The 56815-nt window shown below is 62.0% G+C and carries 53 protein-coding genes and 1 tRNA gene (1 of these 54 cut by a window edge); 35 read left to right on the top strand and 19 right to left on the bottom strand.

Features of this window, described 5'->3' with window-relative positions:
- From Q7T10_RS20340 to Q7T10_RS20320, 5 genes are all read left to right on the top strand, one after another.
- Nucleotides 1–435 carry the final stretch of a helix-turn-helix domain-containing protein gene (locus tag Q7T10_RS20340; RefSeq protein ID WP_304751658.1) on the top strand. Its footprint begins 717 nt before the window's first position, so only the last 435 of its 1152 coding nucleotides appear in the window; its start codon lies beyond the left edge, outside the window; the stop codon is at nt 433–435.
- Between the two features lie 23 nt (nt 436–458).
- The gene (gene modA / locus Q7T10_RS20335; protein ID WP_304751657.1) at nt 459–1220 is read left to right on the top strand and encodes a molybdate ABC transporter substrate-binding protein; all 762 of its coding nucleotides are present in this window, start codon (nt 459–461) and stop codon (nt 1218–1220) included.
- 12 nt (nt 1221–1232) lie between these two features.
- Nucleotides 1233–1919 carry a molybdate ABC transporter permease subunit gene (gene modB / locus Q7T10_RS20330; RefSeq protein WP_304751685.1) on the top strand — a complete coding sequence of 229 codons (687 nt, stop codon included), beginning with the start codon at nt 1233–1235 and terminating at the stop codon, nt 1917–1919.
- Nucleotides 1916–3019: a molybdenum ABC transporter ATP-binding protein gene (gene modC / locus Q7T10_RS20325; protein ID WP_304751655.1), complete on the top strand. Its 1104-nt coding sequence runs from the start codon at nt 1916–1918 to the stop codon at nt 3017–3019. The genes modB and modC overlap by 4 nt, the downstream gene beginning before the upstream one ends.
- Before the next feature lie 104 nt (nt 3020–3123).
- Nucleotides 3124–3870 (top strand): TerC family protein, encoded by a 747-nt coding sequence (locus tag Q7T10_RS20320; protein ID WP_304751654.1) that lies wholly within the window; start codon nt 3124–3126, stop codon nt 3868–3870.
- Between the two features lie 15 nt (nt 3871–3885).
- On the opposite strand, the gene Q7T10_RS20315 is transcribed toward Q7T10_RS20320, so the two are convergent.
- The 3 genes from Q7T10_RS20315 to Q7T10_RS20305 are packed head-to-tail and all read right to left on the bottom strand — an operon-like array spanning nt 3886 to nt 6241.
- Nucleotides 3886–4716 (bottom strand): substrate-binding domain-containing protein, encoded by an 831-nt coding sequence (locus tag Q7T10_RS20315; protein ID WP_304751653.1) that lies wholly within the window; start codon nt 4714–4716, stop codon nt 3886–3888.
- A complete protein-coding gene (locus Q7T10_RS20310) occupies nt 4713–5447 on the bottom strand; it encodes a phosphate ABC transporter ATP-binding protein (RefSeq protein WP_304751652.1) in 735 nt (244 codons plus the stop codon). The genes Q7T10_RS20315 and Q7T10_RS20310 overlap by 4 nt, the downstream gene beginning before the upstream one ends.
- Nucleotides 5444–6241, bottom strand: a complete 798-nt coding sequence (locus Q7T10_RS20305) for an ABC transporter permease (RefSeq protein WP_304751650.1) — start codon at nt 6239–6241, stop codon at nt 5444–5446. Before Q7T10_RS20305 ends, Q7T10_RS20310 begins: the two co-directional genes overlap by 4 nt.
- 50 nt (nt 6242–6291) lie before the next feature.
- Between Q7T10_RS20305 and Q7T10_RS20300 the strand changes: the two genes are divergently transcribed.
- Nucleotides 6292–7428, top strand: coding sequence for a substrate-binding domain-containing protein (locus Q7T10_RS20300; protein ID WP_304751649.1), 1137 nt, complete (start codon nt 6292–6294; stop codon nt 7426–7428).
- A gap of 40 nt (nt 7429–7468) precedes the next feature.
- Nucleotides 7469–7600, top strand: coding sequence for a hypothetical protein (locus Q7T10_RS20295; RefSeq protein ID WP_304751647.1), 132 nt, complete (start codon nt 7469–7471; stop codon nt 7598–7600).
- Nucleotides 7601–7744: 144 nt separating this feature from the next.
- Here Q7T10_RS20295 and Q7T10_RS20290 read toward each other — a convergent pair whose 3' ends face one another.
- Complete coding sequence (locus tag Q7T10_RS20290) at nt 7745–9067, bottom strand: chloride channel protein (RefSeq protein WP_304751645.1); 1323 nt, start codon at nt 9065–9067, stop codon at nt 7745–7747.
- 152 nt (nt 9068–9219) lie between these two features.
- Between Q7T10_RS20290 and Q7T10_RS20285 the strand changes: the two genes are divergently transcribed.
- Together Q7T10_RS20285 and Q7T10_RS20280 are read left to right on the top strand one after the other, a co-directional pair.
- A complete protein-coding gene (locus tag Q7T10_RS20285; protein WP_304751643.1) occupies nt 9220–9969 on the top strand; it encodes a 4-hydroxy-tetrahydrodipicolinate reductase in 750 nt (249 codons plus the stop codon).
- Between the two features lie 92 nt (nt 9970–10061).
- Nucleotides 10062–10532, top strand: a complete 471-nt coding sequence (locus tag Q7T10_RS20280; RefSeq protein ID WP_304751641.1) for a MarR family winged helix-turn-helix transcriptional regulator — start codon at nt 10062–10064, stop codon at nt 10530–10532.
- Nucleotides 10533–10594: 62 nt separating this feature from the next.
- On the opposite strand, the gene senA is transcribed toward Q7T10_RS20280, so the two are convergent.
- Nucleotides 10595–11851 carry a selenoneine synthase SenA gene (senA, locus tag Q7T10_RS20275; protein ID WP_304751640.1) on the bottom strand — a complete coding sequence of 419 codons (1257 nt, stop codon included), beginning with the start codon at nt 11849–11851 and terminating at the stop codon, nt 10595–10597.
- 218 nt (nt 11852–12069) lie between these two features.
- Here senA and Q7T10_RS20270 point away from each other — a divergent pair, with 218 nt between their 5' ends.
- Nucleotides 12070–12672: a TRAP transporter small permease subunit gene (locus Q7T10_RS20270; RefSeq protein WP_304751638.1), complete on the top strand. Its 603-nt coding sequence runs from the start codon at nt 12070–12072 to the stop codon at nt 12670–12672.
- Nucleotides 12673–14490: a TRAP transporter large permease subunit gene (locus Q7T10_RS20265; RefSeq protein ID WP_304751637.1), complete on the top strand. Its 1818-nt coding sequence runs from the start codon at nt 12673–12675 to the stop codon at nt 14488–14490. It abuts the gene before it with no gap.
- A gap of 175 nt (nt 14491–14665) precedes the next feature.
- Here the strand turns inward: Q7T10_RS20265 and Q7T10_RS20260 are convergent, their stop codons facing one another.
- From Q7T10_RS20260 to xseB, 4 genes are all read right to left on the bottom strand, one after another.
- A complete protein-coding gene (locus Q7T10_RS20260) occupies nt 14666–15748 on the bottom strand; it encodes a TRAP transporter substrate-binding protein (protein WP_304751635.1) in 1083 nt (360 codons plus the stop codon).
- Between the two features lie 211 nt (nt 15749–15959).
- Nucleotides 15960–17858, bottom strand: a complete 1899-nt coding sequence (gene dxs, locus Q7T10_RS20255) for a 1-deoxy-D-xylulose-5-phosphate synthase (protein WP_304751634.1) — start codon at nt 17856–17858, stop codon at nt 15960–15962.
- Between the two features lie 90 nt (nt 17859–17948).
- Nucleotides 17949–18917, bottom strand: coding sequence for a polyprenyl synthetase family protein (locus Q7T10_RS20250; protein WP_370653806.1), 969 nt, complete (start codon nt 18915–18917; stop codon nt 17949–17951).
- Nucleotides 18914–19150 carry an exodeoxyribonuclease VII small subunit gene (xseB, locus tag Q7T10_RS20245; protein ID WP_304751630.1) on the bottom strand — a complete coding sequence of 79 codons (237 nt, stop codon included), beginning with the start codon at nt 19148–19150 and terminating at the stop codon, nt 18914–18916. Before xseB ends, Q7T10_RS20250 begins: the two co-directional genes overlap by 4 nt.
- Before the next feature lie 289 nt (nt 19151–19439).
- Here xseB and Q7T10_RS20240 point away from each other — a divergent pair, with 289 nt between their 5' ends.
- Genes Q7T10_RS20240 through Q7T10_RS20230 form a run of 3 tightly spaced genes read left to right on the top strand, consistent with a single transcriptional unit; the run spans nt 19440 to nt 22381 of the window.
- Nucleotides 19440–20573, top strand: coding sequence for an aromatic ring-hydroxylating dioxygenase subunit alpha (locus Q7T10_RS20240; protein WP_304751683.1), 1134 nt, complete (start codon nt 19440–19442; stop codon nt 20571–20573).
- A 6-nt stretch (nt 20574–20579) separates the two neighbouring features.
- Complete coding sequence (locus Q7T10_RS20235; RefSeq protein WP_304751628.1) at nt 20580–21467, top strand: DMT family transporter; 888 nt, start codon at nt 20580–20582, stop codon at nt 21465–21467.
- Between the two features lie 44 nt (nt 21468–21511).
- Nucleotides 21512–22381, top strand: a complete 870-nt coding sequence (locus Q7T10_RS20230) for a sulfurtransferase (protein ID WP_304751627.1) — start codon at nt 21512–21514, stop codon at nt 22379–22381.
- 33 nt (nt 22382–22414) lie between these two features.
- Here the strand turns inward: Q7T10_RS20230 and Q7T10_RS20225 are convergent, their stop codons facing one another.
- Entirely contained in the window at nt 22415–23212 is a 798-nt protein-coding gene (locus Q7T10_RS20225; RefSeq protein WP_304751625.1) for a ZIP family metal transporter, read from the bottom strand.
- 226 nt (nt 23213–23438) lie between these two features.
- Here Q7T10_RS20225 and Q7T10_RS20220 point away from each other — a divergent pair, with 226 nt between their 5' ends.
- Nucleotides 23439–24629: a diguanylate cyclase gene (locus Q7T10_RS20220; RefSeq protein WP_304751623.1), complete on the top strand. Its 1191-nt coding sequence runs from the start codon at nt 23439–23441 to the stop codon at nt 24627–24629.
- Nucleotides 24630–24685: 56 nt separating this feature from the next.
- Here Q7T10_RS20220 and polA read toward each other — a convergent pair whose 3' ends face one another.
- Complete coding sequence (polA, locus tag Q7T10_RS20215; protein ID WP_304751621.1) at nt 24686–27535, bottom strand: DNA polymerase I; 2850 nt, start codon at nt 27533–27535, stop codon at nt 24686–24688.
- Between the two features lie 52 nt (nt 27536–27587).
- On the opposite strand from polA, the gene Q7T10_RS20210 reads away from it, so the two are divergent.
- The 6 genes from Q7T10_RS20210 to Q7T10_RS20185 all read left to right on the top strand — a co-directional run bounded on the left by Q7T10_RS20210 (nt 27588) and on the right by Q7T10_RS20185 (nt 33444).
- Nucleotides 27588–27896 (top strand): hypothetical protein, encoded by a 309-nt coding sequence (locus Q7T10_RS20210; protein ID WP_304751620.1) that lies wholly within the window; start codon nt 27588–27590, stop codon nt 27894–27896.
- A 3-nt stretch (nt 27897–27899) separates the two neighbouring features.
- Nucleotides 27900–28895, top strand: a complete 996-nt coding sequence (locus Q7T10_RS20205; RefSeq protein WP_304751618.1) for a homoserine kinase — start codon at nt 27900–27902, stop codon at nt 28893–28895.
- Nucleotides 28892–29671 (top strand): BPSS1780 family membrane protein, encoded by a 780-nt coding sequence (locus Q7T10_RS20200; RefSeq protein WP_304751616.1) that lies wholly within the window; start codon nt 28892–28894, stop codon nt 29669–29671. The genes Q7T10_RS20205 and Q7T10_RS20200 overlap by 4 nt, the downstream gene beginning before the upstream one ends.
- 119 nt (nt 29672–29790) lie before the next feature.
- Nucleotides 29791–30363, top strand: coding sequence for a hypothetical protein (locus Q7T10_RS20195; RefSeq protein ID WP_304751614.1), 573 nt, complete (start codon nt 29791–29793; stop codon nt 30361–30363).
- Between the two features lie 125 nt (nt 30364–30488).
- On the top strand, nt 30489–32018 hold the full coding sequence (locus tag Q7T10_RS20190; protein WP_304751612.1) for a methyl-accepting chemotaxis protein: 1530 nt from the start codon (nt 30489–30491) through the stop codon (nt 32016–32018).
- 196 nt (nt 32019–32214) lie between these two features.
- The gene (locus tag Q7T10_RS20185) at nt 32215–33444 is read left to right on the top strand and encodes a VCBS repeat-containing protein (protein WP_304751610.1); all 1230 of its coding nucleotides are present in this window, start codon (nt 32215–32217) and stop codon (nt 33442–33444) included.
- Nucleotides 33445–33476: 32 nt separating this feature from the next.
- On the opposite strand, the gene Q7T10_RS20180 is transcribed toward Q7T10_RS20185, so the two are convergent.
- The 4 genes from Q7T10_RS20180 to ppsA are packed head-to-tail and all read right to left on the bottom strand — an operon-like array spanning nt 33477 to nt 38731.
- Nucleotides 33477–33668, bottom strand: a complete 192-nt coding sequence (locus Q7T10_RS20180; protein WP_304751608.1) for a hypothetical protein — start codon at nt 33666–33668, stop codon at nt 33477–33479.
- Between the two features lie 20 nt (nt 33669–33688).
- Nucleotides 33689–35044, bottom strand: coding sequence for an FAD-binding protein (locus tag Q7T10_RS20175; protein ID WP_304751606.1), 1356 nt, complete (start codon nt 35042–35044; stop codon nt 33689–33691).
- Between the two features lie 3 nt (nt 35045–35047).
- Nucleotides 35048–36262: a cyclopropane-fatty-acyl-phospholipid synthase family protein gene (locus tag Q7T10_RS20170; protein WP_304751605.1), complete on the bottom strand. Its 1215-nt coding sequence runs from the start codon at nt 36260–36262 to the stop codon at nt 35048–35050.
- A gap of 18 nt (nt 36263–36280) precedes the next feature.
- Entirely contained in the window at nt 36281–38731 is a 2451-nt protein-coding gene (ppsA, locus tag Q7T10_RS20165; protein ID WP_304751603.1) for a phosphoenolpyruvate synthase, read from the bottom strand.
- A 309-nt stretch (nt 38732–39040) separates the two neighbouring features.
- Between ppsA and Q7T10_RS20160 the strand changes: the two genes are divergently transcribed.
- From Q7T10_RS20160 to Q7T10_RS20145, 4 genes are all read left to right on the top strand, one after another.
- Complete coding sequence (locus Q7T10_RS20160; RefSeq protein WP_304751601.1) at nt 39041–39340, top strand: c-type cytochrome; 300 nt, start codon at nt 39041–39043, stop codon at nt 39338–39340.
- 175 nt (nt 39341–39515) lie between these two features.
- The gene (locus tag Q7T10_RS20155) at nt 39516–40727 is read left to right on the top strand and encodes an FAD-dependent oxidoreductase (protein WP_304751599.1); all 1212 of its coding nucleotides are present in this window, start codon (nt 39516–39518) and stop codon (nt 40725–40727) included.
- Between the two features lie 193 nt (nt 40728–40920).
- Complete coding sequence (locus Q7T10_RS20150) at nt 40921–41679, top strand: fumarylacetoacetate hydrolase family protein (protein ID WP_304751598.1); 759 nt, start codon at nt 40921–40923, stop codon at nt 41677–41679.
- 69 nt (nt 41680–41748) lie between these two features.
- The gene (locus tag Q7T10_RS20145; RefSeq protein WP_304751596.1) at nt 41749–41994 is read left to right on the top strand and encodes a hypothetical protein; all 246 of its coding nucleotides are present in this window, start codon (nt 41749–41751) and stop codon (nt 41992–41994) included.
- 8 nt (nt 41995–42002) lie between these two features.
- Here the strand turns inward: Q7T10_RS20145 and Q7T10_RS20140 are convergent, their stop codons facing one another.
- Nucleotides 42003–42725: a tRNA-uridine aminocarboxypropyltransferase gene (locus tag Q7T10_RS20140; RefSeq protein WP_304751594.1), complete on the bottom strand. Its 723-nt coding sequence runs from the start codon at nt 42723–42725 to the stop codon at nt 42003–42005.
- Nucleotides 42726–42803: 78 nt separating this feature from the next.
- Entirely contained in the window at nt 42804–45215 is a 2412-nt protein-coding gene (locus Q7T10_RS20135) for a UvrD-helicase domain-containing protein (protein WP_304751592.1), read from the bottom strand.
- Between the two features lie 23 nt (nt 45216–45238).
- On the opposite strand from Q7T10_RS20135, the gene Q7T10_RS20130 reads away from it, so the two are divergent.
- Together Q7T10_RS20130 and Q7T10_RS20125 are read left to right on the top strand one after the other, a co-directional pair.
- Nucleotides 45239–45946 carry a hypothetical protein gene (locus tag Q7T10_RS20130; RefSeq protein WP_304751590.1) on the top strand — a complete coding sequence of 236 codons (708 nt, stop codon included), beginning with the start codon at nt 45239–45241 and terminating at the stop codon, nt 45944–45946.
- Between the two features lie 157 nt (nt 45947–46103).
- Nucleotides 46104–47081, top strand: a complete 978-nt coding sequence (locus Q7T10_RS20125; protein WP_304751588.1) for a GMP reductase — start codon at nt 46104–46106, stop codon at nt 47079–47081.
- A gap of 5 nt (nt 47082–47086) precedes the next feature.
- On the opposite strand, the gene Q7T10_RS20120 is transcribed toward Q7T10_RS20125, so the two are convergent.
- Nucleotides 47087–47950 carry an alpha/beta hydrolase gene (locus tag Q7T10_RS20120; protein ID WP_304751586.1) on the bottom strand — a complete coding sequence of 288 codons (864 nt, stop codon included), beginning with the start codon at nt 47948–47950 and terminating at the stop codon, nt 47087–47089.
- A 163-nt stretch (nt 47951–48113) separates the two neighbouring features.
- Here Q7T10_RS20120 and Q7T10_RS20115 point away from each other — a divergent pair, with 163 nt between their 5' ends.
- The 3 genes from Q7T10_RS20115 (at nt 48114) to Q7T10_RS20105 (ending at nt 50900) form a co-directional block, all read left to right on the top strand.
- Complete coding sequence (locus Q7T10_RS20115; protein WP_304751584.1) at nt 48114–48983, top strand: NAD(P)-dependent oxidoreductase; 870 nt, start codon at nt 48114–48116, stop codon at nt 48981–48983.
- 114 nt (nt 48984–49097) lie between these two features.
- Nucleotides 49098–49173, top strand: a tRNA-Lys gene (locus tag Q7T10_RS20110).
- Between the two features lie 557 nt (nt 49174–49730).
- Complete coding sequence (locus Q7T10_RS20105; protein ID WP_304751582.1) at nt 49731–50900, top strand: tyrosine-type recombinase/integrase; 1170 nt, start codon at nt 49731–49733, stop codon at nt 50898–50900.
- A gap of 161 nt (nt 50901–51061) precedes the next feature.
- Here the strand turns inward: Q7T10_RS20105 and Q7T10_RS20100 are convergent, their stop codons facing one another.
- Nucleotides 51062–51280, bottom strand: coding sequence for an AlpA family transcriptional regulator (locus tag Q7T10_RS20100; protein ID WP_304751580.1), 219 nt, complete (start codon nt 51278–51280; stop codon nt 51062–51064).
- A 455-nt stretch (nt 51281–51735) separates the two neighbouring features.
- Here Q7T10_RS20100 and Q7T10_RS20095 point away from each other — a divergent pair, with 455 nt between their 5' ends.
- From Q7T10_RS20095 to Q7T10_RS20075, 5 genes are read left to right on the top strand one after another with little or no spacing between them, the layout of a single operon-like run.
- A complete protein-coding gene (locus Q7T10_RS20095) occupies nt 51736–52104 on the top strand; it encodes a hypothetical protein (RefSeq protein ID WP_304751579.1) in 369 nt (122 codons plus the stop codon).
- Complete coding sequence (locus Q7T10_RS20090) at nt 52101–52430, top strand: hypothetical protein (protein ID WP_304751577.1); 330 nt, start codon at nt 52101–52103, stop codon at nt 52428–52430. Before Q7T10_RS20095 ends, Q7T10_RS20090 begins: the two co-directional genes overlap by 4 nt.
- Nucleotides 52431–52433: 3 nt before the next feature.
- A complete protein-coding gene (locus Q7T10_RS20085) occupies nt 52434–53702 on the top strand; it encodes a type IV secretion system DNA-binding domain-containing protein (RefSeq protein WP_304751575.1) in 1269 nt (422 codons plus the stop codon).
- Nucleotides 53696–56293, top strand: a complete 2598-nt coding sequence (gene mobF, locus Q7T10_RS20080; protein WP_304751573.1) for a MobF family relaxase — start codon at nt 53696–53698, stop codon at nt 56291–56293. The genes Q7T10_RS20085 and mobF overlap by 7 nt, the downstream gene beginning before the upstream one ends.
- A 13-nt stretch (nt 56294–56306) precedes the next feature.
- A complete protein-coding gene (locus tag Q7T10_RS20075) occupies nt 56307–56645 on the top strand; it encodes a hypothetical protein (RefSeq protein ID WP_304751571.1) in 339 nt (112 codons plus the stop codon).
- Nucleotides 56646–56815: the final 170 nt, after the last annotated feature.

Raw genomic sequence — 56815 nt, 5'->3', positions numbered from 1 at the left:
GCCGACGGCATTGTCTGTCTCGATGCAGACGGCTGGATCACAGGCGCCAACCAGATTGCGCGCCAGATGGTGCCCAACCTGGCCATGCCTGGCCGGCAAAAGGTACATGTGAGCGACGTGTTCGGGGTTCCGTATCAGATGTTGTTTGACGCCGTGCGCCGCCCGGACGCCACGCTTGAAATTCCGCTGTGGACCGGCCTTCGGCTGCAAGCCCTGCCCATCGAACGCTCACGCGAAGACATCCCCCTGCGCGCCGAACGTCGCTCACAGGCCAGCGACGGCTTGCCACTGAAGGACATTGAAACCGCCCTGATCCGCAAAGCCGTCGACCAGGCGCGTGGCAATGTGGCCCAGGCTGCCCGCGCATTGGGCATCAGCCGTGCCACCGTCTACCGCAAGCTGGGCAGCCACAACCACAGCGCATCGAAGGATTGAGGGGCCAACACGTGACCTGTTTAATGGGCCGACGCGTCCAGGCCTGCTTGATCCTCCTGGCACTGTGGAGCGCGGCGCAGCCTGCAGAAGCACAGTCTGTGGTGCGAGTGGCCGTGGCCGCCAACTTCGCCTCGCCCCTGAAGGCGCTGGCTACCGATTTTGAAAAAGACACGGGCCACAAGATGGTGCTGTCCGCCGGGGCCACGGGCAAGCTGTACGCCCAGATCAAAAGCGGTGCGCCGTTTGATGTGTTTCTGGCCGCCGACGACGAAACACCCGCCCGGCTGGAAAAGGAAGGCGACGCCGTGGCGGGCACGCGCTTCACCTACGCCACCGGCAAGCTGGTCCTGTGGTGTGCCCAGTCCGGCACCGTCGACGCCCAGGGCGAGGTGCTGAAAAGCGGAAACTTCAAACACCTGGCGCTGGCCGCGCCGAAGCTGGCACCCTATGGCGCAGCGGCCATTCAAGCCCTGACCCAACTCAGGCTCATGGATCGGCTGCAGGCGCGCCTGGTGCAAGGTGAAAGCATTGGCCAGACCTACAGTTTTGTCGCCAGCGGCAATGCCGAGCTGGGCTTTGTGGCCCTCTCTCAAGTTTATGAAAACGGCAGGATCACCAAAGGCTCGGGCTGGATCGTGCCCGCCCATCTGTACAGCCCACTGCGCCAGGACGCGGTAATGCTCGTGCGAGGCAACAGCAACCCCGCTGCCAGCGCCCTGCTGGCATTTTTGAAGACAGAGAAGACCAGGACAGTGATACGCTCCTTCGGCTATGAAACTGAATAAGTGCCTGCTGTAATGCCCGGGGTCTATTGGGACGCGATCGCGCTCACGCTCAAGCTCGCCGGCCTCACGACGCTGTTGTTGCTGCTGCTCGGCACGCCGCTGGCCTGGTGGCTGGCACGCACACGCTCCTGGCTCAAGGGCCCGGTGGGTGCGCTGGTGGCCTTGCCTATTGTTTTGCCGCCCACGGTGATCGGGTTCTACCTGCTGGTGGTCATGGGGCCGCAGGGGCCGGTGGGACAAATCACCCAATCCCTGGGGCTGGGCCTGTTGCCTTTCACGTTTGCCGGCCTGGTCGTGGGCTCGGTGTTTTATTCGCTGCCCTTTGTGGTGCAACCGCTGCAGAATGCCTTTGAAGCCATCGGCGAGCGCCCGCTGGAGGCAGCAGCCACCCTGCGCGCCTCGCCAATGGATATCTTTTTCAGCGTCGTCTTGCCGCTGGCCCGGCCCGGCTATCTCACCGCCACGGTGATGGGTTTTGCCCACACGGTCGGCGAATTCGGTGTGGTGCTGATGATTGGCGGCAACATCCCGGACAAAACCCGTGTCGTGTCGGTGCAGATTTACGACCACGTGGAAGCCCTGGAATACACGCAGGCGCACTGGCTGGCAGCCGGCATGGTGCTGTTCTCGTTTGCCGTGCTGCTGGCGCTTTACGTCTTTAACCCCACCGGACGGCGTAAATGGGGTCCTGGCCGATGAGCGCCTCGTCCGCCAACCGGATCCGTGCGCGATTCAAGCTCAACTACTCCGGCTTTGAACTTGATGTTGACCTCGACCTGGCAGGCCGTGGCATCACCGCTCTGTTTGGCCCGTCGGGTTCGGGCAAGACCAGTTGCCTGCGCGCTATTGCCGGGCTGGAGCGCAGCACGCCGGGCGTTATGGCCTATGTGGCCGTGAACGAGGAAGTCTGGCAGGACGATGCCAAGGGCGTGTCTGTGCCGGTGCACCAGCGCGCACTTGGCTATGTGTTCCAGGATGCCAATCTGTTCACCCACCTCAGTGTCGCGCAGAACCTGGCTTATGGCCTGACGCGGGTTCCCGCAGCGCAGCGCCGTGTCTCGCTGGATCGGGCGGTGGCCCTGCTCGGCATCGGGCACCTGATGGATCGGCAACCTGGCACGCTCTCCGGCGGCGAGCGCCAGCGCGTAGCCATTGCCCGCGCCCTGGCCACCAGCCCGCGTATTTTGCTCATGGACGAGCCTCTGGCCGCGCTGGACGCCCAGCGCAAGGCCGAGATCCTGCCCTACCTGGAACAGCTTCACCATGAGCTCGACATACCGGTGCTGTACGTGAGTCATGCGCTGGACGAGGTGGCGCGGCTGGCGGACCATCTGGTGTTGCTGGAAGCAGGGCGGGTTGTCGCGAGCGGTCCTACAGCCGAATTAATGACACGGCTTGATCTTTCGCTGGCGCACGGCGACACCGCGGGCGCCGTGATCCACGCGAACATCAGCAGCCATGAACCGGTCTACCATCTGAGCGTGGCCGACTTCGCCGGTGGCCGCTTGTGCGTACCCCAGCAGACCATGGCGGTGGGCCAGCCCCTTCGCATTCGCGTGCAGGCGCGCGATGTGAGCCTGACGCTGGAGCCACAAACCGGCACCAGCATTCTGAATATCCTGCCGGTGACGGTGGTCGCCTTGTCGAACGACAGCCCCGGGCAGGTCATGGTGAGACTGGATGCGGGTGGCACGCCCCTGCTGGCCAGAATCACCCAAAAATCGGTCGCCTCACTTGGGCTGGTCGCGGGACGGACCGTCTACGCCCAGGTCAAGGGCGTGGCAATTCTGGGGCCCTGACATCCAAATAGGCCTTTTAAGGCCTGTGGATTCCCGCACCGTCAGCACGACCACTTGCCGCGACCGCCTTAGACTCGCCGGTTTCCAAACTGCTGAAGTGCCTCATGGACATCTTGCTTGACCCGAATATCTGGATCGCCTTTTTCATGCTCGCTGCGCTGGAAATTGTGCTTGGCATCGACAACATCATTTTCATCAGCATTCTGGTGGGACGCCTGCCGCAGGAAAAGCGTGACCTGGCACGTCGTCTCGGGCTTGGGTTTGCGATGGTGTCGCGTATCGCGCTGCTCTTCAGTCTGGCGTGGGTGATGACGCTCACCACCCCGCTGTTTTCGATAGTGGGGCAAGAGATCAGCGGTCGTGACCTGATTCTGCTGGGCGGGGGATTATTTTTGCTTTACAAGGCCTCGCACGAGATCTTTCTGGAGGTCGAAGCACACCAGCCCAAAGAGGTCAGCGCCGGCGCGGACTCCGTCAAGACCGGCGCCAACGTGTTTTGGGGAACGATTGTTCAAATTGGCATCGTCGACATTGTCTTTTCGCTGGACTCGGTGATTACCGCGGTCGGCATGGTCGACAACATCGGCGTCATGGTGGCCGCGGTGATTGCATCGGTAGCCGTGATGATGTTCGCCGCAAAACCCATTGGTGAATTTGTGGACAGGCACCCATCGATCAAGGTGCTGGCGCTGGCGTTCCTGACCATGGTGGGCACCCTGCTGGTCGCGGAGGCTTTTGACGTGCATGTGCCCAAAGCCTACGTTTACACCGCGATGCTGTTTTCCCTCGGGGTTGAAGCCTTGAACATCCGCGCCCGCACCAAGCGGCTTGCCCTCAAAACGAACGCTTGAAAGTAGAGGCGCAAGTCACGGTTTCGCGGCGTTGGGGAAGAATAGCTGCTCGCCACCAATCTTATAGCTGGCAATCGCCGCCTGCCCTGGCGCTGACACCACCCAGTCCACAAACTTCTGGGCGTCAGCTGCCTTCACATGCGGATGTTTGGCCGGGTTGACCACCATCACGCCGTACTGGTTGAACAGGCGCGTGTCGCCTTCGACCAGCACCGTCAGATCGCCCCGGTTCTTGAAACTCAGCCAGGTGCCACGATCGGCCAGCACATAGGCGCCGCTGCTGGAGGCAATATTGAGCGCCGGGCCCATGCCGCAACCGCATTCCTTGTAGCCAGCACCTTTGACATCTTGCACACCGGCCAATTTCCAGTACCGCAACTCGGCCGCGTGCGTACCGCTCTTGTCGCCGCGCGAGATAAAGCCGGTATTGGAGGCTGACAGCTTTTTGAGCGCTTCCAGGATGTCCTTGCCCCGGGTCTTGGCCGGGTCTGCGGCCGGGCCGATCAGCACGAAGTCGTTGTACATCACGGGATAGCGTTTGACGGCGAAACCGTCGGCGATGATTTTCTCCTCGGCCACCTGGTCATGCACGAACAACACGTCGGCATCGCCGCGGCGGCCCATGTCCAGGGCCTGGCCCGTGCCCAGCGCCACCACCTTCACATCGAGGCCGCTGGCCTTCTTGAACTCGGGCAGCAGGTGGAAAAATAGGCCTGATTGCTCGGTGGACGTGGTGGACGCCATCACGATGGATTGCGCCTGGGCATGCACAGATGCTACAAAAATAGTAGCTGTCAGCGCATATTTGACGAGGGCTAGAGACCTAAAAGACATATATTTCTTCATGCAGTTTCGCCTTTGACAAACAAATGGGCCGCCGGGTAATGCGTCTGCAACAGCGGTCCGCCAAAAAAATCATGGACCGGCAGATCGGCGAGTACGCGGCCGTGTTCCAGGTAGATCACCCGGCTGGCGAGGCGCTTGACCTGACCCAGGTTGTGGCTGGCAAACACCAACGTCATATGCGAAGACGGGTCCGTGCGAGCTTGATTTGAAAACTCCTCAATCAGCGCTTCCACCTCTCGTTTGGCATGAGGGTCAAGGCTGGCGGTGGGCTCGTCCAGCAGCAGCACCTGCGGATTGATGGCCCAGGCCCGCGCCAGCGCCACACGCTGCTGCTGTCCACCCGAGAGCTTGCGCGCCGGGCGCATGGCCAGGTCTTCCAGACCAACCCGAGCCAGTGCGGCCAGGGCCTGCACACGGGCGTCAACCCAGGGTGTTCCACGCAGCCACAGCCCCAGGGCAATATTGCCCTGCACCGACATGCGCAACAGATGGGGCCGCTGAAACAGCATGGCTTGCCGGGCGTCCGGGTCGTGCGCCACCTGGCCTGCGGTGGACCTGGCCAGACCATGCAGCAGACGCAACAAGGTGCTCTTGCCACAGCCGTTGGCCCCCACCAGCGCCACCCGTTCGCCAGGCGCAATCGTGAGCGTGACATCCGTCAGGGCGCGCACCGCCGTGGCCGGACGTCCAAAATGCACACTGGCGCCAGCGAGTTGAAACACCGGCTTCAAGACGAGACCTCCAGCGGACCCACCGCGGCCTTGGCCGAAGCGCTGCGTCCATCGCGTAGGGCAGCATGGCTTGCCTCAGCGGCTGTTTCCTTGATTTCAGAGCGCTCGCGCCAGCGCCGCACCACAGCAATCAGCACATTCAGGATCAGCACCACGCTCAACAATATCAAGCCCAGGCCCAGCGCCAATGGCAGGTCGCCCTTGCTGGTTTCCAGGGCGATGGCGGTGGTCATGACACGGGTAAAGCCGTCAATATTACCGCCCACGATCATCACCGCGCCCACTTCAGACACGGCCCGGCCGAACGACGCGATCATGACCGTGAGCAACGCGTAGCGCTCGTCCCAGGCCAGCAGCAGGCTGCGCATCAAGGGCCGCGCGCCCAGGGAACGCAATTGCTCGCCGTGTATGTTTTCAGCGTCTTCCACCGTCTGACGCGTCAACGCGGTGACCACGGGCAGCACCAGCACGGCCTGCGCCAGCACCATGGCCTTGAAGGAAAAAAGCCAGCCCAGAAAACCCAGGGGTCCCGTGCGCGACAGCAGCAAATAAATCACCAGCCCCACCACTACCGACGGGATGGCCAGAAAGGTATTGAGCAGCGTCAGCACCACACCGCGACCTGCAAACCGGGCCACACCCAGCCAGGCCCCCAGAACCAGTCCCAGCATGCAGGCCATGAGGCATGCCGTGGCGCTGACCGCCAGCGAGCGGCCGACGATGGCGAGCAGGCCAGAGTCAAGCGAGATGATGAGTTGCAGCGCGGTCGCCACGCTATCCGTCATTGAATTCATAAGTTGCGGTATCGTAGCCACCGATTCAATTACCAGCGATATGAAACGCCGTGCATAGGCTCCAGTTCCACTACACCCTCTCGCGCAACAGCAGCCCGGCCCTGGTACGCAACCCCCTGATCGACTTGCTGCAGGCCGTCAGTGCACAAGGCTCGATCTCGGCGGGCGCGCGGGCGCTCGGCCTGAGCTACCGCCACGTATGGGGCGAACTCAAACGCTGGGAAGGCGAACTGGGCAATGAACTGGTGGTGTGGGAGAAGGGCCAATCGGCCCACCTGACTGAATTTGGCGCCAAGCTGATGTGGGCAGAACGCCAGGCACAGGCCCGGCTGGCGCCGCAGATCGAAGCGCTGCGCGGCGAACTGGAGCGCAGCTTTGCCCAGGCATTTGATGATTCCGTGCATGTGGTCACGCTCTACGCCAGCCACGATGACGCCCTCTCGGCCCTGCGCGAACACGCGCTCAGGCAAGCCAGGGAGCAGGGCCACAGCGCGCTGCACCTGGATATTCGCTTTACCGGCAGCGTGGACGCGATTCGCGCACTGAATGAAGGGCGCTGCGTGATGGCGGGCTTTCACACGCTGCAGAACACCGGCAACAAAACGCTGACCGAGCGCACCTACAAGCCACTGCTGCGACCCGGCCAGCACAAGATCATCGGTTTCGCGCAGCGCACCCAGGGTCTGATGGTGGCCAAAGGCAACCCGCTGGGGCTGCATTCACTGGCAGACGTTGCGCGCCAGCGCGCCCGCTTTGCCAATCGCGCCCTGGGCACCGGCACACGCGTGGTGCTGGACGAACTGCTCACCCAGGCGGGGCTGGCTGCCACCGACATCACAGGCTACACACACACCGAGCCTTCGCACGCGGCCGTGGCCCATGCCGTGGCCGCCGGGCAAGCAGACGCGGGGCTCGGCATTGCGGCAGCGGCGCAGCGCGCCGGTCTGGACTTTGTGCCCCTGGCTGATGAACGCTATCACCTGGTTTGCCTTAAGTCAGCCCTGGCGCAACCCGGCATCGAGGCCCTGCTGAACCTGCTGAAGACACAGGCATGGCAAGATGAAGTTGCATCGATTCCCGGCCACTCGGCCCGGCAGAGCGGGGAAATTCTGTCCATGCGCCGGGTGCTGCCCTGGTGGGACTACCGCAGGGAAAAAACCCATCCGAAGGTTCAGCCTTTTTCCTGAGCCCCCGCTTGCCCGGCACGCCCAGGCCAAGGGCGCGTTTGTGGGCGTACCGCTGTCGGGCAGCTTCTTTGTGCGCAAAGTGGGCACGGTACGACGCATTGACCGGCGTCTGGATGCCGAGGGTCGGGTGCGCACCTGGCTGAGTGAAGTACCGGTTCTGATCTTGCGCTGACAGCTGGGCGCCAAAAAAGGCAAATCCAAACACTCAGGGAAATCCCTCTGGCACCAATTACATTTGATCAAATACAATAAACCGTTGTTCCTGTTCAGCGACGGGTTCAACGACTCGAGCTTGGAGCCCTTCGGGGCTCCTTTTTTATGTCTGCCGCGCCGGCAGGCGCTGCAGTTGCAGTTCAGCCAGCGAGGTGTACAGGGGCGCACTGATCAGGCGCGAGACGCCGCTGGCGACCAGCGCGGTGGCCATCAAGCTCAACACCAGCGCATGGCCGTCCACCATTTCCATGACGATGATGAAGGCGGTCAGCGGGGCTTGTGTCACCGCGGCCAGAAAACCGGCCATCCCGAGCGCTATGAGCGTGGGCGCATTCGCGTACGCGGTCAACTGGGCGATATCGTTGCCCAATGCCCCGCCAATGGCCAGCGACGGCGCGAAAATCCCGGCCGGCACTCCGGCCCAGGTGGTGAGCCAGGTGGCGACAAATTTGAGCAGCACATACAAGGGGGACGCCTCGCCGTTGCCCTCCAGCATTTCTCGGGTGTGGGTATAACCACTGCCATAAGTGTCGCCATGGCTGACTACCCCCAGGACCGCGATGGCCAGCCCGCAGGCCGCCGCAAAGCGCACCGGTGCCTTGCGGCGAACGCGGCTGAACCAATCGCCCGATCCGCCCGCCAATGACATCACCAACAGCCGGGCAAACAGTCCCCCCGCCAAGCCGCTGCACACGGCGACAGCCAGGCCCGGCAGCAGCAGCGCCATACTGAGGTTTTCGACCCGGATCACGCCAAAGTAAGTGGCGTTGCCATAGACCGAGACCGCCATCAGGCCCCCGAGCACAATGGCCGCCAGCAGCAGGCCGCTGCTACGCTGCTCGGGCTTGCGCGACAGCTCCTCGATGGCAAACATCACGCCGCCCAGTGGCGTGTTGAAGGCAGCGGCAATACCCGCCGCGCCACCGGCCATCATCAAGCCGTGCTCCGAAATCTGGGACTTGACCGGCAACCAGCGCCGGGCATGGTGCATCACGCCAGCGGCAATTTGCACCGACGGACCCTCCCGACCCAGCGACAGACCGGCGAGCAAGCCCCAGGTCGTGAGCAGCATCTTGGCGACCGTCAACCTGATGGAGACAAAGAGGTTGCGCTCACTCCTGGACACGGCAGGCGACAGCGCCGCCATGACCTGCGGTATGCCGGAGCCGGCCGCCCCAGGTGCAAATCGGCGCGTCAGCCAGACGATGGCCGCCGTCGAGGCGGGTATCCACAGCAACGGCCCCCACCAGATTCCCTTTTGAAATGCAACGAAATACCCGATCGCCTGTTCGGTCATCCAGGTGAAGGCCACCACGGTCAAGCCGGCCAGCGCGGCAAAAGCCAGGACCACCCCTCGACCGGTCCACAAACGCCAGTCCTGGAGTTCCTGCCGGATCGCCGAGAAAACAGGGGAATGCAGGTTCATGCGGTGCGCTCGTTCTGAATGAGCTTGCGCATTGCTGCGAACCGGATTGATTTTTGGAAATACATTGCAACAAATGTAATTTGGTATATTGCACCAAATGTAATCGTCAAAACGGATTGGCGGAAGTGGCATTCACGAAAAAGGAGACAGTCATGATCAAAGTCGGTGTCATGGGTTACGGCAAGGCCGGCAAGGCGGTGGCAGAAGTGCTTCGCCACGACCCAAGGTTTGAATTGTGCTGGGTTGCCCGCCGCACCGCACCCCACTCGGCGGAGACTTTGCCCGATAGCGACATCCCGGTCATCGGGCTGAACAATGTGGCGCTGGGCGACTGGCTGGACACCCATCCAGTCGACGCACTGGTCGATTTTTCAGGTGCCGACGCTGTCTTCGTCTATGGCGAGGAAGTGCGCAAGCGTCAGCTCATGCTGGTCAGCGCCATCTCCGCCTACAGTGAGAAGGAGCTCGACTACGTTCGCAGCCTCGGCGCTGACACGCGGGTCCTGTGCTCGCCCAACATGACCGTAGGCATCAATTTCCTGATTCTGGCGGCGCGGCTGCTGCGCACGATTGCGCCATTTGCCGATGTCGAGATCCTGGAGCAACACTTTCGCGACAAGCCCGAAGTCTCGGGCACCGCCCGAAAAATTGCCGACAGCCTCGACATCGACGACCAGCGCATCACGTCGTTGCGGCTGGGCGGCATTGTGGGCCACCATGAGGTGATTTTCGGCTTTCCCTACCAGACGGTTCGCATCATTCACAACTCGATACAGCGCAAGGCGTTTGGCACCGGAGCCGCTTTTGCCCTGAGTGAACTGACCACTTGCGACAAAGGTTTCTATACCTTTGAGGACCTGATGATGCGCAAGGTACGCAGCCAGTTGCTGGCCGAGGCCTGAATTCCTTTGCTGGAATCGCCCGCCAGGCCGGGCGCACTATCATGCGATGCATGTTGTTACCTGACGATCAAAATATGCGACCAGAACCCCCAATGGATAGCCAGCCAGCCAGCAACGTGCGGGTGCTGCGGCGCTTTCGCGTGGTGTTCAATGCGGTACGCAGCCATTTTCAGCAGGTCGAGAAGCAGGTGAATCTGGGCGGTGCGCAGGTCTGGGCATTGAGCGTGGTCAGGGATCATCCGGGTATCGGCATGGGGATGCTGGCCAAACACATGGACGTTCATCAGTCCACCGCCAGCAACCTTGTCAAGACACTGCAGCGAAAAGAGCTGATCAGCATGAACAAGGCACCCGAGGACCGGCGCAATGTGCAGCTCCATGTACTGCCGGCCGGGCTGGCCGTGCTGGCGCAGGTGCCGGGCCCATTTGAGGGCGTATTGCCAGTGGCGCTCGACCGGCTTCCAGCCGAGACTTTGTTGCGGCTGGATCAGGATCTGGGCGAATTGATTGCCCTGCTCAAGGCCGATGAGCAGGCTGGCGGCATTCCACTGGCGCAGCTCTGAGTTGACTGTCGGCGCCGGCACGGCATCGCGGCATCGAGGGGGCTATGTGCGGGTCGCACTGGCTACAGGGCGCAGGACCTGAAGCCGCAAAAAATATCGTCTCGCCCGGGCAAAAAGAAATTTCGATATTTCGGATTTTTCATGCGGGCACGGGTGGCAAACGACGCCCCACGCAATACTTTGTGCGTGCCAAACCACGGCTCTGAATAATCGCGGTAAGGATCTGCAGAAAACCCAGGGTAGGGCCGCAAAGTGGTGCCCGTCCATTCCCAGACATCACCCCAGCGGAAGCCGCGCCGCGCGGCATGGTGTGCTGCCGCCTCCCACTCCACCTCGGCGGGCAAGCGCCGGCCGGCCCAGCGACACCACGCGTCCGCCTCCCACCAGGTCACATGCATGACGGGCTGACCACCCAGCATGCGCCGGGGGGTTCCAAAACGGGTCTGCATCACGGCGCCACTGGCAACGCCGATCTGTTCCACGTAGCGCGGGCCACGGCGGCCCTCCCCTTCGGCCTTGTCCTGCAACCATTGCCAGCCCTGCGGCTGCCACAGCTCGGGGCGGTCGTAACCACCGTCATCCACAAACTCGACAAACTGCGCCCAGCTCACCACCTGCGCGTCAATCTCGAACTCTGGCACCTGAACCTCGTGCATCGGGCGCTCGTTGTCGAAGGTGAATCCACCGTGTTCCGCCCCGCCTTCACCGATACCGAGCTGCCAGCGCATCGCGGGCACCAGCAGAGGTTCGCGCACCGGGGCCGCGCCAGGCATGTTCAGGCTCAGCGGCAAGCCCAGCGTCTGCGCCATGTAAATCAGGGCCTCGCCATGCATGTCCTCATGAAACAGCGCCAGCCGGTAAAAATACAGCGCATCATCCTCGTCCGGTGCTTTCTCCAGCAACTCAAGGGTGGACTCCAGGGTGTCGAGCAGATAGGTCTTGATGCTGGCGAGATCCGGCAGATCCAGCGCCCAACGGCTGTCGTGCGCTACCTGGGATGAATTCCACCACCGGTCCGCCTGCGGCTCGATTGACGCCAGCCGGGTCACCGCCGGGTCGCACCGGCGGCCAAGCTGTCGTTGCAGGTTGCGACCGATCCACCACTCCTGGAACCAGCCTACATGCCCCAGTTCCCACAAGGGCGGGTTGAGTTCGGGGAGCATCGGCACCAGAGGCCAATCCGCGCCCAGCGACTGCTCGTATTGCGACAGCAAGTGCAGCGTGTGATTGCGTGCATCCATCAGTGCCAGCGACAGCACGCCACGCCCGGCACGGCGCATGTCGGGTGAGTCAATGGAGGTGCTGCTGGTTTTGTGCATGGTGGTGGATTTCATTATTGTCCCCCACACGCCCCGAGGGCTAATTTTCCCAGGCTGGTTGCACTGGTATTTACCCTAGGGCAAAACGCAAGATCGTCAGGTATTTCTCAGTCACGAGGCGTTAACCTCAAGGATCTAAAATCGCTCACCATCAAACGGGCGTCCAACCCCACCAACGGCCTCTCAGCCCTGCCAGTTACAAAATAAATGGAGACGTCATGACCCCTCTTCTCTCACTGTCCCGTCTGATCGACAAGATCAGCACCGGGGTTGGCAAACTTACCATGTGGCTGATCCTGGTCACCACCCTGATCAGCGCTGGCAATGCGCTCATGCGAAAGATATTTAACATCAGCTCCAACAGCATGCTGGAAATCCAGTGGTACCTGTTTGCGGCTGTCTTCATGCTGGGTGCGGGTTACGGCTTGCTGAAAAACTCGCACGTTCGCATCGACTTCATTTCCTCCAAGCTGAGCCACCGCACCCGCAACTGGATCGACGTGGTCGGCATTTTGGTGGTGCTGATTCCCTTTTGCGTCATCATGCTTCGCTTGGGCTGGCCCTTCTTCACCCAGGCGCTGGCCAGTGGCGAAATGTCGCAAAACGCGGGAGGGCTAATGCGTTGGCCGGCCTATGTGCTGATTCCTGCCGGCTTCGCCCTGCTGATGCTGCAAGGCATTTCGGAGCTGATCAAGCGGATCGCCTTCCTGACGGGGAACGGCCCGGATGTCCTTGAAGGCGAAGACGCCAAGTCCGACGATCAAAAGAAGCTCGAAGAGCTCGAAGCTCAAACCGCACGCCTGCTGGCCGGAGACAAATAAATGCAAACCACTTTTCTGGCACAACAGTTTGTGCCTCTGATGTTCTGCGGGCTGTTTGCCCTGTTGCTGACCGGGTTTCCGGTGGCGTTTGGCCTGGCCGCCTGCGGGCTGTTCTTTGGCTTTGTCGGCATTGAGGCCGGCATCTTTCCAGGGGCCATGTTTCAGGCGCTGCCCCTGCGCATTTTTGGCATCATGCAAAACGACACTTTGCTGGCCATTCCCTTCTTCACATTCATGGGCATCATTCTCGAGCGAAGCGGCATGGCCGAGGATCTGCTCGAAACTGTGGGCCAGGTGTTTGGTCCGGTACGTGGCGGTGTCGCCATTGCAGTGATTCTGGTAGGCGCGCTGCTGGCGGCCACGACGGGGGTGGTCGCTGCTGCAGTGATCTCCATGGGTCTGATCTCGCTGCCGGTGATGCTGCGCTACGGTTACAGCCGCACCATCGCCACCGGCACCATCACCGCCTCGGGCACGCTGGCGCAAGCCATTCCGCCATCGCTGGTGCTGATTGTGCTGGCGGACCAGTTGGGTCGCTCCGTGGGCGACATGTACTCCGGCGCCCTGATTCCGGGCCTGTTGCTGGTAGGCCTGTACATCCTGTTCATTGTGGTCGTGGCCATCTTCAAGCCAAAGATGGTCCCGGCGCTGCCGCCGGAGGCCCTGCTGTTCAAGGAAGACAACGGCAAATCCGGCCACCGTTCGTTGCTGGTGCTGGTTCTGATCTGTGGCGCCGTGGGCTACGGCTGGTCGCAGGTCCATAACGGCCTGATGACACGCTGGCTGGAGCGCGCCACCGCTTCGCCGGGCGATGAGATCGTCATCCTGTCGCTGACGCTGGCCTCACTCACGGGTCTGGCGCTGGCCATCATCAACCACGTCACCAGGATGCACCTGCTCTCCAGGCTGGCTGAGCAGGTCACGTTTGTGCTGATGCCGCCCCTGATCCTGATTTTTCTGGTGCTGGGTACGATTTTTCTGGGCGTCGCGACGCCCACCGAGGGCGGTGCCATGGGGGCGCTGGGTGCGCTGATCCTGGCCATGGTCAAGCGGCGACTGAGCATGTCACTGACCAAGCAGGCGCTGGAAAATACGGCCAAGCTGGCCTCGTTTGTGTTGTTCATCCTGATTGGTTCCACCGTATTCAGCTTTACCTTCAATGCGGCCGATGGTCACATCTGGGTGGAGCATCTGTTCAAGGGCATTCCCGGCGGCGCCTGGGGTTTTCTGATCGTGGTGAACATCCTGGTATTCATTCTGGGCTGCTTCATTGACTTCTTTGAGATTGCCTTCATCGTCATTCCGATTCTGGCCCCGGTCGCGGAAAAAATTCTCCCGGGTCTGGTGCCGGGCATGACGGCTGACCAGGCCATGATCTGGTTCGGCGTGATCATTGCCATGAACCTGCAAACCTCGTTTTTGACGCCACCGTTCGGTTTCGCCCTGTTTTACCTGCGCAGCGTGGCCGCCAAGTTTGACTACAAGGACCGGGTCACTGGCAAACTGATTCCATCGGTAAAGACCAGCGAGATCTACAAGGGCTCGATCGCATTTATCTGCTTGCAGCTGATCATGGTGACCGCGGTGATTGTGTTTCCAGTGCTGGTCACCGGTGGCATTGAGAAAGTCGAAGCGCTGAGTGCCGAGCAGATCATGCAGCAACTGCAAATGCCCGCGATGGATGAACCCGTCGATCCTGCGGCGAATACAGACCAAAGCAGCCTGGAACAACCCGCAGCGTCCGAAGACAAAGGCGGCGAGGCGGACGACCCCATGAAAGCGCTGATGGAAGACGCCAAAAAGGACAGCAAAAAGTAGACGCCAGCCGGCGTTTCTTGTCCACCAGCAAGCAAGGGCCTTCGGGCCCTTTTTTACGCCTGTCACGCGGCCACTATCGCGTGGACAGATCCTTCATTCAGAACCTCATCGAACATTGGTCTGGCCGAAAAAAAACCCCGCCGAAGCGGGGTTTTCAGATGCAGCGTGAGCCTGATTACAGTTTCTGCGCTTGCATGAAGCTGTCGAAGCGCGCTTCAGTGAAACGGAACCACAGGTTCTGCTCTTTGCGGAACGCAGAGTAGTCGTCGTACACTTTTTTCCAGTTCGGGTTCTTGGCACTGATCTCGCCGTACAGGGCCATGGATTCTTTGAAGGCCAGGTCCAGCACATCCTTGGGGAACGGCAACACCTTGGTGCCAGCGCCAACCAGCTGCTTGAGTGCGGCGGGGTTCTTGGCATCGTACTTGGCCTGCATTTCGGTGTGAGCGAAAGCGGCAGCCGCTTCGATGATGACCTTGTTCTCAGCCGACAGGCTGTTGAAGGCCTTGTCATTGACAAACAGGTCGAGCTGGGGACCACCCTCCCACCAGCCAGGGTAGTAATAGAACGGAGCGACCTTGTTCAAGCCCAGCTTCTGGTCGTCATACGGACCCACCCACTCGGCGGCGTCAATGGTGCCTTTTTCCAGCGCCGTGTAGATCTCGCCGCCAGGAATGTTCTGGGGAACACCGCCCATGCGCTCAAACACGCGGCCAGCAAAGCCACCCACGCGGAATTTCATGCCCTTGATGTCTTTGACGGACTTGATTTCCTTGCGGTAGAAGCCACCCATTTGGGCACCTGTGTTACCCATCGGGAAGTTCACGATGTTGAACTTGGCATAGAACTCGCGCATGAGCTTGCCGCCATTGCCCTGGTACATCCAGGCGGTCATCTGGCGGCTGTTCAGGCCGAAAGGAATGGCACAACCCAGGGCAAAAGTCTCGTCCTTGCCATGGAAATAGTAAGGGGCGGTGTGGGCCATTTCCACAGTACCGTTTTGCACGCCATCCACCACGCCAAATGCGGGCATCAACTCGCCACCGGCATGGGTGGTGATGGTGAACTTGCCACCGGACATTTCACCCACTTTTTTTGCAAAGTCATCAGCGGCACCAAAAATGGTGTCCAGGGCTTTGGGGAAACTCGAAGCCAGGCGCCAGCGAATAGCTGCGCCCTGAGCGTGAGCGGCGGGGGCCGCACCAGCGGCCAGAACGCCGGCAATGCCTGCGTGCTTGATTACGGAACGACGATCCATTAGGTTCACTCCAGTGGTTTTTGATTGAACATCTCGTTGTGCGGGTATGCACAACGATGACTTATAAGAGTCACCCCGGATTGTAGGAACCTGCATGACTGCCGGCGTGGGGGTTTTCCCTCGAGAATCCATGCAAATCGACGGTTTTCAGGAAACCGCAAGCTACCGGCGCCGGCCATCACAACTGATTCACTCAAGCAGTGAATTTATTTCAGGCCACAACCTTGAGTGCAATCCGATGTCCAGGCAGCGAGGCCTCGAAACGTTGACGGATCGAGGCCTCGATTCCGAACGCATCCAGCCCCTGCAAGGCCAGCAGTCTCAAATGATCACCGTGTTCGATGAACTCGTCACGCAGTCCCAACTGCAGCAGCGGCTTGAGCACCCCCGCCGCGTTCAGCGCCTCACTCACGGCGCTGCCGGCGCCACCCATGATGGCGCCTTCTTCGATCGTCACCAGGCCTTCGTGCTCAGCCGCTACCTTGAGCAGCAGCTCGATATCGAGCGGCTTCGCCCAACGCATGTTGACGACCGTGGCATTGAGCGCCTGCGCCGCTTCCAGCGCCGGGTACAGCAGCGTGCCAAACGCCAAAATGGCAACGCCTTTGCCAGCGCGCCGCACTTCGCCCTTACCAAATGGCAGAGCATCCAGACCGGTCTGCACCGCCACCCCGGCACCGGCGCCACGCGGGTAACGCACGGCCACCGGATGATCCTGTGCAAAGGCGGTGCTGAGCAGCTGACGGCACTCGTTTTCATCAGCCGGGCAAGCCACGCTGACATTGGGAATGCAGCGCAGGTAGGGAATGTCGTAGGCACCGGCATGGGTGGCGCCATCGGCCCCGACCAAGCCGGCCCGGTCCAGTGCAAATACCACCGGCAAATTCTGGATGGCGACGTCATGAATCAGCTGGTCGTAGGCGCGCTGCAAGAAGGTGGAGTAAATCGCCACCACCGGCTTCAGGCCCTCGCAGGCCAGGCCGGCGGCAAAGGTCACGGCGTGCTGCTCGGCAATGCCGACATCAAAGTACCGCTGCGGAAAACGCTTTTCAAACTCGACCATGCCCGAGCCCTCGCGCATGGCCGGCGTGATGCCCACCAGCCGCGGGTCGTGCGCTGCCATGTCGCACAGCCACTGGCCAAACACCTGGGTGAAGGTCTGCTTCGGCGGCGTGCTGGGTTTTTGCAGGCCAACCGCCGGGTCGAACTTGCCGGGCCCGTGGTAGGCCACCGGGTCGGCCTCGGCCAGCTTGTAGCCCTGCCCTTTTTTGGTGACCACATGCAAAAACTGCGGCCCCTTGAGGTGCTTGATGTTCTCCAGCGTCGGGATCAGCGAGTCCAGGTCATGCCCGTCGATCGGACCGATGTAGTTGAAGCCAAACTTCTCGAACAACGTGGCCGGTACCACCATGCCTTTGGCGGTCTCCTCGATGCGCTTGGCCAGTTCGAACAGCGGGGGCGCCACCTGAAGCACATGCTTGCCCGCGTTCTTGGCCGCCGCATAAAACTGACCACTCATGAGCTTGGCCAGATAGCGGTTGAGCGCACCCACCGGCGGGCTGATGCTCATGTCGTTGTCATTCAGGATGACCAGCAGATTGCACTCGGCCACGCCAGCGTTGTTGAGCGCCTCAAAGGCCATGCCCGCCGTCAGTGCACCGTCGCCGATGACGGCTATGGCGTGCCGGTCTTCACCCTTGATTTTGGCCGCCAGCGCCATGCCCAAAGCGGCCGAGATGGAGGTGCTGGAATGGGCGGTGCCAAAGGCGTCGTAGTCGCTTTCGGTGCGCTGCGGGAATCCGCTCAGGCCGCCCAGCTGGCGCAATGTATCCATACGCTCGCGCCGTCCGGTCAGGATCTTGTGCGGGTAGGTCTGGTGACCCACATCCCACACCACACGATCTTGCGGGGTGTTGAACACATAGTGCAAGGCGACGGTGAGCTCCACCGTGCCGAGGTTGGAGCTCAGGTGACCGCCGGTTTTGGAGACGCTGTCGAGCAAATAGGCGCGCAGTTCGTCGGCCAGCGTGGCCAACTGCGCGCGCGGCAGCAGCCGCAGCTGAGCGGGGTCGTTGATGGTTTCGAGCAACGGATACAACTTGTTCGACATATGCTATGTTTTTTATAGCTATCAGCGCTTATTCTACGAGGGCTGACGGCCTTTTTCCCTGAAATCTTTGTTATCGCTTGACCAGTTGTTTCAACTGGAACGGTTCACCACCATGTCCGCCAGGCCCTGCAGCGCCCCCGTGTTGGGCAAGCCACTCTGCGCCAGCGCAGCCAGCGCCTGAGCCAGCAGTTCCTGTGCATGCTCGGCGGATCGCTCCAGGCCCAGCACCGACACATAGGTGGGCTTGTCCTGGGTGGCGTCCTTGCCCGCTGTCTTGCCCAGTGTCGCAGAGTCGGCGGTCACATCCAGAATATCGTCCACCACCTGAAACGCAAGCCCAATGGCAGCGCCATACGACTTGAGCGCGGCCAGGGCCTCAGCCGACGCATCGCCACAGGCCGCGCCCATCATCACGCTGGCCTGCAGCAGGGCACCGGTCTTGAGGCGGTGCATGTCACGCAACTGGCGCTCGGTGAGGGCCACCCCCACGCTGGCCAGGTCAATCGCCTGCCCGCCTGCCATGCCGGCACTGCCGGCAGCCCGGGCCAGCAATCGACACAGGCGGGCTTGCCGGTCAGCCGGCATCCGCTCATCGTCGGGCGTCAACAGCTCGAACGCCAGTGCCTGCAAGGCATCACCTGCCAGCAGGGCGCTGGCCTCGCCATATTTCACGTGCACCGTGGGCTTGCCCCGGCGCAGCACGTCGTTGTCCATGCAGGGCATGTCGTCATGCACCAGCGAATAGGCGTGAATCAGTTCCACGGCGCATGCGGCGCGCAGCGCAGCTTCATTTTGCGGTGTGCGCAGCGCGCCACCGTGCTGACCAGCCACGGACGGCTCGCCGCGTACAGCCTCCCAAGCCGCCATCACCAGCAGCGGGCGCAGGCGCTTGCCGCCGTCGAGCACCGCGTAGCGCATGGCCTCGACCAGCTCAGCGGGTGCCCCATGGTCCACCCCGGCAGGCGCGTCCGCGGTCACCCAGCGCTCAAGTGCGCGCTCAACGTTTTCAAGATGCCCTGCGCTCCAGGCGCCCAAATCAAATGGAAGCGCGGTTTTCACTCGGGTGTCCATGTTTTCAGCGCCCCCTGATCCAGCAATTTGATCTGACCCTCGACTGCCTCCAGCCGGTCACGACAGAACTTGAGCAATTCGGCCCCGCGCTGATAACCGCCAAGCAGTTGCTCCAGAGGCAGTTCGCCCGACTCCAGCCGGGCAACCAGCAGCTCAAGCTCTTCCAGAGCGGCTTCATAACTGGCCGGGGCCGCTAAACGACGTGGGGGGGCAGAGGCCATAGGGCGGGATAACTCCGTGAGTCCAAAAATAGTCTGATTTTAGGCGCTGGGGCACGGCACGCGCCAACGGCGCCGGCAAAACCTCCGGGGGATCGCTCCAGGCAAGGGACCCCGGCATCAGCAGGAAGTCCCCGCAAGCCGTACAATCAGGGTCCGGCAGCTCTCGAGGTAACTGCCCTTCAAGCCCCTCTTTGAGGGGTTTTTTGCATCCTACAAGGACCGAGTTGTGCAAAAATTGTACAAAAACAATCTCCCAAACCGTGGCGAAAAGCCCGCCAACGTAGTCTCAATACGGGCTCCGGGGGACGTCACGAAAAATGTCACTCAGCTACCCGTCTCAAGCTATTTTGACGAAGCGCTTTACCAGCGCGAACTGCACGATATCTTCCAGCGCGGGCCCCGCTATGTAGGCCATCGCCTGAGCGTACCCAATGTGGGCGACTACGCCACGCTGGCGCAAGAGGCTCAAGGACGCGCCCTGGTGCACACGCCCGCTGGCATCGAGCTCATTTCCAACGTCTGCCGCCACCGGCAGGCGCTGATGCTGCACGGACGCGGCTCGGTCAATAACACTCAACCCGGCACAGCCGCCGGCAACATCGTGTGCCCGCTGCACCGCTGGACCTACAGCGGCGGCGGCGCACAGCCGGCAGGCACCCTGCTGGGTGCGCCGCATTTTGCCCAAGACCCCTGCCTGAACCTCAACAACTACAAGTTGCGTGAATGGAACGGCCTGCTGTTTGAAGACAATGGCCGCGACATCCATGCCGATCTGGCTGGCATGGGACCGCGCGCCGATCTGGACTTCACTGGCTTTGTGCTCGACAAAGTCGAAATGCACGAGTGCAACTACAACTGGAAGACCTTCATCGAGGTCTATCTGGAGGATTACCACGTCGGCCCGTTCCATCCGGGCCTCGGCGGTTTTGTGACGTGCGACGACCTGCGCTGGGAGTTCAAGGAGAACTACTCGGTCCAGACCGTGGGTGCAGCCCAACAGACCGGCCCGGCCGGCAGTCCGGTCTACCAGCGCTGGCAGGATGCGTTGCGCGCGTACCGGCAGGGCGAGGCGCCCAAGCAGGGCGCCATCTGGCTCACCTATTACCCGCACATCATGGTGGAGTGGTATCCGCATGTGCTGACCGTCTCCACGCTGCATCCGATGGGCGCGAACAAGACCATGAACATGGTTGAGTTCTACTACCCGGAAGAGATTGCGGCGTTCGAGCGCGAGTTTGTCGAAGCACAACAGGCGGCCTACATGGAAACCTGCCTGGAAGACGACGAGATCGGCGAGCGCATGGACGCCGGTCGCCGGGCCCTGCTCGCGCGCGGCGACAACGAAGTCGGCCCTTACCAGAGTCCGATGGAAGACGGCATGCAGCACTTTCACGACTGGTACCGCCGCCAAGTCCAGCTCTGACCACCCATGCAAGCGCTGTGGATGGTTCTGGGTGCGTTCCTGTTTGCCACCATGGCGGTGGGCATCAAGATCGCCGCCGGCAGCTTCAACACCTTTGAGCTGGTGTTCTACCGCGGTGTCGTGAGCGTGATCTTCATGGGGCTGGTTCTGCGTGCCCGCGGCACACCTCTGCGCACCCCCGTGCCGATGATGCACGCCTGGCGCAGCCTGATTGGCGTGCTGTCCCTGGGTTCATGGTTTTATGCCATTGCGCATTTGCCGCTGGCGACAGCCATGACACTGAACTACATGAGTGGCGTCTGGGTGGCGGCCTTTATCGTGGGCGGTGCCCTGATGTACGGCCAGGCGCAACGCCAGGGCCCCCTGATGGCCACGGTGCTGGCCAGCTTTTCCGGCGTGGTGATGATGCTGCGCCCCACGCTGGACCAGAACCAGTTGTTTGCCGGACTGATTGGCCTGCTCTCGGGCATTGGCGCGGCGCTGGCGTACATGCAGGTCACAGCGCTGGGCAAAATCGGCGAGCCGGAAGGGCGTACCGTGTTCTATTTCTCGGTCGGCTCCGCGGTCGCCGGTCTGGCCGGCATTTTGTTTACCGGCCTGACGCCCTGGTCTTCCGTGAGCTGGCAGGCCGCCGCCTGGCTGGTGCCGATTGGCATTCTGGCCTCTCTGGGCCAGTGGTGCATGACGCGCGCCTACAGCCGCGGCTCAACCCTGCTGGTGGCCAATCTGCAGTACTCCGGCATTGTGTTTGCCGCCTTCTACAGCCTGCTGTTGTTTGGCGACCAGATTCCGCTCATCGGCTGGGCCGGCATGGGCGTGATCGTGGCCAGTGGCGTGGCCGCCACCGTGCTGCGCACGCGCACGCTGCCCGATACCCCGGCAGAAGAACACTAGAACCCGGCGTACCCTGCCTGAGATCTTTCAAGGAAACCCGTCTGATGTACACCACCCTGATCTCCGCCCCGCAACTCCAGGCTCTGCTGCAAAGCGGCCAGCCCTGCATGGTGTTCGACTGCAGTTTCGAGCTGATGCAGCCCGGCGCTGGCGAGCAGCAATACCAGCAGGCGCACATCCCCGGCGCGGTGCGTGCCGACCTGGACCGGCACCTGAGCGCCGCCAAAACAGCACTCGATGCCGCATCGGGTGGCCGTCACCCCCTGCCCTCGCGCGAAACCTTCGCCGCCTGGCTCGGCAGCATCGGCTTCGGCAACACCATGCAGGCCGTGGTGTACGACCGCCAGGGCGCCAACTATTGCGGCCGCCTTTGGTGGATGCTCAAATGGGCAGGGCATGAAGCGGTGGCCGTACTGGATGGTGGCTTGCAGGCCTGGCAGGCCAATGGCGGTGCAACGGAGAGTGGCCCCGGCAACGCAGACGTCCCGGCTGCCGCATCAAAGTATGCCCTGGGCCCCGAAAAGACTGCGCTTATTGCTACTGAAAAAATAGCAAAGCAATTGGGTCGACCAACCCAGAACCTCGTCGACGCCCGTGGCGCGCCCCGCTTCAAGGGCGAGATCGAGCCGCTGGACCCGGTGGCCGGTCATATTCCCGGTGCGTTGAACCGTCCGTTCAACCTGAACGTCGATGCCGACGGCAAATTCAAACCGGCCGCCGAGCTCAGGGCCGAATTTGAAGCCCTGCTGGCCGGGCGCGATCCCGCCACCGTGGTGCACATGTGCGGCAGCGGCGTGAGCGCCGTGCCCAACCTCATTGCCATGGAAGTGGCTGGATTGGGCCGCGCGGCCCTGTATGCCGGCAGCTGGAGCGAGTGGTGCAGCGACCCCCAGCGGCCCATGGCGCAGGGCTGAATCGGACAAGGTCCGGTCAAATTGGCGGCGCGTTCAGCGACCGTGCGCCAGGCCGCTTACCCACGTCACCAGCAGGATGCCTGCCAGCAGCCAGGCAATCTGCGCAGCGGTCTCCCGCGCTGACAAGCGCTTCTGCAGCTGGGGAATCAGATCTGCCAGCGCCACGTAGACAAAGCTGCTGGAGGCCACCACCAGAAAATACGGCAGGTAGTCCTGCAGGCGATCGACCAGCCAGTAGCCCACCAGCCCGCCCAGCGCCGTCACCGCCCCGGCCAGCGACACCTTGACCAGCGCCACGCGTTTGTTGCTGGCACCTGTTCGCAACACCATCAGGTCACCCATGTGGTGTGGCACTTCGTGCGCGAGCACCGCCAGCGACGCGATCACGCCCAGGCGCATGTCGGCCATGAAGGCCGACGCAATCATCACGCCGTCGCCAAAGCAATGCACGCTGTCACCGGTCAGCACGGCCCAACTGCCCGCCTTGGGGGCATGGTTGTGGGCATGCGCATGGCCGCTGTGGTCATTGGCATGGTCTGACAACAATTCATGGTGATGCTCATGCCCGTGGTGCCATAACTCGGCCTTGTCGAGCAGGAAGAAGAAGATCAGACCCACCAGCAATGTCATGAACAGGTCATGCGCACTGGCCTGGCTTTCAAACGCCTCGGGCAACAGGTGCATGAAGGCGGTGGCCAGCAAGGCACCGGCCGCCAGGCTGAGCATATGCTGGGTGTAGCGTGCCAGCACGCCGAAGCTCAGAAGCGCCGCCACCCACACGCTGCCAATGCCGGCGGTAAGGGTCCCCAACACAATTGCTATTAAAATCATAGCTATAAACGCTTTATCAATGGGGGCTAGAGCCCTATTTTGTTATAAAAACCTTCACGCCCGGTCCGCTCAGCGATCTGCCGTCCGTTGATCTTATCAACCATGTCAAGGGGGGCTCCATGCACGCAGAAGGCGATAGTTTGAGGCATGAGGGAAAACCCGGGATTTTCCGTTGATACAAATGGCATCACGTGTGGGCCGCACTGGTCGCATAATGGATTTACCGATGAAATCTTCGCGCGACCCTGTCAAGTCCCGGTGGCTGGCGCTGCTAGCTTTGTTGGCGCTCGTCTGTGAAATATCCGCATGGTGGCTGGCGACCGAGGTGCCGGGCGGTGGATCGCTGCAAGGCCCGCTTTTGCTCGGAGTGGGCGCCGCGCTCTGCGCGCTGTTTGCCTCCGTGTTGTTGTGGCGGCGCATGTCGGCTCAGAAGCTGGAGGCCCGGCAGGCGCGGCGATTGCTGGCATCCAGCCTCGATACGCTGGACGTGGGCGTGGAAATCTGGGACAAGCGGGACCGGTTGGTGCTCTACAACAAGAAAATCAATCAGATGCACACCCGTGTTCGAAATCCGACGGATATTGGGCAGACGTTTGAAGCCCTGGTGCGCGCCGACCTCGGTCAGCAGCAGATCTCAGCCGCCATCGGGCGCGAAGAAGAGTGGCTTGCACAGCGTCTGGCAACACGCGGCAGGCACTCTGCGCCGATGCTACAGGAACTGGCGGGCAACCAGTGGGTCAACATCTACGAAAACCGGACACCCGAAGGCTATCTCGTGACCGCCCGCGTCGACGTCACGGACCTGGTTCGCAAAGGCAAGATGCTGGAAGCCACCAACCGGCGATTGGCCCAGCAAACGACGATGGACGAGCTGACCGGGCTGGCGAACCGCAGGCGCTTTGACGAAGCCCTGGTCAACGAATGGCAGCGTGCCGCCCGCAGCCTCACGCCGCTGAGCCTCCTGATGGTCGACATCGACCACTTCAAGCAGTACAACGACAACTATGGTCATGTGGCGGGCGACGAGTGCCTGCGCCGGGTGGCAGCGGTTCTGGACCAATGCGTGCGGCGCGCCGGCGAAATGGTCGCCCGTTATGGCGGTGAAGAGTTTGTGGTCCTGCTTCCCGGGGCGGACATGGATCACGCCTGCGACACCGCCCGCAAATGCCTGCAGCTCATTCGCCAGGAGCTCTTGCCGCATGCCGCCTCACCAACGGCAGACCAGGTGACGTTCAGCATTGGCGTGGCATGCCTGCTGCCCGACGCCTCGCTGGAACCCGCCTCCATGGTCAATGCGGCCGACACAGCGATGTACCGGGCCAAGACTGGCGGGCGGGCGCGCTTTGAGGTGGCCGACCAAGCCGACTGGGAAATCGACAAGGACACCCCCCGTACCCGGCCTACCCCATTGGCCTGACAGACCGCCGGGCCCGGCCTCACGCGCACCTCAATGCGCCTTGTCCCCGGCGCGCCTTAGTGCGCCTTGTCCCAGTTCGGCCCCACGCCCACCTCGGCCAGCAAAGGCACCCTGAGATGGGCGACACCGGCCATCAGGCGCGGGATCTCATGCCTGACCCAGCTCACTTCTAACTCGGGCACTTCAAACACCAGCTCGTCATGCACCTGCATGATCATTTTGGTGCCCCGTTTTTCATCGTCCAGCACCTGCTGCACCTTGACCATGCTGAGCTTGATCAGGTCTGCCGCCGTGCCCTGCATGGGCGCGTTGATGGCGGCGCGCTCGGCACCGCTGCGACGCGGGCCATTGGGCGAGTTGATCTCGGGCAGGTACAGGCGACGGCCAAACACGGTCTCCACATAACCATTGGCCTTGGCACTCTGGCGCGTGTGGTCCATGTACAGCTTGACGCCGGGGTATCGGTCAAAGTAGCGCTCGATGTAATTCTTTGCGGCCGTGTTGTCGATGCTCAGGGCGCGCGCCAGGCCATAGGCACTCATGCCGTAGATCAGCCCGAAGTTGATGACCTTGGCATAGCGGCGCTGTTCGCTGGTCACCTGGGAGGTAGAGACACCAAAGATCTCGGCGGCGGTGGCACGGTGCACATCCATGTTGTCGTGAAACGCCAGCAGCAGGGCCGCGTCGCCACTGATGTGCGCCATGATGCGCAACTCGATCTGGCTGTAGTCGGCGCTGGCAATCACGCAGCCGGGCGGTGCCACAAAGGCCTCGCGCACGCGCCGGCCCTCCGCGGTGCGCACAGGAATGTTCTGCAGGTTGGGGTCATTGCTGGAGAGGCGCCCGGTCACGGCCACTGCCTGCGCGTAGTGCGTGTGCACGCGGCCGGTGCGGGGATCGGCCAGCTGGGCCAGTTTGTCGGTGTAGGTGCCCTTGAGCTTGGCCAGGCCCCGATGCTCCAGTATCTTGGCCGGCAGGGGAAAGTCTTCGGCCAGTTTTTGCAGCACTTCATCGTCGGTGCTGGGCGTGCCGGTGGGGGTCTTCTTGACCACCGGCAGACCGAGCTTGGTGAAGAAGATCTCGCCAATCTGCTTCGGACTGCTCAAATTGAAGGGTTGCCCCGCCAACTCGTGCGCCTCTTTTTCCAGCTGCAAAATGCGCTGGCCCAGTTCATGGCTTTGTGCCGCCAGAATCGGGGCGTCAATCAGCACGCCGTTGCGCTCAATGCGGTACAGCGCCTCGCTGCTGGCGATTTCCAGCTCGTAGATGAAACGCAGTTTGTCGTCAGCCTGCAGGCGTGGCCACAGTACCCGGTGCACGTCCAGCGTCTGGTCCGAGTCCTCGCAGGAGTACTCGGACGCCTTGGCGATATCCACCTGGTCAAAGCAGATCTGGTGCGCACCCTTGCCACACAAATCTTCAAAACTGATGCCGCTGCGCCCCAGATGGCGTTCGGCCAGGCTGGCCAGACCGTGCGGCTTGTGCACTTCCAGCACATAGCTTTGCAGCATGGTGTCGTGCGCGTAGCCCTGCACCTCGATGCCGTGGTTGGCGAACACATGGCGGTCGTACTTGATGTGCTGGCCCAGCTTCTGTTTGCTGGCGTCTTCCAGCCAAGGCTTGAGTCGCGCCAGCACCTCGTCACGCGGCAATTGCGCCGGGGCACCGGGGTAGTTGTGCGCCAGCGGGATGTAGGCCGCCTCGCCCGGCGTCACGCTGAAACTGACGCCCACTATCTCGGCGCGCATTTCGTCCAGTGACGTGGTCTCGGTGTCCACCGCCACGAGGTCAGCCGCTTCGACGCGAGCCAGCCAGGCGTCGAAGGCATCCCAGGTCAGGATGGTGTCGTAGGCCAGCGTCGTCGCACGGGACGCGCCAGGCGTAACGGGTTCGTCAGGCTCGTCGAACAGGCCCGGCTCACGACTTGATTTTCCCGCGGCATTCAGGTTTGCGCCGGCCTCGTTGCGCTTCGCGGCGCCGGGCTTTGAACCTGCGCCCCCCGCGCCGGCTTCACCCACTGTCGCCCGGGCCAGGCCCTTGAACCCGTACTTTTCATAAAATTCGACCAGAGCCCCCGTATTCTCTGTGCCAGCAGCTATTGAATCCATAGCAGGAAGCTCAGGCACCCAGCCATTCAGATCACAGTCGGTCTTGATGGTCAGCAACTGGCGGCCGGTCGGCAACCAGGCCAGCGTCTTCTTCAGGTTCTCGCCCACCACGCCCTTGATGGCATCGGCGTTGGCCACCACGCCTTCCAGCGAGCCGTATTCCTGCAGCCACTTGGCAGCCGTCTTGGGGCCGACCTTGGGCACACCGGGCACGTTGTCAATGGCATCGCCCACAAGGGTCTGAAAGTCCACCATCAGGTGCGGCGGCACGCCAAACTCTTCCTGCACGCCGGCCAGGTCGCGAACGCGGCCGTTCATGGTGTCGATGATGGTGATGTGGGAATTGACCAGCTGGGCCAGGTCCTTGTCGCCGCTGCTCACGATCACCTCAATGCCCTGCTTTGCAGCCGTCACTGCCAGCGTGCCAATCACATCGTCGGCCTCCACGCCAGGGACGTCCAGCACTTTCCAGCCCATCAGGCGCACGACCTCGTGAATAGGCTCGATCTGCAGGCGCAAATCGTCAGGCATGGGCGAGCGGTGGCCCTTGTACTCCGGGTAGATCGCGTCACGGAACGTCGGGCCCTTGGCGTCAAAGACACAGGCCGCGTAGTCGGCCTTGACGTCCTTGCGCAGCTTTTGCAGCATGTTGATCATGCCCCGGATGGCACCCGTCGGCGGGCTGGCAGGATCACCGGGCACGGCGCGCAGATCCGGCATGGCGTGAAACGCACGGTACAGGTAGCTGGAGCCGTCCACCAGGAGCAGGGTTTTGGGCAGGGGTTTGGAGTCATTCATGCACCCATTTTGCCTGTGACAGGCGCGGCACCAGTGGTTCTACAATCAGGCCATGCGCGCCCCCCTCCTTCCTGTCTCCATCCTTTCTCTTTTCCTGTCTTGTGCCGGCGTTTGCCAGGCACAGTCGGCAGCCCCGGCCCAGACCGCCGCCGAGCAGAACAAACCGTCTCCACCCGGCGCGAGCGGCGCGGTAGAAAAACGCACCGAGCGGATTCACATTGAAGACGCTGGCGCCCGCATTGATGAGGTGCGCGTGGGCGGCGAAACCAAGACCATTGAGGTGCAACCCAAGGGGGGCATGCCAGCGTATCAAGTTGAGCCTACCAAAGGTGAGCGCAGCTGGAAAATCCTGGGATTCTGATTCATGGCGGTCTACACAGAAGTCTCGGCTGACGAGGCCAGTGCCCTGCTTCGACAACTCAAGCTGGGTGAGCTCAAAGCCATGCAGGGCTGCGCGGGCGGCATCGAGAACACCAACTACTTCGTGACGACCGAGGTCGACGGAGAAACGCGCGAGTACGTGCTGACCCTGTTCGAGCGGCTGACCCTCAGTCAATTGCCCTTTTACCTGCGTCTGATGAAGCATCTGGCCCTGAAAGGCCTGCCGGTGCCCGACCCCGCCGCCAATCGCGATGGCGATCTGGTGTTTGACGTCAAGGGCAAACCGGCTTGCGTGGTCAACCGGCTGCGCGGCAGAAGTGAGCTTGACCCGACACCGGCCCATTGCACGGCGGTGGGCGCCACGCTGGCCCAAATGCATTTGGCGGGCCGTGACTTTTCGATGTCGCAACCCAATCTGCGGGGCCTGGCCTGGTGGAACGAGACCGTGCCGGTGGTGTTGCCCTATTTGACCGCCCCCCAGGCCGCCCTGATCAAGAGCGAGCTGGCCTACCAGAACCACGTGGCGCAGTCGTCTGCCTACGCGGCCCTGCCGCGCGGCCCGATACACGCCGATTTGTTTCGGGACAACGTGATGTTTGAAGACCTGGATGGCGAACCCCATCTAACCGGGTTCTTTGATTTCTATTTTGCCGGTGTGGACACCTGGATTTTTGACATCGCCGTCTGCCTGAACGACTGGTGCGTCGACCTTGCCACCGGCGCGCACCATGCCGGGCGCGCCGAAAGCTTCGTGAACGCCTACAACGCGGTGCGTCCGCTGCAGCAGGCGGAGCGTGCGCTGCTGCCCGCCATGCTGCGTGCCGGGGCCTTGCGCTTCTGGATTTCGCGCTTGTGGGACTACCACCTGCCGCGTGAGGCCAGCATGCTCAAAGCGCACGATCCAGGCCATTTCGAGCGGGTGCTGCGCGAGCGCGTCACCCATCCGGTCCCCATGAGCGCTATCGCGACCCACCCATGAAGCTGAACATTGTTCCCGCCCGCACCGGCATGGTCTGGGTCAAGCTCGGCATACGAACTTTTTTCCGGCAGCCGCTGGCACTCGCCGGTCTGTTTTTCATGTTCATGGCCGTGATGACGGTTCTCAGCCAGGTGCCGATTGTTGGCATCGCGCTGGCCATGGCATTGTTGCCCGCGGCCACCCTGGGCCTGATGACGGCCACGCGGGAAGCGACCAACGGCCGCTTTCCCATGCCCGCGGTCCTGCTGACGGCGTTTCGCGCGGGCAAACAACAGACGCGCGCCATGCTGCTGCTGGGCGCGCTGTATGCCGCAGGTTTTCTCGGCGCAATGGGAGTGTCCTACCTGGTGGACGGTGGCGACTTTGCCCGCGTTTATCTGGGGGGGGCTGCACCGAGCCGCGAAATGATGCTGGAGCCCGCCTTTCAGGCGGCCATGTGGGTTTTCATCGGCCTGCATCTTCCGTTGTCGCTGCTGTTCTGGCATGCGCCCGCGCTGGTTCATTGGCACGGTTTGCCACCCGTCAAAAGCCTTTTCTTCAGCCTGGTGGCCTGTCTGCGCAATTTCTGGGCCTTTGTCGTTTTTGGACTGATGTGGCTGGCGGTGCTGGTGATGGTCGTCATGGGCGTCACAACGATCGCTGCCCTGCTGGGCAACCCCGCCTTGGCCGGCGACATCCTGTTTCCGGCCCTCCTGCTGATGGCTTCCATGTTTTTCACGTCGCTGTACTTCACATTTCGCGACAGTTTTGAGCCGCCGCCAGAAGCGGCGCCATGACCCGGCATCACTAGGGGCAGCCGGCCAACAGCTGGCCGGCGTGTCATGACAGCGTCACAGACGTTTCGTACGCTGGCGGGTATCTTCTTACCACGCCCTCCACACGCGGCCTGCCCACCATGAACATTCCATTTCGACTGCCCTTCGACGCCAGCCGTCAGTGCGGCTTGACTACACCTCTGCGTCTGCTGCTGGCCACGACAGCGGCATTCTGGATGGGCACCGCCCAGTCGCATGTGGTCACCACAACGGCGCCACGGCAGGTGAACGAGTTGCGTTTTCGCGATTTCTTTTGCACACCCGCAGGACAAACGGGACTTGAAATCAGCGACACCCTGCGCCAGTCCGACGGCCAGACGGTGCGGCTGGTGGGCTACATGGTGCAGCAGGAAAACCCGGTGCCGGGGCGTTTCATGCTGGTACCCCGCCCGGTGCAATGGAGGCAGAATGCCGCCGACAATGCAGATACCCTGCCCCCGTCCACGGTGATCGTCTATCTCGACCCCAGCCAGCAGGACTGGACCGTACCCCATGTCGGTGGACTGGTGACGGTGCGCGGCAAGCTAAGCGTCAGTCGCGATGAGCGGCCCGATGACCGGGCCCCGTGGGTACGCCTGCAGCTCGACCCAGAAGCGACGCGGAGCATGAACGGCTCTGAGTTGACCGGCTACCTGCACAAGCTCCAGCACTGAGTCCGTTTGCAGCGCCCGTGCGGGGCGCCACAGATCACATAAGTCAGTACCAATACAATGGCGCGGCGGCTTGGATAGAAGGCGATCTTGTCTTGCCTACCAACGCTGCCGGAGCCTTGCCCCCCATGAAATTCAGCACGCGTTTGTTTCTATGCTGCGCCATTCCAGCCCTCATGTTTATTGCCGGCCTGGGCACCAGCATCTGGGGTCTGATCCGCACCCAGAATCAGTTTGACAACTACATCAGGACCGAACAGACCATCCGCGCTGGCTTGTCAGAAATGTACGCCCAGGGTTTGCAAATGGGCCAGGCGCTGCGCAATATGGTGCTTGACCCGGCCAATCCGAAGGCGCGCGACAACCTGACCGCGGCCCAGACGGCCTACGACAAGGCATACAAGGAAACAGCGGCCACGGCACGGGGCACGCAGTTTGAGTCGCAGGTCAGCGCGCTCGTGCCTTTGCGTAGCGCGCAGGGTCAGGCACAGGACAAGGTGATCGCTGCGCTGGCAACCGACGGCGCTGAAGCCATCAAGACGCTTAACACGGCCGAAACGCCCGCCTGGCGGCAGCTCCGCGCCGAACTGCTCAAGCAGATCGATGGCGCCGCCAAAGTTTCCGAACAGACCCACCAGGCGGTCCAGGCGAACGCCAACCGCGCAACACTGATCGCTATTGTCCTGAGCTGCCTGGCAACCGCGGTCGCGGTTGCGCTGGCCCTTGTCGTGCTGCGCTCGCTGCGGCGCGAGCTGGGCGGAGAACCCGCCACCGCGAGGGATGCCATGGCCCAAGTGGCACAGGGCAATCTGTCGGAGCATCTGCCCGTGGTTCAGGGCGACCACAGCCTGATGGCCGGCCTCGGCCAGATGCAACTGGCGTTGCGGGAGGTGGTGGGTGAAATTCGCAACTCGGTTGAGTCGATCACGACGGCCTCCTCCGAGATTGCCGAGGGCAACCAGGACTTGTCGGCCCGCACCGAGCAAACCGCATCCAACCTGCAGGAGACCGCTGCCTCCATGGAGCAGTTGACCGGGACGGTCAATCAGTCAGCCGACTCTGCCCGCCAGGCCACGCAGCTTGCGTCTTCGGCAGCGGTGGTGGCGGCGCGCGGCGGCGAGGTGGTGTCCCAGGTGGTCACCACCATGGAAAGTATCAACGCTTCCTCGAAAAAGATTGCCGACATCATTGGCGTCATTGACGGCATCGCGTTCCAGACCAACATCCTGGCCCTGAACGCCGCGGTGGAAGCCGCGCGGGCCGGCGAGCAAGGCCGCGGTTTTGCCGTGGTGGCCAGCGAGGTGCGCAGCCTGGCCGGACGTTCCGCTGAAGCAGCCCGTGAGATCAGGAGCCTGATTGCCGACTCCGTTGGCAAGGTCGACGCCGGCTCCAGACTGGTCAATGATGCGGGTCAGACCATGAGCGAAATCGTCAGCTCCGTGCAACGGGTGGCCGACATCGTGGGCGAAATCAGCGCGGCGACCAGCGAACAGTCCAGCGGCATTTCGCAAGTCAACAGTGCCATCAGCAACCTGGACCAGATGACGCAACAAAATTCGGCGCTGGTGGAGGAGTCCACAGCGGCGGCCGAGAGCCTGAAAGACCAGGCGAGCCGGCTGGCGCAGGTGTGCGCGCAATTCAATCTGGGTCGAGCCTGAATCGACAGCACCTCTGGCGCGCGGATCTGAAGCCGCTGTGCTGGCGCGCAAGAGCACATGACCTTGACTTTTCGCAAGGGCACTCCTGACGGGTTGCGCTTGAATCAAGTCGTCGTCAGGGCATCCCGTTGTCCTGTTGGCAGAAGGGGGAAACATGCTTTCGAACCGATGCATCAGGGGCTGGGCAGTGGCTGTGATGAGTTCGCTCGTCGTGGCGTGTGGCGGTGGTGGCGGCGACTCGGACGACAGCTGGCTGTATCCACTGTGGGTCGAGACGGATGTACTCGCGGCCGATATTGACGGCGACGGCCGCACCGACGTGGTCACGCTCGCGCAGCTCTCCTCCAGCAGCTCACGGCGCGAAGGGCGGCTGGTGGTGCGCCTGCAGACCGCGCCCGGCGTATTCGCCCCGGCACAGTCATACCTCGTCGGCGTTTATCCCTGGAAAATGGCCCTGGGCGATATCGATGGCGACGGTGCCGCGGACCTGGTGGTCACCGACGTCGGCAGCCCTTCATCGACGACTGATCGCGCCGTCTGGATGCTGCGCCAGGACGCGAGCAACCGCGGGAACTTCCTGGCGCCCCAGCGCTTGGGGATCAACCCGACCAGGCCCTATGGCGTGGTCATCGGCGATGTGAACGGTGACAACGCGCCTGACATTGTGATCGCCGATTCGCCAGCCACCGGCCTGGGCGCCACGGTTCTGTACCAGGACGCAGCCCATCGCGGCATATTTCTCGCACCGGCCCTGATTGCGTTACCTGGCGAGGCAACAGCCGTTGCGATCGGCGATCTGAATGGGGATGGCCGCAGCGACCTCGCGTTTCGGGTATGGCTGTCGCAGACCAACTTCGTACCCAACACCGCACTCGCTGTTCGCTACCAGCAGGCTGGCGGCGTGCTGGCGCCGGCGCTTACCCTGTCAAACCAGACCGGGCTCAACACCCAACTGCTGACCATCGCCGATTACAACGCGGACGGGGTGCGCGATGTGGTCGAGTTTTTCATCCCGAGCGACACGGCCTACCAGGCCAAGGTCACCACCCTGCTGCAAAGCAATCCGCCGGGTTCATTTGGCGCTGTGGATACGTCTTTGGCGGGGATCAACGGCATGGATGGCGGGGTCGTGGGCGACCTCAATGGAGACGGCCGTCCGGACTTTGCCAGCGTCGGGGCGTACCCTGTGGGCTCCCCCTCCACGGTCTACTCCGCCCTGAACATCTTCATGCAAGACGGCAGTGGCGCCTTTACCTTGAAGACAAGCACCGCGATGCCGTTGGCATCAACCCGGGTCGCTGCCGGCGACATCAATGGCGATGGCCTGAACGATCTGGTCGTGCTGGGTGGCAGCAACCAGGTCCTGGTGCTGCTGCAATCCGCCGCTGTGCGCGGCACATTCCTGGTACCGCAGTCCCTGAACTGAGCCAATCAGGACCAGTTCTGCGTCGTCAGTGTTCACTCATCATCGCGCACCGGCAGGCCGTGATGTTGCGCCCATTCCTTCGCCTTGGCGATCGCGATGCGAATTGCCTTGCCTTCATCCATGCCTTCGGCCAGCAGCGCGTTGGCGATCTCGATCGCCTTGAGCCGCGCAGGCACGTTCAGATGGCGCATGGACGTGGGAAAGTAATCGGTGTTCCAGGGCATCGGTCAGCTCCCGGTTTGATTCAGGCGCGCAGCACGCATTTTTCGTACAAGCCCAGCATGCGCCCGGCCGGGTCGTATTTGGCCTTCAGGGCGTCATACTGCGCCATGCCGTAGGCTTGTGCAAACGCCTCCGGCGTGAAGTAGCTGTCCGAGTAGAGCGACTTGATACCGCCGCAACGAATCACTTCGCGTTCGACCAGCCGGTTGAAGTGGCCGGGCTCATGGGCGACCGTGCTCTCGACCACATCCCAGAAGCCAAAGTTCACATAGAGGGAGTCGGGCACCAGCGGATACAGCGTGAAGCGCGCGTCCGGTGCCGGCCCACGCACCGGGCAGATCCAGATCGGCAGGATGCCAATCTCGCGCAGCAAGAAGGCGAGGAAACCGGGTGCAGCAGCAATCGGGATATCGACATCCTGGATGACGGACTCGGTAAAGCGGCCGCGCCAGCGCGCCAGCCGCCGCGTCAGGCCCCAGCGCGCGTTCCAGCGCATGACCCGGGTGTAGGTGCGCGAGTTGAGGCGGGCCGGACCGAGCAGACGGCGCACCAGCGGGTGCTGTGCGTACAGGTTCTTCGAGCACCAGAACCAGTCGGTGTCCCAGCGCCAGATGTAGTCCTGCACCGTCAGGTAGTCGACTGGTCTGTCCAGCAGCGACCGGTAGTAAATGTGCTCGAATCGGTAGTCGCAGAGCCAGGGCGCGGCATCGACGAAACGGGCGCGGCTGATGACCTGCTGCTGCGGTCCGAACACCACGCCGTCAACAAAGTCGGCGTCGCCCTGACAGTGCGCAGCCAGGTCACTGAAGAACGTGCCCGGCGCTTCATGCTGCAGGTGTTCCACCTTGACGAACGGCTTGACCGGCAAGGTGCGCAGACGCAGACGCAACGCATAGCCCAATGTGCCGTAGGAATTGGGAAAGCCGAAGAACAGGTCCCGGTGCTCGTTGTCCGGCGTGCAGTGCAGCACCTCGCCGTCGGGCAGCAAGACATCAAGTTCGAGCAGGGTGTCATGCACCAGGCCCTGCCGGTGCGACGTGGCTTCGATGCCGACGCCCGCGGCCGCACCGCCCACGGTGATGGTTTTGAGCTGCGGCACCACCGCCGGCATGACGCCGCGCGGCAGGGTCTGCGCAACCAGTTCCTCGTAGCTCGTCAGGCCCTCGACATCGACCCATCCACGTTCAGTGTCGATGTCGAGCACATGGCAAAAACCGCTCAGGTCCAGCCGGCGCTTGGCGCCCTCGCGGCGGTCGCGAAACAGGTTGGAACTGCGCTTGCCCAGACCGAACGGCGCCGCACTGCCCGCCGCGCTGGACCGCATGGCGGCGACCAACTCGGCACGACGCAAGGCATGTGCCGCGGCGTCGGGGCTCATGAGTCAAGTGTCATACAGGTGCGCCCGGCTCATCGGGTAACTGGTGCGGGTCACATTGCCTTTGCTGAACACGATCTGGAACAAATGGGTGTAACCCACCGGTGAGCGGAACATTTCGGCGCAGCCCACCAGATAGGCTCGCCACACGCGGTGAAAGCGTTCGTCAAAGCGCTGCGGGTCCAGTGCCTGGATCGTCGCCCATTGCTGCTCAAAACGCAACGCCCACTCGTCCAATGTCAAGGCATAGTGGCGGCGCAGATTCTCGATGTCAAGGACTTCCAGCCCGCAGCGTTCCATCTCGACGATCACCTCGGACAAGCCGGGAATCCAGCCACCGGGAAAGACGTGCTTGCGGATGAACAGGTCGGTCTCGCGCGGTCCGACATGGCCAATGAAATGCAGCATCCCCAGCCCGCCAGGCTTCAGCAGATCGGCATGTGCCTGGACCACCTCGCCCAACTGGTCACGCCCGGCGTGCTCCAGCACGCCGATCGATACCACCTTGTCGTACGGGACATCGGCCGCGCGGAAATCGGCCTCGCGCACCGAGAGTTTGTCGTCCAGGCCACGGCGCGTGATTTCGCGGCGCACCCAGTCCACCTGCTCAGAGGTGGTGTTGAGCCCCGTGCCCGTGGCGCCCACAGTCTGCTGCGCCCGGAACAGAAAGCCGCCAAAACCGCAACCCACGTCAACGAAGTGATCACCCGGTGCGAGCCGGATCTTGCGGCAGACATGGTCGATCTTGCGCGCTTGCGCCTCCTCCAGCGTCTGCGTGCCCTCGGGCCAGTAGCCGCAGGTGTACATCATCAGCGGATCGTCGAGCCACAGACGATAGAACTCAGCCCCCAGGCCATAGTGGGCGCGCGCATTGGTCTTGGCCTGCGCTGCGCTGTGATTTGAAAACCGCAGCTCGTGGATACCGTTCTCGACATTGATCAAGGCCTTTCCACGCGAGTCAAGACCGCTGAGCAGGCCGGCCGCCAGCGTCGCCCCCAGATTGCCCTCGACATCGACGCTCTGGTCAAAATATGACTCCAGCAAGCCCATGTGCCCGCGCGTGAAGGCCTGCAGCAACGCGGCGTCGGTCCGGAATATCAGGGTGAACACCGGCTCGCCCGAGCCCGCACGGTAGTAGCCGCCATCGGGCACCGTGACCGCAAACGACATGCCGCTGCGGGCCTGCAGCGCGTCGACGATGCTTTGCATGGGAAACAACATGGGCGCTACTTTGTGAGCTTACGCGCTTGCCGGCGCGTTCGTCGCCGCCGCGGCGCGACCCGGGCGGCCCTGCGCGGCCTCGATTTCCTGCACCGCCTGCATCGTCCGCAACACGCGGTCGGGCGTCAGGCTGATGCTGTCGATGCCCAGCTCCACCAGGTAACGCGCCACCTCGATGTGGTCACTCGGTGCCTGGCCGCAAATGCCTGAATGCCGGTGATTGCGCCGGGCGCCCTCGACCGCGAGTTTGAGCATTTTCAGCATGCCGGGGTCCTGCTCGTCAAACGACTCGGCCACGATGGCGCTGTCGCGGTCGACGCCCAGGGTGAGCTGCGTCAGGTCGTTGGAGCCGATCGAGAAACCGTCGAACAGCTCGGCAAACTCATCGATCAACAGCACGTTGTTGGGGATCTCGCACATCACATAGACCTCGAGGCCGTTCTCACCGCGCTTGAGGCCATGGGAGGCCATCGACTCCAGCACGCCTCTGGCCTCATTGATGCGGCGGCAGAACGGCACCATCAGCTTCAGATTGGTCAGCCCCATGACCTCCCGCACCCGCTTCATGGCCGCGCACTCCAGCGCAAAGCCTTCGGCATAGGCCGGATGGATGTAGCGCGCCGCGCCCCGAAAACCCAGCATCGGATTCTCTTCATGCGGCTCGAAGTCGCGCCCGCCCATCAGCGCTGCGTACTCGTTGCTCTTGAAGTCCGACAACCGCACGATCACCGGGCGCGGGTAGAAAGCGGCGGCAATCGTGCCGACGCCTTCGGCCAGCCGCTCGACGAAGTAACTGGCACCGTCCGCATAACCGGCCGACAGCGCGAGCACGCGTGCGCGCTCCGCCGAATCCTGGATGCGCTCGGGGTGCAGCACCGCCATCGGGTGCACCTTGATGTGCTCGTTGATGATGAACTCCATGCGCGCCAGGCCCACGCCATCGCAGGGCATCTGGCTGACCTGGAAGGCAAGCTCGGGGTTGCCGAGGTTGACCATGATCTCGGTGACCGGGCGCTTCAGGCCGGTGAGATCGGTGACCTGCTTGTGAAAGGCAACCGAACCCTCGTAAACCTTGCCTACCGCACCCTCGGCGCAGGACACCGTGACCGTCTCACCATCGCGCAAGACCTCGCTCGCGTGTTCAGCACCCACCACGGCCGGAATGCCCAACTCGCGCGCGACGATGGCCGCATGGCAGGTGCGCCCGCCGCGGTTGGTGACGATGGCGGCGGCCGTCTTCATCACCGGCTCCCAGTCGGGCGTGGTGGTGTCGGCGACCAGCACCTCGCCGGGCTGGAACGCCGACAAATGCCGCGCATCCGTGACCAGCCGCACCCGCCCGGTCGCCACCTTGGCGCCCACTGCGCGGCCCGTGGCACGCACTGTGCCGGTGCCATCCAGCAGGTATTCCTCCAGCTGCAGCGCCTTGCGCTGCGAGATCGCGGTTTCCGGGCGCGCCTGCACGATGAAGATCTCGCCGTCCGGCCCATCTTTGGCCCATTCGATGTCCATCGCCCGGCGCTCGCCCGCCAGCCGGCTGTAGTGGCCCTCGATCTTGATGGCGGCATCGGCCAGCACCAGCACATCGGCATCGCTCAGGCAGTAGCGCAGCCGGTCGGCTCGCGGCGTGGGGCGGTTGACCACGGGCTCACGCGTGCGGCCCGGCGCATAGACCATGTGCACCTGCTTGTCACCCAGCGTCTTGCGCAGCACGCTGCGAAAGCCCTGGGCGTAGGTCGGCTTGTGCACATAGAACTCGTCCGGATCGACCGCGCCCTGCACCACGTTTTCACCCAGGCCCCAGGCGCCGGTGATGAACACCACATCGGGATGGCCGGATTCGGTGTCGATCGTGAACATGACGCCGGCCGACGCCAGGTCGCTGCGCACCATCTGCATCACGGCCACCGAGAGCGAGACCTTGAAATGGTCAAAGCCGTTGTCGGTGCGGTAGGAGATGGCCCGATCGGTAAACAGCGAGGCCTGGCAGCGCTTGACCGCGTCGATCAGCATCTCTTCGCCCTGGATGTTGAGGTAGGTATCATGCTGGCCGGCAAAGCTGGCGCTGGGCAAATCTTCCGCGGTGGCCGAACTGCGCACCGCAACACTCAAGCCCTCGCCGCTGGCAGCTTTCAGCGCCCGCCAGGCCTCGCGCAATTGCTGTTCAACGGCCACCGGCATGGGCGCGCCATAAACGATCTCGCGCGCCCGGGAACCGGCGCGCGCCAGGGCTGCGATATCGGTCTTGTCGAGCTTGTCGAGCAGGCGGTGCAGCTCAGGCCAGGCGTCGGCGGCATTGAGCGCGTCGCGATAGGCAGACGCCGTAACGGCAAAGCCGTCCGGCACCCGCACGCCCAGCGGCATGAGCTGCTGGAACATCTCCCCCAGCGAGGCGTTTTTGCCGCCGACCAGCGGCAGATCGGCGAGCGACAGCTCACGAAACCAGCGGATGTAAGGGGCAGCGGGCATGGCAGTCTCCTCAACGTAGGGCGTTGGGAGGCATCATCACCCGCGGCCCGCTGCCCGGCGTTGACAGGCGTCAATGGCGGCGACGGGCCGTGGCGCGCTCTGTGGCTTCAGATTTGCGCGATCACTTCTGCCTTTTTGATTTGTCAGTGTTGTCCCGTGGTTGTCATTCAAATGTTGCTGGCTTGTCCAAACGCCTGCTTACAACTGCAACAACTTCCTAACGCAAGATCCAACAAATACTTAAGACCACACTTATATGATGGACTTGCGCTCAATCAATAGAAACACCAGTTCACCAAGGACATACGCATGAAACGAATCCGAATTCTGTTTATCGGGCTGGCGCTGTCTGCCGGGTTTGCAGGCTCACAGGCCCAGGTTGGTCAACCCGGTCGCCTGCTGGCTTCCAACTGCTTCCAATGCCATGGCACCAATGGCAAAGGGCCCGGCTTCGACGCGATTGCCGGCAAATCGGTCGGTGAAATCTACACCAAGCTCAAGGAGTTCCAGGCCGGCAAAGAAGGCAACGGCATCATGGCCAAACATGCCCTGGGCTATACCGACCAACAGATGCAGGCCCTTGACAAATGGTTGTCCACCCAGCAATAGGCCCTTGATCAGCTAACAGAACCTGGAGAACAACATGGAAAGACGTTATTTTTTGAATGCCACTGGAGCCGGATTGGCGGCCAGCTTATTGGCGGCGTGCGGCGGTGGTGGATCTGATCCGAGCGTGGATAGCGCTGGACCTCAGCCCGTCACGGACAGGAGTACGAGACCGGTGGTGAACACTGAAGCCAAGTCCCGCGTGATCGTGATCGGCGGCGGCATGGGTGGCGCAACTGTGGCCAAGTACCTGCGCCTGTGGGGTGACGCGATCAGCGTGACCCTGGTCGAGCGCATGCCTACCTACACATCCAACATCATGAGCAGCATGGTGCTGACCGGCCAGCGCACGATGAGCAGCCTGTCCTTCAACTACGACACGCTGCGCAGCAAGTACGGCATCACCACCGTGTTTGGCGAGGTGGTCGCGATCGACCCCGTGGGCGTCAAGGTCACGCTTGCCGACGGCACCGTGCTCACGGCTGACCGCATCGTTATGGCACCCGGCATCTCTTTTGACACCGTGCCAGGGCTGGGCAGCTCCAACAAGATGCCGCATGCCTGGCAGGCCGGTCCGCAAACCACCCTGCTGGCCAACCAGCTCAATGCCATGCCCAGCGGCGGGGTCGTGGTGCTGACCATCCCCAAGACGCCTTACCGCTGCCCGCCCGGCCCGTACGAGCGCGCTTGCCTGATCGCCGACTGGCTCAAGGTGAAAAAACCCGGCTCCAAGCTGATCGTGCTCGACGCCAACGCGGGCATCGTGACCGAGGTGGACAACTTCACCAACGCGTTCATGGGCCTGCATGGCAATGTGATCGAGTACCACGCCAATGCCGAAGTCACCAGTGTGGACCCGGCCACGATGTCGCTCCTCACCACGGCCGGCACGGTTCGAGGCGATGTCATCAACATGATTCCGCGCCAGCGCGCCGGCGCGCTCGTTGCCACAGCAGGGCTGAATAACGCCACCGAGGGCCGCTTTGCCGGCGTCAATGTGTTGAGCTACGCCAGCACCGTGTCGGGCGCAGACAAGATCCACATCATCGGTGACGCCAGCGCCACCACCCAACCCAAGGCCGGCCACATCGCCAACCAGGAAGCCAAGGTCTGCGCCGATGCGATCAGTCGCATCCTGTCCGGCGGCTCACCCGACCCTGCGCCTGTGACAAACTCGGCCTGCTACTCGACCATCACCATGAGCCAGGCCTCGTGGCTGACAGCAGTATTCCAGTACAACCCGGCCTGGACCAACCCGGCGACATCGATCACCGGGCCGGCCATGGTGCCTGTGGCCGCCAGTTCTGCCGCCTCAACCGGCTGGAACAGTGACAGCTTTGAAGACATGGGCAAATGGTTCAATGCCCTGATGGGCGACTCGTTCGCCTGACGCCGCCGCCCTCACAACGGGCGTCAGCTTCAGTGGCCAGTCTCGGGCAGGGACTCTGGATATGTGTATGCCGGGCAGACTTGCCGCGTCACCCGTCATTCACAGAATCATGCGGTCAAGTTCCCCTACCCAAGGGGAAAAACGTGGCGCGGGCGACCAGCATAATGGTCTGCCCGAACCACCCGCTGCTGCCATGCCCGTCCGCCCCGATCCCCAGACGCTGATTACCGCCCTCACCCAGGCCCGCCTGAGCGGACAGACGCTGCGCGCTGCCGACTGGGCCAGCGCGATCCACAGCGAGGCCGAGGCCTACACGGTGCAGGACGGCGTGGCCGCGGCACTGGGCTGGCTTGAGGGTCCGCTGGTGCGGCACTGGAAGTCCGGCGGCACTACCCGGTCCGGCCCATTCAGTCATGCACCCCTGGACCCCGCGGGCGTCAACCCAGCAGACGGGCTGGGGCCCCTGCTGGGCGTGGAGGCAGAAGTGGCGCTGCGCCTGGGCCGCGATGTCAGCCCCGAGGCGGCGCGCGCCATGGCGCCTGAGACTGCCGGGTACTGGGTCGATTCGATGGCCGTCTCGGTGGAGTTGGTGGCCTCGCGCTGGGCCGAGGGTCTGGCTGCGCCGGCGCTGTTGCGCATGGCCGATCATCAATCGCATGCCGGCCTGCTGTTGGGCCCCTGGCAGCCTTATGCGGCTCGTGACTGGTCGACTCAGACCTGCCAGATCCAGATTGGCAGCCAACCGCCGATCAAGCATACCGGCAGCCATTCACTGAACGACCCGGCCTGGCTGCTGCCCGCCTGGTTGCAGCATCTGACGCGCCATGGGGCCACCGTCGCGGCCGGTACGGTGGTGACCACCGGCTCCTGGGTCGGCTGCTTGCCGGTCCAGCCGGGTGATCGCGTCAGCGTCCACTTTGCCGGCCTGGGCCATCTGACGGCACAGCTGTAGCCAGGCGGCCAACAGGCTGACCTTGCTGCCTGACCGTGCATCCACATCAAACACAATCGAGAGCAAAAAATGCCAGCAACCGAACTCTTCGTCACATCTATGGGCGTAGTGGGTGACAAAGAATTGCTGGTTCCCACCGGCAAGCAAGGTAGCACCTATCCGCACGTTCAGGACTGGGTCACGGCCAAGCTGAAGGCCAAGACTTCTGTGAAAGACATCAGCACATTGGTCCTTGTCAAAGGAATCAAGCAGTGGGCTGTTTACGAAGAAAAATCCGGTTCAAAGAAGATTCGGACCGTCTTCAAAATCACGTAGCCTGTGGCTTACGGCGCAGGCATGGCGAGGGCACGCAAGCGCTGATGCGCTGCGTCTTCCAGATCCGGCGGCACGGACTGTTTGGCATTCAGGTAGTGGCTGGTGAAGACGTCCAGATAGGCCTCCAGCGTCTGGGCCGCATGCGGCTCACCGCCCAAGGCCAGACACAGTGCGGCGACCTCCGAGGTGCACAGATGGTCATCGCGCGTCGAGCGACGCAGGCGGTAGCGCGAGAGTTGTTCCGGCTGCAGGCTGAGCACCGGCAAGTGGTTGAGATAGGGGCTTTTGCGAAACATCTTGCGCGCTTCGGGCCAGGTGGCATCGAGCAAGACAAACAGCGGCCGTTTTCCGGAGGGCACCTGCACCTCGGTGACTACCCGTTCGGCAGGTACAAATTCGCCGGGAAACACCAGATAGGGCTCCCACTGCGGGTCGGCCAGCAGGGTTAGTAAGGCGGGGTCCACCTCCGTGCGCGACCAGCCAAAGGCGGCGGTGTCCTTCACCACATCGGCGATCAACCAGCCGGTATTGCTGGGTTTGAGCGGCTCGATGTCGCACATGATCAGGCACATACCAGCCTGGGTAGGCACCTGTGGGCGCAAGGCGCACAGGCAGTGGCTGAAGATCACCCGGCAACCGGGGCAGCGCGGCGCGCGCGAACCACGGGCGATAAAGGGCGTGTCACGGCGCGCCATGCGCACATCGCGCAAGCGGGCGACCGCATGGCTCATGCCGCTCGCCGCAGGTAAAAGATGACGCAGGACATGGGGTGTGTCAGTGGGTTGAAGAAGAGCCGAGCAGGGAAAAGATCAGGGCACCGGCGTCAGCTTGGCGACGCTCAGCGCCAGCCATTTCACGCCATGGCGCGGGAAGTTGATCTGCGCCCGTGCATCGTCACCCACACCTTCGAGTGTTTGCACCGTGCCTTCACCGAACTTGGCGTGAAACACCTTCATGCCAGCGCGCAGGCCGTGGGATGGCTCCGCTTTCTGAACGGGAACGGGTGCCGCCGCAAACTTCGAATAATCAGTGCCATATGAGCCTCTAGCCCCCGTGGAATAAGCGCCACCAGCTCCTGAATTTATAGCAACGCCAGAACCAAAGCCCTGGTTTCTGGGGGTGATCCATTTCAGCGCCGCTTCCGGCAGCTCCTCAAAAAACCGGCTCTTCAGGTTGTAGCGCGTCTGCCCATGCAACATGCGGGTTTGCGAGTGGCTCAGGTACAGCCGTTTGCGCGCGCGGGTGATGGCGACATACATCAGGCGCCGTTCTTCCTCCAGCCCATCGCGGTCGCTCATCGAGTTTTCGTGCGGGAACAGGCCTTCTTCCATGCCGGTGATGAAGACACAGTCAAACTCCAGGCCCTTGCTGGAATGCACCGTCATGAGCTGGATGGCATCCTGCCCGGCCTGCGCCTGGTTGTCGCCCGCCTCCAGCGCCGCGTGCGACAGGAAGGCGGCCAGCGGCGACAGGGTTTCGCCGGTGTCGGCATCGGGGGCCAACTCCTCCAGCAGCGCCTGGTTGAGGTCCAGACCCTGTGACGCCGGGGACTGCGTCAAGGCACGGCCCTGCTCATCGATCGGACGCGCCGCCGCATCCCGCCCGAAGTTCTCCAGCGAGACAAAACTGGCAGCAGCGTTGACCAGCTCTTCCAGATTCTCTACCCGGTCGGCGCCTTCGCGGTCGGCCTTGTAATGGGCAATCAAACCGCTGTGCTCCAGCATCTGTTCCACGATTTCACTCAGCTTCATGCCTTGGGTCTGCTCGCGCAAGACGTCAATCCCGGCCAGAAAGGCGCCGATGTTGGTGCCCGCCTTGCCAGTGAGGCCGCTCACGGCATCACTCAGCGCGCAGCCGCTGGCGCGCGCCAAGTCTTGCAGCTGCTCCAGGCTGCGCAGGCCGATGCCGCGCGGCGGAAAATTCACGGCGCGCAGAAAGCTGGTGTCATCGCGCGGGTTCTCCAGCAGGCGCAAATAGGCCAGCGCGTTCTTGATTTCCGCGCGCTCAAAAAATCGCAATCCGCCATACACCTTGTACGGCACGGCGGCGTTGAACAAGGCGGTCTCAATGACCCGGCTCTGCGCATTGCTGCGGTACAGCACCGCTATTTCCTTTCTTTCGACATCCTCGCGCACCAGCTGCTTCATCTCGTCCACCATCCACTGCGCCTCGGCAAAATCGCTGGTCGCTTCAAACACGCGCACCGGCTCACCCGGGCCCTGCGCCGTGCGCAGGTTCTTGCCCAGCCGCTTGGTGTTGTAGCTGATGAGCTCATTGGCCGAATCCAGGATATTGCTGCCGCTGCGGTAGTTTTCCTCCAGCTTGATCTGGTGTTTCACCTTGAACTCACGCACGAAGTCGGCCATGTTGCCCACGCGTGCACCACGAAAGGCGTAGATGCTCTGGTCATCGTCGCCCACCGCCAGCACACACCCGCTTGGGTTGAAGGCGGACGCATCATCCACCGAGCCGTGCGCACCGGTGCCGGCCAGCATCTTGATCCACGCGTACTGCAGTTTGTTGGTGTCCTGGAACTCGTCGATCAGGATGTGACGAAAACGGCGCTGGTAGTGCTCCCGAATCGGGTCGTTGTCGCGCAGCACCTCAAAGCTGCGCAGCATCAGCTCGCCAAAATCAACCACGCCTTCGCGCTGGCACTGGTCTTCATACAGCTGGTAGATCTCAACCTTTTTGCGGGTTTCTTCGTCGCGCACTTCCACCATGTTGGGGCGCAGCCCTTCTTCCTTGCAGCCGCCGATGAACTGCTGCATTTTTTTCGCCGGAAAGCGTTCGTCGTCGACGTTGAACTGCTTGTACAGACGCTTGATGCTTGACAGCTGATCCTGCGTGTCCAGAATCTGGAAACTTTGCGGCAGGTTGGCAATTTTAAAATGGGCGCGCAAAAAGCGGTTGCACAGGCCATGGAAAGTGCCAATCCACATGCCGTGCACGTTCACCGGCAACATGCTGGTGAGGCGCGTCATCAATTCCTTGGCCGCCTTATTGGTAAACGTCACGGCCAGCACCCCACCGGGCGTCACCTGACCGGTCTGCAACAGCCAGGCAATGCGGGTGGTCAGCACTCGGGTCTTGCCCGAACCAGCCCCCGCCAGAATCAGCGCATGCTCGGCCGGCAAGGTCACGGCGGCACGTTGCTCGGGGTTGAGGTTTTGCAGCAGCGGGGAATCCTGCTCGCCCTGTCGGGAAATTTCTGAGAACATGCAGGCATTGTAGAAAGCCCCGGATGAAACGTCTTTTGCTTGTGATGGCTCTGAGCACCTGCCTGGCACCCGGCGCAGGCGCCCAATCGCTGTGCGCCAGTGATGGGCAAGCCACACCGGTCACCCTGGTCGAGCGCTTCATCAGTGCGGACTGCGAGGCGTGCTGGAGCAGCCCTCAAACATTGAAACCATCGGCCCGGGCGTTGACGCTCGACTGGATCGTGCCCAGCGAGCGAGGCGACGACGCACCCCTGTCGGCCGCCGCCATCCGGGACGCACAAACGCGGCTGGAAGCCCTGGGGCGCCCGGTGCCCACCGCATCGTCAATGACGACGGCCAAGGTGGTCGGCGCCCGTTCCCACAGGCTGCGAGTGGCGCATGGCGTGGCGGTGGGCGGCTACCTCGGCGCCTCGATCGAACTGAAAACCACGCGGATGCCCCAACCACGCGAAAACTGGAGCGCGTGGCTGGTTCTGGTGGAAACCATTCCAGCCGGCACCGAAGGCAGCCCGCTGGAAAGAAATCTGGTCAGAAATGTGCTCCTGTCCACGTGGAATAAGCCTGAGCAGCTATCAAAATCAGAGCATCATGTTTTTCGGGAGATGCGCCCCTTGAACATCCCGCAGGGTGCCACACCGGAGCGACTGCGCGTGGTGGGCTGGGTGCAGGATGGCCACGGCCGGGTGCTGACTGCCGCCCAGTCGGTTTGTGCGTCGCCTGAGGCCCGATAGCCACCGTCTGGGGAAAGAACTCGATAGAATCAATCACCGGGCCCAAGCAATTGCGGCCCGGTTTTTTGTTTCTGCCCTGCCTGTCAGCAAGCAAGAACACGATCCGGGCCCAGTCCAAGCGCTCTTCTATCAACTTAATTGACCAGGAGCCCGGACCATGGAAATCTTTGACTACGACAACATCCTTCTGCTGCCGCGCAAATGCCGCGTGGAAAGCCGTTCTGAATGCGATGCCAGCGTCGAGTTGGGCAAGCGCCGCTTTCGCATCCCGGTGGTGCCCGCCAACATGAAGACCGTCGTCAGTGAGACGACCTGCGTCTGGCTGGCGCAAAACGGCTACTTCTACGTGATGCACCGCTTCGACCTCGACAACGTGCAGTTCGTCAAGGACATGAAAGCCCGGGGCCTGTATGCGTCGATCTCACTGGGCGTCAAGAAACCGGACTACGACACGGTGGACCAGCTGCTGACCCTCGGCCTCATCCCCGACTACATCACGATCGACATCGCGCATGGCCATGCCGACAGCGTGAAAAACATGATTGGCTACCTGAAGGAAAAGATGCCCACCACCTTCATCATCGCCGGCAATGTGGCCACACCCGAAGCTGTGATTGATCTGGAAAACTGGGGCGCCGACGCCACCAAAGTGGGCATTGGCCCGGGCAAGGTCTGCATCACCAAGCTCAAGACCGGCTTTGGCACCGGCGGCTGGCAACTGAGCGCCGTGAAGTGGTGCGCCCGCGTGGCCACCAAGCCCATCATTGCCGACGGCGGCATCCGCGAACACGGTGACATTGCCAAGTCCATCCGCTTTGGCGCCACCATGGTGATGATCGGCTCCATGCTGGCCGGCCACGAGGAAAGTCCCGGCCAGACCGTGGAGGTCGACGGCAAGTTGTACAAGGAGTACTACGGCTCAGCCAGCGACTTCAACAAGGGCGAATACAAACACGTCGAGGGGAAGCGCATTCTGGAGCCCATCAAGGGCCGGCTGGCGGACACACTGGTGGAGATGGAGCAGGACGTACAAAGCTCCATCAGCTACTCAGGTGGCAAGAAGCTGATGGACATCCGCAAGGTCAACTATGTCACGCTCGGAGGCGACAACGCCGGGGAACACCTGTTGATGTAGGTGCTCTACCCGAACAGCAAACCATGCGCCAGTTGATGAAGGCGGTGCCCTGGCTGCGTCAGGGCCTCCAGAATGCTGAAATGGTTCAACCCCGGCAGCACTTCACAGACGGGCACCACCTTCTTGCCCCAGGCCTGCTGGATCAGCTCGTTATGCTGCAAAAATGCGGCGCTCTCAGCCCCGCCAGCGACGGTATTCAGCACACCCCTGCCCCCTGAAACTTCGGGCGGCGGCAACCAGGCCGGGCTCGCCTCAGCTACCTGCGTGGCATCGAGTCGCAGCGAGTCCTGCAGGAACGGCGCATGCATGACGGATTGCAGTTCGTACAAGCCCGAAATGGACAAGGCGTTCTTCACCAACCGGGCCGGAAGGTCTTCTGAATACGCCTTCCACACACACGCCAGCATCATTACGGCCAGGTGCCCGCCCGCCGAGTGGCCCACGACCGTGATGCGCCCGGGGTCGCCCCCGTACTCGGCAACATGCCGCCAGGTCCATGCCAGCGCCTTGACCATTTGCAGGACGATGTCTGGAATCGTCACTGCCGGGCACAACGCATAGTTGGGAATCACGACACAGGCACCGGAGCGGGTGAAAGCCGGCGCAATGAAAGAGTGATCTGACTTGTCCAGCGAGCGCCAGTAACCGCCGTGAACAAAGACCAGCACCGGTGCCCTGGCGCCCGACCCCGGAAAAACATCCAGCGTCTCGCTGGGACCGTCACCATAGGGCACATCCAGCACGCATGACGGTGACTGGCGCGCGACAGCTGACGCTTGTGTCCACCGCGCGAAATGCTGCGCGTAGTCGGGCACCAGCGCCCGGTTGTTGTACAGGCGATCCAGTGTGTTGCCGTCAAGCTTTTCCATGCCGATCTCCCCTGTGTGCGTTGAATGCTGCTTTGCTCATGCCGCAATCTTGGCATATGGCGCAGTAGCCGTCAGCCCTTCGACAGCAAAACGGGTATAAACCCTAGCGCCTGCAGCGCGCGACGATGTATTCTTTTGCATTGATTGCCATTTGGGAGTGACTATGAAAATTGCGGTACTGGGCATCGGCATGATGGGTTATCCCATGGCACGGCGTCTTTGCGAGGCAGGCCACACGGTCCACGCCTGGAACCGCACACAGACAAAGGCCGACCGGCTGGCCCCATTTGGCGCCACGATTCATGCCCAGGCCGCCGACGCCGTGCACTCGGCCGACGTCGTGATCTGCCTTTTGGAGAATGGCGCCGTCGTCGGCGACGTCCTGTTTTCAAAAGGCGTGGCCAAGGCCCTGAAGCCGGACGCCATGGTGATCGACATGTCATCGATTCAACCGGCAGAGGCGCGCGACCATGCTGCCCGCCTGAGCGAAATGGGACGCACCCACCTGGATGCCCCGGTGTCAGGCGGCACGCTGGGGGCGGAACAGGGCACGCTGGCCATTATGGTCGGCGGCAAGCCCGCTGCCTTTGAGCGCGCCCAAGCCGTGTTCCAGGTATTCGGCCGGGCCACCCACGTGGGGCCGCACGGCACAGGGCAGCTGGCCAAGCTGGCCAATCAGATGATTGTGGGCATCACCATCGGCGCAGTCGCCGAGGCGTTGCTGCTGTGTGAAAAGGGGGGCGCGAGCATGGCCAAAGTCAAAGAGGCCATCACCGGCGGATTTGCCGACAGCCGCATCCTGCAGGTGCACGGCCAACGCATGGTGGAGCGCGATTTCACGCCGCATGGACGCATGTCGGTGCAACTCAAAGACTTGCGCAACGCACTCGCCACCGCCGAAGAAATTGGCTTCGACGCCCCTATCACCCAACTGTTCGAGAAGCTGTACAGCGACGGCATAGACCACGGTCTCACCGACCTCGATCACGCCGGCCTCTTCGTGGAACTGGCCAGCCGCAACGGCATGCGCTGAATATTCGACCTGATAAACTACACGTCTGTGCCACAGGAATGCATCGCGCAAACACAGCCAAGTGGAGCGGTTCTTGTACTCATCTCGTCCGGCACAGTACCAGTTTCAAAAAGTGGGTTCTTAGCTCAGTTGGTAGAGCAGCGGACTCTTAATCCGTAGGTCGACAGTTCGAATCTGTCAGGACCCACCACTTAAGAGAGCACTAAGTGCTTGATTTCATTGGCCTCCGCAAGGGGGCCTTTGTATTTCCAGCCGTCCAGTGGTCTTATTTGACCCGTTTGATAGCGCAACTGATAGCGCAAGCGCACCCATACAGGTGCGCCTGCATTCGGTTCACTACGGTCAAGTTCGTATGAGGACGCCAAAAAGGCTAAACCTCGGTGAATAGACCCGTCATCAATAACTTTTGTTTGATGACTATGAACCTATTTTCTTTTTTCTCCACATTCTCTATAGGCACGCCGTTTATGCGCGGCTGCGCCGACGCAGGCACCTCCAAGGGGGTGCGCCATGGCTAAGAAGGGCTCCAACACTGCCAAACCATTTAAATACCGAGGCAACTGGCGTATCCAGGTGACGCTTGCCAACGGCACGCGTCCCTGTGAAGATTTTGAAAAACATGCCGTTGCCGTTGCCTGGGGCAACGAGCAGTTGGTACTGGCCAATTCAGAGCACGCCCCAGTGCTCGGGGGCCCCACGCGTGCCACGCTGGCCCAGGCACTGGACCACTACGCATGTCATTGCAGCGTGACCAAGGACGGCGTGGCGCAGGAGCTCACCCGCATCAACCATTACCTTGAAGGCGCCGGCATGCCACTGCTGGAAGCCGTTACCAACGGCAATGGCGGCTGCACGGTGCAGGAGATGGAAGCCAAAACGCTGAGCCCGGAATTTCAGGCTTATGTGGACAAACGTCGCGCCGCGCGTGCCGGCACCTTTGCGTATAAATTTCGGCTGGCAAAGATGCGTTGCGGGCAAATATCCAATGCCGACATCAAGGGCTTTGAGACGCAAATGATTAACGATGGCCTGTCCGAAAGTTCCATCCAAAAGGAAATTGCCCTCCTGAAGGTGTTCTATAACAATGTCGGTACATTGAACTGGAAGGGTCTGGAAAATCCATGTCTGGGTATTAAGTTGGGCAAATCCCAGCGACGCTTTGTGCATCTCACCCCGGCACAAAAAATGGCCCTGACCCAATCGCTTCAGGAATGCGACAACCCCTATTTCATGCCGCTGGCACTTACCGCCAAGGAGTCAACCCTGCGCCTGGATACGCTTGTCAACATGACCTGGTCCAACACTTCGGTCGAGGAGCGGACCGCCTATTTGCCGACCAAAACCGGCACGCGTCCCTACACCTTGAGTAAAGAGGTGCAAACTATCTTGGCTGGACTGCCCCAGGCGCCGGACGGAAAGATTTTTCCGATGAGCAAATCCGCCATAAATAGCACCTGGGACCGTGTTCGCTTGCAATGTGGTTTGCCTAAACTGCAATTTCGGGACCTGAGGCACCTGGGGGCGACCGATTGGGTGCGCCGGGGTCTCAGTGCGCACCAGCTTAAGCAGGTGCTGGGGCATGACAGCATTGCCACGGCCCAGTTTTATGTGGACCTGGTGGGCAAGGATTTGGAAGATGCGCTGGACAAGGCCAGCGGGAATGCTGGCGTGATGGTGATGCCGGCAGTTTTTCCGAAAGACCCGCATGCGCATCTGAACCAGCGCCGTGCAGAGCGCCTTAACAAGTCCAAAGTGCAATCCCCGCAGGAGTCCCCCACACCAGAATCCACGTCATTACCCCGGCAGGAGATTTCAGGGGAACTGCTGCAAGACATTATTGAACCCGGCCCAATGGTTGCTGCCAAGCCATCGGGAAAAGTGGTTTCGCTGGATGCATTCAGGAGAAAAGTGGCCTGACACAATCGAGGGCTTTCAAGGGTCCAGCGGTTGAGGGGTGCTCATGCCGCGCCCCTTCTTTAAAGGCTCCGCAGGGAGCCATTTTTTATACAGCCTAGACGAAAAAAATGCCGGCTATGCCGGCATTTTTGACGGTGCACCTGACGCGCAGTCTGGCCGTGTCAGTTTGAGCGGCGGCGTTTGGGGGGTTCCCAGGCAAGCTGCGACGCGACCTTTTTTTCAAGCCACTTGTGCACGACGGATTCTACCCATTGCGCGCGTTTGCCAATGCGCAGAGGGGGTGGGAACTGGCAGGCCTGAACAAGTTTTTCCAGTGTGCGTTCGCTAATGCTAAGTTGCTGAACAACCTGTTCTTTGGTAAGGAGATGAATTTCTGACATGAAGGATACCGAAGAGTTGATTACCTCAAGTCAAGGAATCGGTTTTATCCGTTTGCTCATATTCATGAAATTTCCTTTTTGTGACGGAAATTCGAGTTTTCAACCTGGTCCCCGATGAGTGTGCCGGTAAGTCTCGGGCACGCGGCAGGGAGCGTGCGGTGTATTTTTCGGTGCACAGTGCCCCAAAAAACAGATTCTCCTGGAATGAATAAACAGGTTGCTATACGGCTGTATCTCAACCCATCGGAGGAGCACATGTTCCAGAAGCCAGCCCTAATCGGCCATCAGATAAAGATACACACCCCTGCAATCCCCGATTGCGAGCCAATCCCCCCGGACACCTGCGCGCAGCTTGAGTTTGACTGGACCACGTCCCCGAAATCGCCGGTCCACGATTGTGCGCACAAGGCGACCAAACCCAGCAGCCATGCTGTTTCCAAGGCAGGAGGCAGCAAATGAGTGTCCGCAGCCAATTTATCAAAGTCCGGGTCAACCGCGACGAGCATCGGGACATCCAAAAGCGCGCCGACGGACTCAGCCTGACTTTGTCTGAATACGTCCGCGACACCGTCACGGCAGTTCACGAAAGGCTCGATGTAGTCGCCGCCCTGGAAGCCTTGAGCAGCCGCTGCGAGGCCATCGCAACCACGGCCCCGGTCGCCGGTTCCAAAGGCACCGACGACAAGCAGCAGGCACTCGCCCTTGAATCCGTGCTGCTGCTGCGCGAGCTGGCCGCCGCCCGCGATGCACAAATTCTGTCGCGCGTGCGGGCGCAACTCAAGCAGAGTGGCATGTCGGCGACTTCAGCCGGGACCGCATCATGAGCACCCACGACCCGTTCCTGCGCCATTGGCTGAATGTTCTCGATAGAGCCCTGGTCTGGCTAACACTCAGCGTCGGATGCTCAGCCCTTATCTGGTCCGTCGCCTGGCAGCGCGGCCTGCAGCAGCCGGCCCTCAATGGCTGGCGCCTTCTCTACGCACTGCTGACCGGCCAAGCCATCGACCGGCCCAGCTTGACCATCCTCGCCTTGAGTATCGGTTCCGGCCTGCTGCTGGCCACCTTGCTGAGCACCTGGCTGTTTCGCCGCTGGACCCGCCAGGGCGAATTGCGCCTACATCACCTGCGCGGCTCGCGCCTGGAAGTCTGAACCATGGAAATCCCATGGAGACCCTTATGCTGCTTAGCAAAAGCGGGGACCACCAAGCCCGTGCCCGGCAGGCACCGGCTTCTAACGCTGGGCGGGCATGAAATACCCGCCCAGCTCGAAACACTGCACACCTTGATAGCCGGAACCACGGGGTCTGGCAAGTCCACCCTGATTGAAGAAATGATGGATGCCATCACCGCGCGCGGTGAGCGCTTCATTCTTTGCGACCCAAACGGAAACTATCTGCGGCAGTTCGCGCGAACCGGCGACCGCCTGCTAAACCCCTTCGATGCTCGCAGCGAGTTGTGGTGTCTGTTTAACGAGGTGCACAGCGATTACGACGCCGAACGGCTTGCATGCTCGGTCGTGCCGACCGGCCACGGCGAGAGTGCGCCGTGGCATCACTATGCGCAAATTCTGCTGGCGGAAACCTTGCGCGCACTGGTACGCACCGGAGAAACCACCACAGAGCGATTGCTGCACTGGTCGACCGTCGCACCCGCGCGTGAGCTGGGCGCGCTGCTCGCCGGCACGCCAGCGGTGGGACTGTTCGACGAAGGGGCAGAGAAGGCGCTGGCGTCTACCCGCTTCGTGCTCACCGCACACCTAGCAGCGCATCGCTATCTGCGACCGGGCGAGTTTTCATTGCGTCACTGGCTGGAGGAGGAGACGGGGGCGTTGTTCCTCACTTGGCGCGCCGACATGCAAGCCGCGCTTTCACCCCTGGTAGCGACATGGGTCGATATTGTGGCTAACGCGGTTCTAAGCCTGCCGCCTGACCCGCACCGCAGGGTGTGGCTGATACTCGATGAGCTGGCCGCGCTGGGCAAGCTGGGTAGCCTGGAGACAGCATTGACACTCGGGCGCAAGCACGGTCTAGCAGCGGTTGTCGGCGTGCAGAGCACCGCCCAATTGGACAGGCTTTACGGCAAGGAAAGCGCCACGGTGCTGCGAGGTTGTTTTAGAAACCTGGTGGTGCTGGCCATTGCCAAGACCGACCCAACCACCGCCGATGAATTCTCGCGGGCGCTCGGCGAGCGTGAAGTCTTGCGCGAGGAGGAAAGCCGCAGCCAAGGAGCGAGCGGCACCGGGGTGTCCCAGTCCCTGCGCCGAAGCCGTGAGCGACTGGTGCTGCCCAGCGAAATTGCGGGGTTGCCAAGCCTGCATGGGTTTCTGGCGGTGGCCGGTGATGTTCCCATCGTGCGAATCACGTTGACACCGCGCGAGCGAGACACGGTCATCGAGCCGTTCATAGAGGAGGCCGCATGCTGACCCTGGCGAAAGTAACCAACAGCGACGCCGCGGCAAACTATTATGAGACTGCCGACGACTACTATGCCGAGGGTGGTCGTGCGCCGTCAGCCTGGTGGGGTGACGGTGCCAAGGCACTTGGCCTTGCAGGCCCAGTCGATGCCGCCGACTTCAAGACTTTGCTCGACGGCAATCTGCCCGATGGACAGCAGATGCACCGGGGCGGAGAAGGCGAACGCACCGCAGGCCTGGATTTGACGTTTAGCGCTCCAAAATCAGTCAGCATGCAAGCGCTGGTGGCGGGTGACCTGCGCCTACTCGACGCCCATGAAAAAGCCGTTGACAGGACGTTGACTTACATCGAGAGCACTCTGGCGGCATATCGCAACACCGTCGCCAGCGAAACCCAGTCCATCGCCAGCGGCAATATCATCACCGCCAGGTTCCAGCATGACCTGAGTCGTGAGACTGACCCACAGCTGCACAGCCATTGCGTGGTGCTCAATATGACGCAGCGTGATGACGAACAGTGGCGCGCACTCGATGCCAAGCCGTTCTATGAGCAGCAGAAGTTGCTGGGGACGTATTACCGCGCAGAGCTGGCACGCGAGGTCCAATTATTGGGCTTTGCCATCCGCATGACGCATCACGACGGACGCTTCGAGCTGGCTCACATCAACGATGCACAGGTCGCAGCGTTCAGCAGCCGCAGCCAAGCCATTACCCAGGCGCTGGCCGCACGCGGTAAGGACCGGTCACACGCCAGCGCCCATGAAAAAGAACTTGCCAACCTCAATACACGGCAACGGAAAAGTAAGAACATCGACCGTGTCGCCCTGCGGTTCGCGTGGCGTGACAAGGCCCTTGCGTTGGGCATCGACTGGACGCCTCTGCCTGTGTGGACCCTGACCGATGCGCAACGAAGGGAGACGATTGAAGCCGCCGTGAGATTTGCCGTTGAGCACCTGACCGAACGCCAGTCAGTGGTCGGTCATGATGCCCTTGTGTCTGTCGCCCTTGGCAGTGGTACCGGTGTCGCAGACTTGAAGGACATAACCAATGCCCTGCATGACCAGGTCTCGCGTGGTGAGCTCGTTCAAACCGTGGATGGGAAGCGTTACACGACGACGGCAGCGCAGCAACGTGAGCGCGAAATCATGGCTATCGAGGCAAGAGGCCGCAACGTCCTGCGTTTTGGTCTCCACGAGACCTATCATGCGCGGGCCATTCTGGGCGCGGCCGGATTAACGGTCGGCCAACGCGCAGCCGCAGAGCTGATATTGAGCACCCGCAATCGAGTGGTAGCTGTGCAGGGTCTGGCAGGAACTGGCAAGACCCACATGCTGCGCACGGTCCAGGAGAAAGCAAGTCTGCCATGGAAAATCATGGGTCTAGCCCCTTCAGCGGCGGCGGCAAGAGAGCTTGAAGGTGCAGGTATCACGGCTCAAACTGTCGCAGCCTTCCTGGCTCGTAACGGTGGCTGCCTGAATATCAACACGCTGGTCGTGCTCGACGAAGCGGGAATGGTCAGCACACGGGACATGCACAGCGTCCTGACAGTCGTCGAGAACGCTGGCGCCCGCATCGTACTCGTGGGTGACACACAACAGCTCAAGGCCGTGGAAGCCGGAAGGCCTTTCGCACAACTGCAGGCGGCCGGCATGACGGTGGCACGCATGAGCGACATTCAGCGCCAGACCAATGCCGTCTTGCGGCAAGCCGTTCAGCACGCGGCCACAGGTGCAGTGCGGGACTCGCTGGCCCTGCTGGCGCCGAAGATTGCCGAGGTTGCGCATAGTGGCGACCGGCATGCCCAGATTGCGCGCCACTACGCTGCGCTGCAACCAGAGCAGCAATCGGACACGCTAATAGTTGCTGGCACCAACTCCGCGCGCGCCAGCATCAACGACATGGTGCGGCAACAGCTCGGACTCGCCGGCAACGGGATGATGGTGACCATACTGGAGCGCCAGGACCTGACGCAGGCGCAGCTCAAGAGCTCGCTGAGCTATTCGGCGGGCGACATTGTGCAGGTGCAGCGGCACTATGACAGCATCGGCCTCAGACGCGGCGACCTCGCCCGTGTCGTAACCGCCGAACCGGGGTGCATCACAATGCAGCGTGAAGACGGCGCACAGGTGACATGGCGCCCGACCGCCATGCCCCATGTGGCGGTCTTCCAGGAGGCCGTCCGCGAGCTGGCGGTGGGCGACCGCGTTCGTTTCACCGCCAACGATTACGGCCACCAGGTAATCAACGGCGACACCGGCATTGTGAAGGCTGTGGACAGCGATGGCGGACGCGTGCACATCGAAAAGGCAGACGGGTCCCTCGTTGCGCTGGACAGCAACGCACCCTTGCACCTGGACCATGGCTATTGCACCACCGTGCATGCGGCGCAGGGGCAAACTTGCGAGCGGGTATTGGTCGATGCCGATATCAAGAGCGCGATGGCGAGCGAGAGCTTGTACTACGTCGCAATCTCGCGGGCGCGCAATGAGGTTGCCATCTATACCGACGACCGCGAACTGTTGCCAGAGGCCATGACACGAAAGGATGAAAAGTTGGCAGCGCTGGACATCAAACCGCAACGTGAGTGGTCTCTCGGATAAAACCATACGCTACATGAAGTCCTATCAACTTCATTGTGGAAATATTGTGAGACTTTCAAAATTGGTCTTTGCGCTTTATGCACTGGATTCTGCCTCGCATGGGAAGCACGTCGAACGTCTGTCCGGTTACTTGGACCAAATGGAGGATACCGGCTCACTTGACGTCCTGGATGGGCTTTCTTCGGGTGAACGCGCTGCCGTACTACTTGCGGCGAAGCGTGACGGCGACTTAAGCTTGCCCGTGAACTCGTTCTTGTTGGCTGACCCTCACTTGCAAAAGTGGGTCATGGAAAAGCGCGGATTTTCGAATCAAGTTGGGTGGCCGCTCGGGGAAATCCCTTCATTCAAATAGGTGTCACTGACCGAGCTTGCATATAAAACTCCGCCTCTGCGCGGATTTTTTCTTTCTCTATTGGGGTCGACCCAAGCGGTAGCGTACCCTTGAATGGGTGTCCTGGTTCAACCACCACCGACTGCTGGAGCCGATTGGGTATATTCCACCGGCCGAGGCTGAGGCAAACT

Origin of the sequence: Rhodoferax sp. (assembly GCF_030646845.1) — a bacterium.
Lineage (GTDB): Bacteria > Pseudomonadota > Gammaproteobacteria > Burkholderiales > Burkholderiaceae_C > Rhodoferax.
Note: the sequence above shows the minus strand (reverse complement) of the source record. Positions and strands in the feature narration are given on the sequence as shown.

Bases quoted from the DNA above. Each gene is read 5' to 3' on its own strand.
- modA (WP_304751657.1), top strand. From the start codon at position 459: ATGGGCCGACGCGTCCAGGCCTGCTTGATCCTCCTGGCACTGTGGAGC.
- modB (WP_304751685.1), top strand. From the start codon at position 1,233: ATGCCCGGGGTCTATTGGGACGCGATCGCGCTCACGCTCAAGCTCGCC.
- modC (WP_304751655.1), top strand. From the start codon at position 1,916: ATGAGCGCCTCGTCCGCCAACCGGATCCGTGCGCGATTCAAGCTCAAC.
- Q7T10_RS20320 (WP_304751654.1), top strand. From the start codon at position 3,124: ATGGACATCTTGCTTGACCCGAATATCTGGATCGCCTTTTTCATGCTC.
- Q7T10_RS20315 (WP_304751653.1), bottom strand. From the start codon at position 4,716: ATGAAGAAATATATGTCTTTTAGGTCTCTAGCCCTCGTCAAATATGCG.
- Q7T10_RS20305 (WP_304751650.1), bottom strand. From the start codon at position 6,241: ATGAATTCAATGACGGATAGCGTGGCGACCGCGCTGCAACTCATCATC.
- Q7T10_RS20290 (WP_304751645.1), bottom strand. From the start codon at position 9,067: ATGAACCTGCATTCCCCTGTTTTCTCGGCGATCCGGCAGGAACTCCAG.
- Q7T10_RS20285 (WP_304751643.1), top strand. From the start codon at position 9,220: ATGATCAAAGTCGGTGTCATGGGTTACGGCAAGGCCGGCAAGGCGGTG.
- Q7T10_RS20280 (WP_304751641.1), top strand. From the start codon at position 10,062: ATGGATAGCCAGCCAGCCAGCAACGTGCGGGTGCTGCGGCGCTTTCGC.
- senA (WP_304751640.1), bottom strand. From the start codon at position 11,851: ATGCACAAAACCAGCAGCACCTCCATTGACTCACCCGACATGCGCCGT.
- Q7T10_RS20270 (WP_304751638.1), top strand. From the start codon at position 12,070: ATGACCCCTCTTCTCTCACTGTCCCGTCTGATCGACAAGATCAGCACC.
- Q7T10_RS20265 (WP_304751637.1), top strand. From the start codon at position 12,673: ATGCAAACCACTTTTCTGGCACAACAGTTTGTGCCTCTGATGTTCTGC.
- Q7T10_RS20260 (WP_304751635.1), bottom strand. From the start codon at position 15,748: ATGGATCGTCGTTCCGTAATCAAGCACGCAGGCATTGCCGGCGTTCTG.
- dxs (WP_304751634.1), bottom strand. From the start codon at position 17,858: ATGTCGAACAAGTTGTATCCGTTGCTCGAAACCATCAACGACCCCGCT.
- xseB (WP_304751630.1), bottom strand. From the start codon at position 19,150: ATGGCCTCTGCCCCCCCACGTCGTTTAGCGGCCCCGGCCAGTTATGAA.
- Q7T10_RS20235 (WP_304751628.1), top strand. From the start codon at position 20,580: ATGCAAGCGCTGTGGATGGTTCTGGGTGCGTTCCTGTTTGCCACCATG.
- Q7T10_RS20230 (WP_304751627.1), top strand. From the start codon at position 21,512: ATGTACACCACCCTGATCTCCGCCCCGCAACTCCAGGCTCTGCTGCAA.
- Q7T10_RS20225 (WP_304751625.1), bottom strand. From the start codon at position 23,212: ATGATTTTAATAGCAATTGTGTTGGGGACCCTTACCGCCGGCATTGGC.
- Q7T10_RS20220 (WP_304751623.1), top strand. From the start codon at position 23,439: ATGAAATCTTCGCGCGACCCTGTCAAGTCCCGGTGGCTGGCGCTGCTA.
- polA (WP_304751621.1), bottom strand. From the start codon at position 27,535: ATGAATGACTCCAAACCCCTGCCCAAAACCCTGCTCCTGGTGGACGGC.
- Q7T10_RS20210 (WP_304751620.1), top strand. From the start codon at position 27,588: ATGCGCGCCCCCCTCCTTCCTGTCTCCATCCTTTCTCTTTTCCTGTCT.
- Q7T10_RS20205 (WP_304751618.1), top strand. From the start codon at position 27,900: ATGGCGGTCTACACAGAAGTCTCGGCTGACGAGGCCAGTGCCCTGCTT.
- Q7T10_RS20200 (WP_304751616.1), top strand. From the start codon at position 28,892: ATGAAGCTGAACATTGTTCCCGCCCGCACCGGCATGGTCTGGGTCAAG.
- Q7T10_RS20195 (WP_304751614.1), top strand. From the start codon at position 29,791: ATGAACATTCCATTTCGACTGCCCTTCGACGCCAGCCGTCAGTGCGGC.
- Q7T10_RS20190 (WP_304751612.1), top strand. From the start codon at position 30,489: ATGAAATTCAGCACGCGTTTGTTTCTATGCTGCGCCATTCCAGCCCTC.
- Q7T10_RS20185 (WP_304751610.1), top strand. From the start codon at position 32,215: ATGAGTTCGCTCGTCGTGGCGTGTGGCGGTGGTGGCGGCGACTCGGAC.
- Q7T10_RS20180 (WP_304751608.1), bottom strand. From the start codon at position 33,668: ATGCCCTGGAACACCGATTACTTTCCCACGTCCATGCGCCATCTGAAC.
- Q7T10_RS20175 (WP_304751606.1), bottom strand. From the start codon at position 35,044: ATGAGCCCCGACGCCGCGGCACATGCCTTGCGTCGTGCCGAGTTGGTC.
- Q7T10_RS20170 (WP_304751605.1), bottom strand. From the start codon at position 36,262: ATGTTGTTTCCCATGCAAAGCATCGTCGACGCGCTGCAGGCCCGCAGC.
- ppsA (WP_304751603.1), bottom strand. From the start codon at position 38,731: ATGCCCGCTGCCCCTTACATCCGCTGGTTTCGTGAGCTGTCGCTCGCC.
- Q7T10_RS20160 (WP_304751601.1), top strand. From the start codon at position 39,041: ATGAAACGAATCCGAATTCTGTTTATCGGGCTGGCGCTGTCTGCCGGG.
- Q7T10_RS20150 (WP_304751598.1), top strand. From the start codon at position 40,921: ATGCCCGTCCGCCCCGATCCCCAGACGCTGATTACCGCCCTCACCCAG.
- Q7T10_RS20145 (WP_304751596.1), top strand. From the start codon at position 41,749: ATGCCAGCAACCGAACTCTTCGTCACATCTATGGGCGTAGTGGGTGAC.
- Q7T10_RS20140 (WP_304751594.1), bottom strand. From the start codon at position 42,725: ATGAGCCATGCGGTCGCCCGCTTGCGCGATGTGCGCATGGCGCGCCGT.
- Q7T10_RS20135 (WP_304751592.1), bottom strand. From the start codon at position 45,215: ATGTTCTCAGAAATTTCCCGACAGGGCGAGCAGGATTCCCCGCTGCTG.
- Q7T10_RS20130 (WP_304751590.1), top strand. From the start codon at position 45,239: ATGAAACGTCTTTTGCTTGTGATGGCTCTGAGCACCTGCCTGGCACCC.
- Q7T10_RS20125 (WP_304751588.1), top strand. From the start codon at position 46,104: ATGGAAATCTTTGACTACGACAACATCCTTCTGCTGCCGCGCAAATGC.
- Q7T10_RS20120 (WP_304751586.1), bottom strand. From the start codon at position 47,950: ATGGAAAAGCTTGACGGCAACACACTGGATCGCCTGTACAACAACCGG.
- Q7T10_RS20115 (WP_304751584.1), top strand. From the start codon at position 48,114: ATGAAAATTGCGGTACTGGGCATCGGCATGATGGGTTATCCCATGGCA.
- Q7T10_RS20100 (WP_304751580.1), bottom strand. From the start codon at position 51,280: ATGTCAGAAATTCATCTCCTTACCAAAGAACAGGTTGTTCAGCAACTT.
- Q7T10_RS20095 (WP_304751579.1), top strand. From the start codon at position 51,736: ATGAGTGTCCGCAGCCAATTTATCAAAGTCCGGGTCAACCGCGACGAG.
- Q7T10_RS20090 (WP_304751577.1), top strand. From the start codon at position 52,101: ATGAGCACCCACGACCCGTTCCTGCGCCATTGGCTGAATGTTCTCGAT.
- Q7T10_RS20085 (WP_304751575.1), top strand. From the start codon at position 52,434: ATGGAAATCCCATGGAGACCCTTATGCTGCTTAGCAAAAGCGGGGACC.
- mobF (WP_304751573.1), top strand. From the start codon at position 53,696: ATGCTGACCCTGGCGAAAGTAACCAACAGCGACGCCGCGGCAAACTAT.
- Q7T10_RS20075 (WP_304751571.1), top strand. From the start codon at position 56,307: ATGAAGTCCTATCAACTTCATTGTGGAAATATTGTGAGACTTTCAAAA.